General features: G+C 71.5%; 53 protein-coding genes. 29 read left to right on the top strand and 24 right to left on the bottom strand.

Translation table 11 applies throughout. The features are described from left to right. Positions 1-82 precede the first annotated feature (82 nt). The 12 genes from OG199_RS09175 to OG199_RS09120 all read left to right on the top strand — a co-directional run bounded on the left by OG199_RS09175 (position 83) and on the right by OG199_RS09120 (position 14,054). On the top strand, positions 83-1,234 hold the full coding sequence (locus OG199_RS09175) for an NAD(P)/FAD-dependent oxidoreductase (protein WP_401805106.1): 1,152 nt from the start codon (positions 83-85) through the stop codon (positions 1,232-1,234). Continuing rightward, the gene (locus OG199_RS09170) at positions 1,231-1,530 is read left to right on the top strand and encodes a (2Fe-2S)-binding protein (protein WP_356804231.1); all 300 of its coding nucleotides are present in this window, start codon (positions 1,231-1,233) and stop codon (positions 1,528-1,530) included. The genes OG199_RS09175 and OG199_RS09170 overlap by 4 nt, the downstream gene beginning before the upstream one ends. Next, entirely contained in the window at positions 1,520-2,944 is a 1,425-nt protein-coding gene (locus OG199_RS09165; protein WP_405828976.1) for an FAD-dependent oxidoreductase, read from the top strand. Before OG199_RS09170 ends, OG199_RS09165 begins: the two co-directional genes overlap by 11 nt. Before the next feature lie 53 nt (positions 2,945-2,997). Next, positions 2,998-3,894: a dihydrodipicolinate synthase family protein gene (locus OG199_RS09160; RefSeq protein WP_356804228.1), complete on the top strand. Its 897-nt coding sequence runs from the start codon at positions 2,998-3,000 to the stop codon at positions 3,892-3,894. A gap of 50 nt (positions 3,895-3,944) precedes the next feature. Continuing rightward, positions 3,945-4,946, top strand: coding sequence for a proline racemase family protein (locus OG199_RS09155; protein WP_356804226.1), 1,002 nt, complete (start codon positions 3,945-3,947; stop codon positions 4,944-4,946). An 85-nt stretch (positions 4,947-5,031) separates the two neighbouring features. Next, the gene (locus OG199_RS09150) at positions 5,032-5,736 is read left to right on the top strand and encodes a GntR family transcriptional regulator (RefSeq protein WP_356804225.1); all 705 of its coding nucleotides are present in this window, start codon (positions 5,032-5,034) and stop codon (positions 5,734-5,736) included. Positions 5,737-5,777: 41 nt separating this feature from the next. After that, positions 5,778-6,776, top strand: a complete 999-nt coding sequence (locus OG199_RS09145; protein WP_356804224.1) for a LacI family DNA-binding transcriptional regulator — start codon at positions 5,778-5,780, stop codon at positions 6,774-6,776. A gap of 200 nt (positions 6,777-6,976) precedes the next feature. Beyond that, complete coding sequence (locus OG199_RS09140) at positions 6,977-8,329, top strand: sugar ABC transporter substrate-binding protein (protein ID WP_356804223.1); 1,353 nt, start codon at positions 6,977-6,979, stop codon at positions 8,327-8,329. 8 nt (positions 8,330-8,337) lie between these two features. Beyond that, positions 8,338-9,309, top strand: coding sequence for a sugar ABC transporter permease (locus OG199_RS09135; protein WP_356804221.1), 972 nt, complete (start codon positions 8,338-8,340; stop codon positions 9,307-9,309). Then, complete coding sequence (locus tag OG199_RS09130) at positions 9,306-10,181, top strand: carbohydrate ABC transporter permease (protein WP_356804220.1); 876 nt, start codon at positions 9,306-9,308, stop codon at positions 10,179-10,181. The genes OG199_RS09135 and OG199_RS09130 overlap by 4 nt, the downstream gene beginning before the upstream one ends. 39 nt (positions 10,182-10,220) lie before the next feature. Further along, entirely contained in the window at positions 10,221-11,822 is a 1,602-nt protein-coding gene (locus tag OG199_RS09125) for a glycoside hydrolase family 13 protein (protein ID WP_405828973.1), read from the top strand. 54 nt (positions 11,823-11,876) lie between these two features. Next, positions 11,877-14,054: a discoidin domain-containing protein gene (locus OG199_RS09120; protein WP_405828971.1), complete on the top strand. Its 2,178-nt coding sequence runs from the start codon at positions 11,877-11,879 to the stop codon at positions 14,052-14,054. Here the strand turns inward: OG199_RS09120 and OG199_RS09115 are convergent. From OG199_RS09115 to OG199_RS09085, 7 genes are all read right to left on the bottom strand, one after another. Further along, positions 14,023-14,835: an ABC transporter ATP-binding protein gene (locus tag OG199_RS09115; RefSeq protein ID WP_356804215.1), complete on the bottom strand. Its 813-nt coding sequence runs from the start codon at positions 14,833-14,835 to the stop codon at positions 14,023-14,025. The genes OG199_RS09120 and OG199_RS09115 overlap by 32 nt on opposite strands. Before the next feature lie 24 nt (positions 14,836-14,859). Beyond that, the gene (locus tag OG199_RS09110) at positions 14,860-15,678 is read right to left on the bottom strand and encodes an ABC transporter permease (protein ID WP_405828969.1); all 819 of its coding nucleotides are present in this window, start codon (positions 15,676-15,678) and stop codon (positions 14,860-14,862) included. Beyond that, on the bottom strand, positions 15,675-16,448 hold the full coding sequence (locus tag OG199_RS09105) for an ABC transporter permease (protein ID WP_405828967.1): 774 nt from the start codon (positions 16,446-16,448) through the stop codon (positions 15,675-15,677). The genes OG199_RS09110 and OG199_RS09105 overlap by 4 nt, the downstream gene beginning before the upstream one ends. Beyond that, positions 16,445-17,416 (bottom strand): ABC transporter substrate-binding protein, encoded by a 972-nt coding sequence (locus tag OG199_RS09100; protein ID WP_356804211.1) that lies wholly within the window; start codon positions 17,414-17,416, stop codon positions 16,445-16,447. The genes OG199_RS09105 and OG199_RS09100 overlap by 4 nt, the downstream gene beginning before the upstream one ends. A gap of 162 nt (positions 17,417-17,578) precedes the next feature. Next, entirely contained in the window at positions 17,579-18,514 is a 936-nt protein-coding gene (locus tag OG199_RS09095) for a PDR/VanB family oxidoreductase (RefSeq protein ID WP_401805113.1), read from the bottom strand. Beyond that, positions 18,511-18,693: a hypothetical protein gene (locus tag OG199_RS09090; protein ID WP_356804207.1), complete on the bottom strand. Its 183-nt coding sequence runs from the start codon at positions 18,691-18,693 to the stop codon at positions 18,511-18,513. The genes OG199_RS09095 and OG199_RS09090 overlap by 4 nt, the downstream gene beginning before the upstream one ends. After that, positions 18,690-19,754, bottom strand: a complete 1,065-nt coding sequence (locus OG199_RS09085; RefSeq protein WP_405828964.1) for a Rieske 2Fe-2S domain-containing protein — start codon at positions 19,752-19,754, stop codon at positions 18,690-18,692. The genes OG199_RS09090 and OG199_RS09085 overlap by 4 nt, the downstream gene beginning before the upstream one ends. Positions 19,755-19,937: 183 nt before the next feature. Here OG199_RS09085 and OG199_RS09080 point away from each other — a divergent pair, with 183 nt between their 5' ends. The 10 genes from OG199_RS09080 (at position 19,938) to OG199_RS09035 (ending at position 29,655) form a co-directional block, all read left to right on the top strand. Then, a complete protein-coding gene (locus tag OG199_RS09080; RefSeq protein WP_405828962.1) occupies positions 19,938-20,201 on the top strand; it encodes a hypothetical protein in 264 nt (87 codons plus the stop codon). A gap of 375 nt (positions 20,202-20,576) precedes the next feature. Beyond that, positions 20,577-21,395: a crotonase/enoyl-CoA hydratase family protein gene (locus OG199_RS09075; protein WP_356804204.1), complete on the top strand. Its 819-nt coding sequence runs from the start codon at positions 20,577-20,579 to the stop codon at positions 21,393-21,395. A gap of 1 nt (position 21,396) precedes the next feature. Then, complete coding sequence (locus OG199_RS09070; protein ID WP_405828960.1) at positions 21,397-22,143, top strand: acetoacetate decarboxylase; 747 nt, start codon at positions 21,397-21,399, stop codon at positions 22,141-22,143. Then, positions 22,140-23,090, top strand: a complete 951-nt coding sequence (locus tag OG199_RS09065; protein ID WP_401805120.1) for a 3-hydroxyacyl-CoA dehydrogenase NAD-binding domain-containing protein — start codon at positions 22,140-22,142, stop codon at positions 23,088-23,090. The genes OG199_RS09070 and OG199_RS09065 overlap by 4 nt, the downstream gene beginning before the upstream one ends. A 1-nt stretch (position 23,091) precedes the next feature. Further along, the gene (locus OG199_RS09060) at positions 23,092-24,363 is read left to right on the top strand and encodes an acyl-CoA dehydrogenase family protein (RefSeq protein ID WP_405828959.1); all 1,272 of its coding nucleotides are present in this window, start codon (positions 23,092-23,094) and stop codon (positions 24,361-24,363) included. A 5-nt stretch (positions 24,364-24,368) separates the two neighbouring features. After that, a complete protein-coding gene (locus tag OG199_RS09055; RefSeq protein ID WP_401805123.1) occupies positions 24,369-25,598 on the top strand; it encodes a CaiB/BaiF CoA transferase family protein in 1,230 nt (409 codons plus the stop codon). A 235-nt stretch (positions 25,599-25,833) separates the two neighbouring features. Next, positions 25,834-26,505: an enoyl-CoA hydratase-related protein gene (locus OG199_RS09050; RefSeq protein ID WP_405828957.1), complete on the top strand. Its 672-nt coding sequence runs from the start codon at positions 25,834-25,836 to the stop codon at positions 26,503-26,505. Between the two features lie 155 nt (positions 26,506-26,660). Further along, positions 26,661-27,563, top strand: coding sequence for a LysR family transcriptional regulator (locus OG199_RS09045; RefSeq protein WP_401805388.1), 903 nt, complete (start codon positions 26,661-26,663; stop codon positions 27,561-27,563). Positions 27,564-27,698: 135 nt separating this feature from the next. Beyond that, positions 27,699-28,859 (top strand): CaiB/BaiF CoA transferase family protein, encoded by a 1,161-nt coding sequence (locus tag OG199_RS09040; RefSeq protein ID WP_405828955.1) that lies wholly within the window; start codon positions 27,699-27,701, stop codon positions 28,857-28,859. Positions 28,860-28,884: 25 nt separating this feature from the next. Then, the gene (locus OG199_RS09035; protein WP_405828953.1) at positions 28,885-29,655 is read left to right on the top strand and encodes a crotonase/enoyl-CoA hydratase family protein; all 771 of its coding nucleotides are present in this window, start codon (positions 28,885-28,887) and stop codon (positions 29,653-29,655) included. Positions 29,656-29,913: 258 nt separating this feature from the next. On the opposite strand, the gene OG199_RS09030 is transcribed toward OG199_RS09035, so the two are convergent. From OG199_RS09030 to OG199_RS09015, 4 genes are all read right to left on the bottom strand, one after another. Beyond that, the gene (locus OG199_RS09030; RefSeq protein WP_405828951.1) at positions 29,914-30,594 is read right to left on the bottom strand and encodes a TetR/AcrR family transcriptional regulator; all 681 of its coding nucleotides are present in this window, start codon (positions 30,592-30,594) and stop codon (positions 29,914-29,916) included. 56 nt (positions 30,595-30,650) lie between these two features. Further along, positions 30,651-31,082 carry a TIGR03668 family PPOX class F420-dependent oxidoreductase gene (locus OG199_RS09025; RefSeq protein ID WP_401805131.1) on the bottom strand — a complete coding sequence of 144 codons (432 nt, stop codon included), beginning with the start codon at positions 31,080-31,082 and terminating at the stop codon, positions 30,651-30,653. Further along, complete coding sequence (locus OG199_RS09020) at positions 31,082-31,906, bottom strand: LLM class F420-dependent oxidoreductase (protein ID WP_405828949.1); 825 nt, start codon at positions 31,904-31,906, stop codon at positions 31,082-31,084. The genes OG199_RS09025 and OG199_RS09020 overlap by 1 nt, the downstream gene beginning before the upstream one ends. Positions 31,907-32,346: 440 nt before the next feature. After that, positions 32,347-32,685, bottom strand: a complete 339-nt coding sequence (locus OG199_RS09015) for a MerR family transcriptional regulator (protein ID WP_356804002.1) — start codon at positions 32,683-32,685, stop codon at positions 32,347-32,349. Between the two features lie 485 nt (positions 32,686-33,170). Here OG199_RS09015 and OG199_RS09010 point away from each other — a divergent pair, with 485 nt between their 5' ends. Then, on the top strand, positions 33,171-33,545 hold the full coding sequence (locus OG199_RS09010) for a hypothetical protein (protein WP_405828947.1): 375 nt from the start codon (positions 33,171-33,173) through the stop codon (positions 33,543-33,545). 227 nt (positions 33,546-33,772) lie between these two features. On the opposite strand, the gene OG199_RS09005 is transcribed toward OG199_RS09010, so the two are convergent. The 6 genes from OG199_RS09005 to OG199_RS08980 all read right to left on the bottom strand — a co-directional run bounded on the left by OG199_RS09005 (position 33,773) and on the right by OG199_RS08980 (position 40,456). Beyond that, a complete protein-coding gene (locus tag OG199_RS09005) occupies positions 33,773-34,090 on the bottom strand; it encodes an SCO5918 family protein (RefSeq protein ID WP_356804004.1) in 318 nt (105 codons plus the stop codon). A gap of 58 nt (positions 34,091-34,148) precedes the next feature. Further along, positions 34,149-34,487, bottom strand: coding sequence for a hypothetical protein (locus tag OG199_RS09000; protein WP_405828946.1), 339 nt, complete (start codon positions 34,485-34,487; stop codon positions 34,149-34,151). Positions 34,488-34,566: 79 nt separating this feature from the next. Then, positions 34,567-36,138, bottom strand: coding sequence for a DEAD/DEAH box helicase (locus OG199_RS08995; protein ID WP_405828944.1), 1,572 nt, complete (start codon positions 36,136-36,138; stop codon positions 34,567-34,569). A 360-nt stretch (positions 36,139-36,498) separates the two neighbouring features. Continuing rightward, positions 36,499-36,702: a cold-shock protein gene (locus OG199_RS08990; RefSeq protein ID WP_030224351.1), complete on the bottom strand. Its 204-nt coding sequence runs from the start codon at positions 36,700-36,702 to the stop codon at positions 36,499-36,501. Between the two features lie 350 nt (positions 36,703-37,052). Next, on the bottom strand, positions 37,053-40,145 hold the full coding sequence (locus OG199_RS08985) for a CHAT domain-containing protein (RefSeq protein WP_405828942.1): 3,093 nt from the start codon (positions 40,143-40,145) through the stop codon (positions 37,053-37,055). After that, positions 40,145-40,456 (bottom strand): hypothetical protein, encoded by a 312-nt coding sequence (locus OG199_RS08980; RefSeq protein ID WP_405828940.1) that lies wholly within the window; start codon positions 40,454-40,456, stop codon positions 40,145-40,147. The genes OG199_RS08985 and OG199_RS08980 overlap by 1 nt, the downstream gene beginning before the upstream one ends. Before the next feature lie 154 nt (positions 40,457-40,610). On the opposite strand from OG199_RS08980, the gene OG199_RS08975 reads away from it, so the two are divergent. The 4 genes from OG199_RS08975 to OG199_RS08960 all read left to right on the top strand — a co-directional run bounded on the left by OG199_RS08975 (position 40,611) and on the right by OG199_RS08960 (position 45,021). Continuing rightward, on the top strand, positions 40,611-41,006 hold the full coding sequence (locus tag OG199_RS08975; protein WP_405828938.1) for a hypothetical protein: 396 nt from the start codon (positions 40,611-40,613) through the stop codon (positions 41,004-41,006). Continuing rightward, positions 40,985-41,911, top strand: coding sequence for a hypothetical protein (locus OG199_RS08970; RefSeq protein ID WP_405828937.1), 927 nt, complete (start codon positions 40,985-40,987; stop codon positions 41,909-41,911). The genes OG199_RS08975 and OG199_RS08970 overlap by 22 nt, the downstream gene beginning before the upstream one ends. Before the next feature lie 166 nt (positions 41,912-42,077). Further along, a complete protein-coding gene (locus OG199_RS08965) occupies positions 42,078-44,123 on the top strand; it encodes a phosphocholine-specific phospholipase C (RefSeq protein ID WP_405828935.1) in 2,046 nt (681 codons plus the stop codon). A gap of 52 nt (positions 44,124-44,175) precedes the next feature. Beyond that, positions 44,176-45,021 carry a phospholipid scramblase-related protein gene (locus tag OG199_RS08960; RefSeq protein WP_266704208.1) on the top strand — a complete coding sequence of 282 codons (846 nt, stop codon included), beginning with the start codon at positions 44,176-44,178 and terminating at the stop codon, positions 45,019-45,021. 73 nt (positions 45,022-45,094) lie between these two features. Here OG199_RS08960 and OG199_RS08955 read toward each other — a convergent pair whose 3' ends face one another. Both OG199_RS08955 and OG199_RS08950 read right to left on the bottom strand, forming a co-directional pair. Continuing rightward, entirely contained in the window at positions 45,095-46,093 is a 999-nt protein-coding gene (locus OG199_RS08955; RefSeq protein ID WP_356803769.1) for a DMT family transporter, read from the bottom strand. Then, a complete protein-coding gene (locus OG199_RS08950; protein WP_356803768.1) occupies positions 46,090-46,932 on the bottom strand; it encodes a phosphatase PAP2 family protein in 843 nt (280 codons plus the stop codon). The genes OG199_RS08955 and OG199_RS08950 overlap by 4 nt, the downstream gene beginning before the upstream one ends. A gap of 221 nt (positions 46,933-47,153) precedes the next feature. On the opposite strand from OG199_RS08950, the gene OG199_RS08945 reads away from it, so the two are divergent. Beyond that, complete coding sequence (locus tag OG199_RS08945) at positions 47,154-47,768, top strand: TetR/AcrR family transcriptional regulator C-terminal ligand-binding domain-containing protein (protein ID WP_356803766.1); 615 nt, start codon at positions 47,154-47,156, stop codon at positions 47,766-47,768. Between the two features lie 171 nt (positions 47,769-47,939). Here OG199_RS08945 and OG199_RS08940 read toward each other — a convergent pair whose 3' ends face one another. Beyond that, positions 47,940-48,965, bottom strand: coding sequence for a DUF2510 domain-containing protein (locus tag OG199_RS08940; protein ID WP_405828932.1), 1,026 nt, complete (start codon positions 48,963-48,965; stop codon positions 47,940-47,942). A gap of 421 nt (positions 48,966-49,386) precedes the next feature. Between OG199_RS08940 and OG199_RS08935 the strand changes: the two genes are divergently transcribed. Then, complete coding sequence (locus OG199_RS08935) at positions 49,387-52,068, top strand: AAA family ATPase (protein WP_356803763.1); 2,682 nt, start codon at positions 49,387-49,389, stop codon at positions 52,066-52,068. A 167-nt stretch (positions 52,069-52,235) separates the two neighbouring features. On the opposite strand, the gene pcaD is transcribed toward OG199_RS08935, so the two are convergent. The 4 genes from pcaD to pcaH form a co-directional block, all read right to left on the bottom strand. Next, positions 52,236-53,447, bottom strand: a complete 1,212-nt coding sequence (pcaD, locus tag OG199_RS08930; RefSeq protein ID WP_405828930.1) for a 3-oxoadipate enol-lactonase — start codon at positions 53,445-53,447, stop codon at positions 52,236-52,238. Further along, positions 53,444-54,739, bottom strand: coding sequence for a 3-carboxy-cis,cis-muconate cycloisomerase (pcaB, locus tag OG199_RS08925; RefSeq protein ID WP_405834473.1), 1,296 nt, complete (start codon positions 54,737-54,739; stop codon positions 53,444-53,446). Before pcaB ends, pcaD begins: the two co-directional genes overlap by 4 nt. Before the next feature lie 122 nt (positions 54,740-54,861). Further along, positions 54,862-55,425, bottom strand: coding sequence for a protocatechuate 3,4-dioxygenase subunit alpha (pcaG, locus tag OG199_RS08920; protein ID WP_405828928.1), 564 nt, complete (start codon positions 55,423-55,425; stop codon positions 54,862-54,864). 2 nt (positions 55,426-55,427) lie between these two features. Continuing rightward, positions 55,428-56,198 carry a protocatechuate 3,4-dioxygenase subunit beta gene (pcaH, locus tag OG199_RS08915; RefSeq protein ID WP_405828926.1) on the bottom strand — a complete coding sequence of 257 codons (771 nt, stop codon included), beginning with the start codon at positions 56,196-56,198 and terminating at the stop codon, positions 55,428-55,430. Positions 56,199-56,291 lie beyond the last annotated feature (93 nt).

Here is a 56,291-nt window from a genome sequence, read left to right as displayed (position 1 = left end):
CTTCTGTCGGTCGGTCGGTCCATCGGTCCGGGCGGGTCCCGGCACTGTTCCCCCGTAGAGAAGCATGTGACATAGTACTGATGTGAGCAAGGGACTGACCTGCGATGTCGTGGTGGTCGGAGCCGGAATGGTGGGCTCGGCCTGTGCCCTTTACGCGGCGCGGGCGGGCTTCGACGTGGCCCTCGTGGACCGCGGCCCGGTGGCCGGCGGCACCACCGGAGCGGGTGAGGGCAATCTGCTCGTCTCCGACAAGGAGCCCGGCCCCGAGCTCGATCTCGCGCTGCTGTCGGGACGCCTGTGGTCCGGACTCGGGGAAGAACTGGGCGGCGCCATCGAGTACGAGGCCAAGGGCGGCGTCGTGGTGGCCGCCACGCCCGAGGGACTGACCGCGCTGGAGAGCTTCGCGGCGGGACAGCGGGCGGCCGGTGTCTCGGCCGTACCGGTCCCGGCGGACCGACTCCGCGATCTGGAACCGCACCTGGCGCCCGGCCTGGCGGGCGCCGTGCACTACCCGCAGGACACCCAGGTGATGCCGGCGCTGGCCGCCGCCCATCTCGTGCGCGCTTCGGGCGCGCGGCTGCTCACCGGCCGGACCGTGACCGAGGTGCTGCGCGCGGCGGACGGGTCGGTCCGGGGCGCGCGGACCGACAAGGGTGACCTGTACGCGCCGGTGGTGGTGAACGCGGCCGGGACCTGGGGCTCCGCGGTGGCGGCGCTCGCGGGCGTACGGCTGCCCGTGCTGCCCCGGCGCGGCTTCGTGCTGGTGACCGAGCCGCTGCCGCGGCGGGTACGGCACAAGGTGTACGCCGCGGACTACGTCGCCGACGTGGCCAGCGACTCGGCGGCGCTGCAGACCTCGCCCGTCGTGGAGGGGACGGAGGCGGGACCGGTGCTGATCGGCGCGAGCCGCGAACGGGTCGGCTTCGACCGCTCCTTCTCGCTGCCGGCCGTACGGGCGCTGGCGGCGGGGGCGATCCGGCTCTTCCCGTTCCTGACGGACGTCCGGGCCCTGCGGACGTACCTGGGATTCCGCCCGTACATGCCCGACCACCTGCCCGCGATCGGCCCCGACCCGCGGGTGCCCGGACTCTTCCACGCCTGCGGGCACGAGGGAGCGGGAATCGGTCTCGCGGCCGGCACCGGGCATCTGATCGCCCAGGTCCTCACCGGGGGGACACCCGATCTGGACCTCACGCCGTTCAGGCCCGACCGCTTCGCGCAGGAGGCCGTGTGAATCCCCTGGAGCTGGTGGGCGCCGAGCCGGGGCCCGCGTTCACCGTCACCCTGGACGGCCGCGCGGTCACGGCGCTGCCGGGTCAGACCGTCGCCGCCGCGCTGTGGACGGCGGGGATCACCTCCTGGCGCACCACCCGCGGCTCGGGGCGGCCGCGCGGAGTCCTCTGCGGCATCGGCGTCTGCTTCGACTGCCTGGTGACCGTCAACGACCGCCCCAACCAACGGGCCTGTCTGGTGCCGGTGCGACCGGGCGACACGATCCGTACGCAGGAGGGGACCGGACATGACGGCTGAGCGGGCGCACCTCGCGGTGATCGGCGCGGGGCCGGCGGGCCTCGCCGCCGCCCTGGCCGCGGCGGGGCGAGGGGTTCGGGTCACCCTGATCGACTCGGCCGCCCGGGCGGGCGGACAGTTCTACCGGCAGCCCACGGCCGGGCTGCGGGCCAGGCGCCCGCGGGCCCTGCACCACGGGTGGCGCACCTGGGAACGGCTGTCGCGAGCACTGGCCCTCCAGATGGAGGCGGGCACGATCACGCACCTGACCGACCATCACGTATGGCTCGTGGACCGCTCCGGCACGGCGCACCTGCCCACGGGCACCGGCGGCTTCGTCGTGCACGCGTTGCGGGGACGCCTCCAGGAGGAGCCCGGCACGGTCCGCGCCGACGCGGTCCTCCTCGCCACCGGCGGCTACGAGAAGGTGCTGCCCTTCCCGGGCTGGACCCTTCCCGGCGTCGTCACCGCGGGCGGTGCGCAGGCGATGCTCAAGGGGACGCTCGTCGTACCCGGCCGCAGGGCTGTCGTGGCCGGCACCGGCCCGCTGCTGCTGCCCGTGGCGACCGGCCTGGCCGCGGCCGGGGTCGAGGTCGCCGCGCTCGTCGAGTCGGCCGACCCGCGGGCGTTCCTGCGCCGTGCGGGGGCGCTGGCGGCAGAGCCGGGAAAGGCGGCCGAAGGCGCCGGGTACGCGGCCCGGCTCCTGCGGAACCGCGTTCCCCTGCGCATGCGGCACGCCGTCGTCGAGGCGCACGGTGAGGAACGGCTCGACGCCGTGACCGTCGCCGCGCTCGACGCCGACGGACACGTCAGGCCCGGCACCGAGCGGCGCATCCCCTGCGACACGCTCGCGGTCGGGCACGGCATGCTGCCGCACACCGACCTCGCCGACGCGCTCGGCTGCCGCGTCGAGGGCGTGCGGGTACACGTCGACGAGGAGCAGCGGACCGACGTGCCGGGCGTGTGGGCCGCGGGCGAGACCACCGGCGTCGGCGGCGCGGCCCTGTCGCTCGCCGAGGGCCACATCGCGGGACACTCGATCGCCGCCCGGCTGCGCGGCGCGGAACCCGACCCGCGCGACCGGTCCGCGGCCACCAGGTCCCGTACGCGGCTGCGGGCGTTCTCCGCCGCGCTCGACGCCGTCTACGCGCCGCCCGCGCGGTGGGCGGAGCGGGTCACCGACGACACCGTCGTCTGCCGCTGCGAGGAGGTCACCGCCGGGACGGTCCGGGCGGCCGTCGACGAACTGGGCGCGGGCGACGTACGCACCGTGAAGCTGCTCAGCCGCGCGGGGATGGGCTGGTGCCAGGGCCGGATGTGCGAGCCCGCCGTCGCCGGACTCGCCGGCTGCGAACAGACCCCCGCACGACGGCTGTTGGCGCGCCCCGTCCCGCTCGGTGTGCTCGCCGCGGCCGGGGAGCCGACGGACGACTGACCGACAGCACGGCAGTCAGTGAAATGTCACACCCCATCGAGAGGGAACCGCTGATGACCACCACCGAGAACCGTCCCTGGCGCGGCGTCCTCGTCGCCACCGCGCTCCCGTTGAACGACGACCTCTCCGTGAACCACGACCGGTACGCCGCGCACTGCGCCTGGCTCGTCGAGAACGGCTGCGACGGAGTCGTCCCCAACGGCTCGCTGGGCGAGTACCAGGTGCTCACGCCGGAGGAGCGCGCGCGGGTCGTCGAGACGGCCGTGTCGGCGGTCGGCGGCTCCCGGGTGATGCCCGGCGTCGCCGCCTACGGTTCCGCCGAGGCCCGCCGCTGGGCCGAACAGGCCCGCGACGCCGGCTGCGAGTCCGTCATGCTGCTGCCGCCCAACGCCTACCGCGCCGACGAGCGTTCCGTCCTCGCCCACTACGCGGCGGTCGCCGAGGTCGGCGTCCCGGTCGTCGCCTACAACAACCCGATCGACACCAAGGTCGACCTGGTGCCCGAACTCCTCGCGAAGCTGCACGCGGAAGGGTTCGTCCAAGGTGTCAAGGAGTTCTCCGGCGATGTGCGACGCGCCTACCGGATCGCTGAACTGGCCCCGGAACTGGACCTGTTGATCGGGGCGGACGACGTCCTCCTGGAACTCGCGACGGCGGGCGCCAAGGGCTGGGTGGCCGGTTACCCGAACGCACTGCCCGCGGCGGGCGTCGAGCTCTACCACGCCGCCGTCAAGGGGGACCTCGACACGGCCGGCCGGCTCTACCGGCAGCTGCATCCGCTGCTGCGCTGGGACTCCCGGGTCGAGTTCGTCCAGGCCATCAAACTGTCCATGGACATCGTCGGCCGGCCCGGCGGCCCGGTGCGGCCGCCCCGTGTTCCGCTGCTGCCCGAACAGGAGGCCGCCGTGCGCGCGGCCACCGAGAAGGCCGTCGCGGCCGGCCTCGGCTGAGCCGCCCCGCCGCCCCCCACCGCTCTCGATCACCAGGAGTTAGGGATCCCATGCGCAGCAAGCTCGTCCTGCACGCCGTCGACTCGCACACCGAGGGAATGCCCACCCGCGTGATCACCGGCGGCATCGGCACCATCCCGGGCGCGACGATGAACGAGCGGCGGCTGTACTTCCGCGAACACCGCGACGACATCAAGCAGTTGCTGATGAACGAGCCGCGTGGCCACGCGGCGATGAGCGGCGCCGTCCTACAGCCCTCCACCCGTCCCGACTGCGACTACGGGGTGCTCTACATCGAGGTCTCGGGCTACCTCCCGATGTGCGGGCACGGGACCATCGGCGTCGCCACCGTCCTGGTGGAGACCGGCATGGTCGAGGTCGTCGAGCCCGTCACGACCATCCGGCTCGACACCCCGGCCGGCCCGGTCGTCGCCGAGGTCGAGGTCGAGGACGGCGCCGCGAGGGCGGTCACGCTCAAGAACGTGCCGTCCTTCTCGGCCGGCCTCGACCGGAAGGTCACCCTGGCCGACGGCCGGACGGTGACCTACGACCTCGCGTACGGCGGCAACTTCTACGCGATCCTGCCACTGGAGCGGCTCGGACTGCCCTTCGACCGCACCCGCCAGGACGACATCCTCAAGGCGGCCCTGTCGCTCATGGAGGCCATCAACGCCGAGGACGAACCCGTCCATCCCGAGGACCCGACCATCCGGGGCTGCCACCACGTCCACCTGTACGCGCCCGGCGCCACCGCACGGCACTCCCGGCACGCGATGGCGATCCACCCCGGCTGGTTCGACCGCTCGCCCTGTGGCACCGGCACCAGCGCGCGGATGGCCCAACTGCACGCGCGCGGCGAACTCCCGCTGCACACCGAGTTCGTGAACGAGTCCTTCATCGGGACGCGGTTCACGGGACGGCTGCTCGGCACCACCGAGGTCGCCGGCGTCCCCGCCGTGCTGCCCAGCTTCACCGGCCGCGCGTGGATCACCGGCACCGCCCAGTACCTGCTGGACCCCTCCGATCCGTTCCCGGCCGGATTCATCCTGTAGACCCCCGGGAGATACTGGTGGCACGTGACATTGCACAAGCCGGTGCGCGCAGCTCGGCGCACCGGCCCGTACGAGGAGACACCCCATGCCCGCCCAGCGCAGCAGCGCACCCTCCGCCGCTCCCGCCGCCCTGCCCACGCTGGGCGGCAAGAAGAGCAGCTACCGCGAGCGCGTCGCCGACGCCCTGCGGGCCGCGCTGATCGCGGGCGAACTGCGCGCCGGCGAGGTCTACTCCGCGCCGACGCTCGCCGCCCGCTTCGGCGTCTCGGCGACGCCCGTGCGCGAGGCCATGCTCGACCTGGCCAAGGAGGGCCTGGTGGACACCGTGCCCAACAAGGGGTTCCGGGTCACCGCGGTCTCCGAGAAGCAGCTGGACGAGTACACGCACATCCGCTCACTCATCGAGATCCCCACCACGGTGCGGCTGGCCACCACCGCCGACCCGGTCTCCCTGGAGGCCCTGCGCCCGGCCGCCCGGGAGATCGTGACCGCGGCGGCGGCCGGTGACCTGATCGCGTACGTCGAGGCGGACATCCGCTTCCACCTCGGCCTGCTCGCCCTCGCCGGCAACGCGCATCTGGTGGAGGTGGTCGGCGATCTGCGCAAGCGCTCCCGCCTCTACGGACTCAACGCCCTCGTCGAGGCGGGCCGTCTCCAGGACTCCGCCGAGGAGCACCTCGAGCTCCTCGAAGCGCTGCTGGACCGGGACGGGGAGGCCGTGCGCAGGGTCATGACCCGGCATCTCGGACATGTCCGGGGCCTGTGGGCGGCCGGTTCGTCGATGGCCTGATTACGCAAGTCGTTTGCATTTCTTGCGGTATTCTTGCGCTCATGACACGACGACTTGCTCAGGTGGCGAAAAAGGTCGGGGTCAGCGAGGCCACGGTCAGCCGGGTGCTCAACGGCAAGCCCGGCGTCTCCGACTCCACCCGGCAGGCAGTGCTCTCCGCGCTCGACGTGCTCGGCTACGAGAGGCCCACCCAGCTGCGCGGTGAACGCGCGCGGCTGGTGGGTCTCGTCCTGCCCGAGCTGCAGAACCCGATCTTCCCGGCGTTCGCCGAGGTGATCGGCGGAGCGCTGGCGCAGCTCGGTCTGACCCCGGTGCTCTGCACCCAGACCAAGGGCGGGGTCTCCGAGGCGGACTACGTGGACCTGCTGCTTCAGCAACAGGTGTCCGGTGTGGTGTTCGCGGGCGGTCTGTACGCGCAGGCCGACGCGCCCCACGATCACTACCGGCAGCTCGCGGAGCGCAACATCCCGGTGGTGCTGGTCAACGCGGCCATCGGGCACCTCGGATTCCCGGGCGTCTCCTGCGACGACGCGGTGGCCGTCGAACAGGCCTGGCGGCACCTCGTCTCGCTCGGCCACGAGCGGATCGGTCTGGTGCTCGGGCCCGCCGACCACATTCCCTCGGGCCGGAAGCTGGCCGCGGTGCGGAGTCTCGCCCCCGACCTGCCCGACGAGCACATCGGCCGGGCCATGTTCTCCATCGAGGGCGGTCAGGCGGCGGCCTCCCGGCTCATCGACCGCGGGGTCACCGGCTTCATCTGCGCGAGCGACCCGCTCGCCCTCGGCGTGGTGCGGGCCGCCCGCCGCAAGGGACTTGACGTGCCGTCACAGGTGTCGGTCGTCGGGTACGACGACTCCGCGCTGATGAACTGCACCGAACCACCGCTGACCACCGTGCGGCAGCCCATCGAGGCCATGGGCAGGGCGGCCGTGGAGTTGCTGAACGCCCAGATCGGCGGCAGCAGCGTGACTCCCGAAGAGCTCCTGTTCGAGCCCGAGTTGGTGGTGCGGGGGTCGACCGCGCAAGCGCCTCGTCACTGAGAGGCGGTCCGGCGCGCGAGCACCCTGTCGTGGGCGCCGTCCGGCCACGCAAGCGCCCCGCCGCTGAGATCCATTCCTCTGTCAAATAATTACAGATTCTGCGTGACATCTTGCGCACCCCTGTCGGCGGTGCTTGAGTGTGCGGCGCCCACCGCTCCTGCCCAAGGCGCCCAACCGCTCCTGCCCAAAGGGGTCCACCGATGAGAAGTCCCGGGTTCCGCCGTACCTTCGTCGTCTTCACGGCGTCCGCTTTCGCGCTCACCGCGACCGCCTGCGGTTCGAGTGACGACGACGGTTCCGCGGGTGGCAAGACCCGCATCACGGTCAACTGCGAGCCGCCCAAGAGTGCCAAGGTCGACCGCTCGTTCTTCGAGGCCGACGTCAAGGCCTTCGAGAAGGCCAACCCGGACATCGACGTCGTCGCCCATGACGCGTTCCCGTGTCAGGATCCCAAGACCTTCGACGCCAAGCTCGCCGGCGGCCAGATGGAGGACGTCTTCTACACGTACTTCACCGACGCCAAACACGTAGTCGACATCAACCAGGCCGCCGACATCACGTCCTACGTCAAGGACCTCAAGAGCTACGGCACCCTCCAGCAGCAACTGCGCGACATCTACACCGTCGACGGCAAGATCTACGGCGTCCCGCGCACCGGGTACTCGATGGGCCTCATCTACAACAAGGCGCTCTTCACCAAGGCCGGCCTCGACCCCGAGAAGCCGCCGGCCACCTGGGAAGAGGTGCGCGCGGACGCCAAGAAGATCGCGGCGCTCGGCGGCGGCACCGTCGGCTACGCCGACTACAGCGCCCAGAACCAGGGCGGCTGGCACTTCACGGCCGAGCTCTACTCGCAGGGCGGCGACGTCGTCACTCCGGACGGCAAGAAGTCCAGCATCGACACCCCCGAGGGCAAGGCCGTCCTGCAGAACCTGCACGACATGCGCTGGGCCGACAACTCCATGGGCACCAAGCAGCTTCTCGTCCTCAACGACGTCCAGCAGATGATGGGCTCCGGGAAGCTCGGCATGTACCTCTCCGCACCCGACAACATCCCGATCCTGGTGAAGGAGAAGGGCGGCAACTACAAGGACCTCGCCCTCGCGCCCATGCCGGGCGGCAAGGGCACGCTCGTCGGCGGCGACGGCTACATGTTCAACAAGAAGGACTCCCCGGCCCAGATCAAGGCCGGCCTCAAGTGGCTCGAGCACATGTTCCTGACGCCCGGCAAGGGCTTCCTCGGCGACTACGCGCGCGCCAAGCAGAACAACGCCCCGGTCGGTCTGCCCGAGCCGCGTCTGTTCACCGGTGCCGCGGACGCCAAGGACCAGGAGGTCAAGAAGGCCAACGCGAACGTGCCGGTGGAGAACTACCAGGGCTTCCTCGACGGCAACCAGAGCCTGCAGATGAAGATCGAGCCGCCGCAGGCCCAGCAGATCTACTCCGTCCTCGACGGCGCGGTGTCCGCGGTCCTCACCAAGAAGGACGCCAACGTCGACCAGCTCCTCAAGGACGCCTCCGGCAAGATCGACTCCATCCTGGCCCGAGGCTGACACCGTTCATGAAGACCGCATCGAAGCCCCCCGCAGCGTTCCCTCCGGCCGCCGTCGGCGCGCCGGAGGTGCCGCGGTCGGCCGGGCGCCGGCCCGGGGGACCGTGGCGCCGGCGCCTGGCCGACCAGTCCCGCGCCTACGCCTTCCTGATCGGCGGCGTGCTCTGCTTCGCGCTGTTCTCCTGGTACCCGGCGATCCGCGCGGTCGTGATCGCCTTCCAGAAGTACACGCCGGGCAGCGGCGGCGAGTGGGTCGGCACCGCCAACTTCACCCGGGTCTTCCACGACCCGGAGTTCACCGCGGCCTGGCGCAACACCCTCACCTTCACACTCATCGCCCTGCTCATCGGCTTCGCCGTCCCCTTCGTGATGGCCCTGGTCCTCAACGAACTGCGGCACGCGAAGGCCTTCTTCCGCGTCGTGGTCTATCTGCCGGTGATGATCCCGCCGGTGGTCAGCGCCCTGCTGTGGAAGTGGTTCTACGATCCCGGAGCGGGCCTCGCCAACGAGACGCTGCGCTTTCTGCACCTGCCGACCTCGAACTGGTCCAACGGCGCCGACACCGCCCTCGTCTCCCTGGTGATCGTCGCCACCTGGGCCAACCTCGGCGGCACCGTCCTCATCTACCTCGCCGCGCTCCAGAGCATCCCCGGCGAGCTGTACGAGGCGGCCGAGCTGGACGGCGCGAGCCTCCTGCAGCGCATCCGGCACGTGACGATCCCGCAGACCCGCTTCATCATCCTCATGCTGATGCTGCTGCAGATCATCGCCACCATGCAGGTCTTCACGGAACCGTTCGTGATCACCGGTGGCGGTCCCGAGGACAAGACCGTCACGGTGCTCTACCTGATCTACAAGTACGCCTTCCTCTACAACGACTTCGGCGGAGCCTGCGCGTTGAGCGTCATGCTGCTCGTCCTGCTCAGCGCCTTCTCCGCGGTCTACCTGAGGCTGACCCGCTCGGAAGGGGACGACGCATGAGCACCCGCACCCTGGTCTCCCCGCTCACCCTGGCCCGCCCGCGCGGCAAGGCCGTCTACTGGACGGTCTTCAGCGGTGTCGTCCTCCTCTTCGCGGTGGCCTTCCTGTTCCCGGTCTACTGGATGGTGACCGGCGCCATGAAGTCGCCGGACGAGGTGACGCGCACGCCGCCGACCCTCATACCCGACCGGTGGCACCTGAGCGGCTACACCGACGCGTGGGACCTGATGGACCTGCCCACGCACCTGTGGAACACGGTCGTCCAGGCAGCGGGCGCCTGGCTCCTCCAGCTCGTCTTCTGCACCGCCGCCGCGTACGCCCTGTCCAAGCTGAAGCCCGCCTTCGGCAAGGTCGTCCTCGGCGGCATCCTCGCCACCCTGATGGTTCCCGCCCAGGCGCTCGTGGTCCCGAAGTACCTGACCGTCGCGGATTTGCCCCTCATCCACACCAGTCTGCTGAACTCACCGCTCGGCATCTGGCTGCCGGCCGTCGCGAACGCCTTCAACCTCTATCTCCTCAAACGCTTCTTCGACCAGATCCCGCGCGACGTCCTGGAGGCCGCCGAGATCGACGGCGCCGGGAAGCTGCGCACCCTGTGGTCGATCGTGCTGCCGATGTCCCGGCCCGTCCTCGGAGTCGTGTCGATCTTCGCCCTGGTCGCCGTCTGGCAGGACTTCCTGTGGCCGCTGATGGTGTTCTCCGACACCGACAAGCAGCCCATCAGCGTGGCGCTCGTCCAGCTGTCGCAGAACATCCAACTGACCGTGCTCATCGCCGCGATGGTGATCGCCAGCATCCCCATGGTCGTGATGTTCCTGGTGTTCCAGCGGCACATCATCGCCGGGATCAGCGCGGGCAGCACCAAGGGCTGACGCCTGTACGTGACCTCCTCGAACGAAAGGCAACGCACCGTGGGACAGCCCCGCCCTGCCCGAAATCAGTCCGCGTGGTGGCGTTCAGCCGTCATCTACCAGGTGTACGTCCGCAGCTTCGCGGACGGCGACGGCGACGGCACCGGCGACCTCGCGGGTGTCCGCGCCAGACTGCCCTACCTCGCCGAACTCGGTGTGGACGCCCTGTGGTTCAACCCCTGGTACCGCTCACCCATGGCCGACGGCGGCTACGACGTCGCCGACTACCGCTCCATCGACCCGGCCTTCGGGACGCTCGCCGAGGCGGAGAAGCTCATCGCCGAGGCCCGGGAACTGGGCATCCGTACCCTCGTCGACATCGTGCCGAACCACGTGTCCGACCAGCATCCCTGGTTCCAGGCGGCCCTGGCCGGCGGCCCGGAACGCGAGCTGTTCCACTTCCGTTCCGGACGCGGGGAGCACGGCGAACTCCCGCCCAACGACTGGCCGTCCCAGTTCGTCGGCTCCGCGGAACCGGTGTGGACCCGGCTGCCCGACGGCGACTGGTACCTCCACCTCTTCACCCCCGAGCAGCCCGACCTCAACTGGGAGCATCCGGCGGTCCGCCAGGAGCACGAGGAGATCCTGCGCTTCTGGTTCGAGCGGGGCGTGGCGGGTGTCCGCATCGACTCGGCCGCCCTGCTCGCCAAGGATCCCGACCTGCCGGACTACGTCGAGGGCCGCGACCCTAACCCGTACGTCGACCGGGACGAACTCCACGACATCTACCGTTCGTGGCGGTCCGTCGCCGACGCCTACGACGGCATCTTCGTCGGCGAGGTCTGGCTCCCCGACAGCGAGCGCTTCGCCCGCTACCTGCGCCCGGACGAGCTGCACACCGCCTTCAACTTCTCCTTCCTGTCCTGCCCCTGGGACGCCGCACGGCTGCGCACCTCCATCGACGAGACCCTCGCCGAGCACGCGCCCGTCGGAGCGCCCGCCACCTGGGTGCTGTGCAATCACGACGTGACCCGCACGGTCACCCGATACGGACGCACGGACACCGGCTTCGACTTCACGGCCAAGGCCTTCGGCACCCCCACCGACCTGGCTCTCGGCACCCGCAGGGCGCGCGCCGCCGCCCTGCTCTCGCTCGCCCTGCCCGGTGCCGTCTACGTCTACCAGGGCGAGGAACTGGGGCTGCCCGAGGTCGAGTTGCCCCTCGACAGCATCCAGGACCCGATGTACTTCCGCTCCGGCGGCACGGACCCGGGCCGGGACGGCTGCCGCGTCCCACTGCCCTGGGACGCCGAGGCCCCGTACGCCGGCTTCGGCGGCGACCCCTGGCTGCCCCAGCCGGCCGACTGGCCCGACTACGCCGCCGACCGCCAGTCCGAGGACCCCACCTCGATGCTGAGCCTCTACCGTGCCGCGCTTCGTGTCCGCCGCACCGAACCGGGCTTCGGCGACGGCCCGCTCAGCTGGCTGCCCGCCGACGAGGGCGTCCTCGGCTTCGCCCGCGCGGACGGTCTGCTCTGCGTCGTCAACCTGGCCGACCGTCCGGTCGAGCTCCCGGAACACTCCGAACTCCTGCTCGGCAGCAGCCCGTTGGACGCCGACGGCTTTCTCCCGCCGGACACGGCGGTGTGGCTGCGCGCCTGACACCGCCGAACCGCACACCGCTATCCCCGCCCCCCACCTCGAAGGGATCAGCACATGCACAGCAGAAGAACTGTCAGGCGCACGCCATTGGCGTGCGCCGCGGCCGCCGCCCTCGCCGCGGGCATGCTCGGCGCCACCACGGTCCACGCCGCGGTGGCCGCGGCGGGCGCGAGCCTCCCCTTCACCTCGGTCGAGGCCGAGTCCGCCACCACCACCGGGACGAAGGTGGGCCCCGACTACACGCAGGGCACGCTCGCCTCGGAGGCCTCCGGGCGGCAGGCCGTACGTCTGTCGGCCGGCCAGCGCGTCGAGTTCACCGCCCCGCGCGCGGCCAACGCCGTGAACGTCTCCTACAGCGTCCCCGACGGCCAGTCCGGCACCCTCGACGTGTACGTGAACGGCACCAGGATCTCCAAGACGCTCGCCGTGACCTCCAAGTACTCCTACGTGGACACCTCCTGGATCGCCGGCGCCAAGCAGCACCACTTCTTCGACAACGCCCGGCTGCTCCTCGGCCAGAACGTCCAGGCGGGCGACAGGATCGCCTTCCAGGCCACCTCGACCCAGGTCACCGTCGACGTGGCCGACTTCGAGCAGGTCGCCGCCGCCGCGGCCCGGCCCGCGGGGTCGGTGTCCGTCACCGACAAGGGCGCGGACCCCAGCGGCCAGGGCGATTCCACCCAGGCCTTCCGGGACGCGATCTCCGCCGCCCAGGGCGGCGTCGTGTGGATCCCGCCGGGCGACTACCGGGTGACGTCCTCGCTCAGCGGCGTCCAGAACGTGACCCTCCAGGGTGCCGGCGGCTGGTACTCCGTCGTCCACGCGTCCCGCTTCCTCGACCAGAGCAACTCCTCGGGCGGCGTCCACCTCAAGGACTTCGCGGTCATCGGCGAGGTCACCGAACGCGTCGACTCCAACCCGGACAACTTCGTCAACGGCTCCCTCGGCCCGGGTAGTTCGGTCTCCGGGATGTGGATCCAGCACGTCAAGGTCGGCCTGTGGCTGACCGGCAACAACGACAACCTGGTGGTCGAGAACAACCGCATCCTCGACACCACCGCCGACGGACTCAACCTCAACGGCAACGCGCACGGCGTCCGCGTCAGCAACAACTTCCTGCGCAACCAGGGCGACGACTCGCTCGCCATGTGGTCGCTGAACGGCGCGGACAGCAACTCCAGCTTCGAGAGCAACACCATCTCGCAGCCGAACCTCGCCAACGGCATCGCGATCTACGGCGGCACGGACATCAGCGTCAGGAACAACCTGGTCTCCGACACCAACGCGCTGGGCAGCGGCATCGCCGTCTCCAACCAGAAGTTCCTCGACCCCTTCTCCCCGCTGGCCGGCACGATCACCGTCGACGGCAACACGCTCGTGCGGACCGGGGCGATCAACCCCAACTGGAACCACCCGATGGGCGCGCTGCGCGTCGACTCCTACGACAGCGCGATCAACGCCACCGTCAACATCACCAACACGACGGTCACCGACAGCCCCTACAGCGCCTTCGAGTTCGTCTCGGGAGGCGGTCACGGCTACCCCACGAGCAACATCAACGTGACCGGGGCGACCGTGAAGAACACCGGGACGGTCGTCGTCCAGGCCGAGACACCCGGCTCGGCGAGGTTCAGCAACGTCCAGGCCACCGGCGTCGGCTCGGCCGGCGTCTACAACTGCCCGTACCCGAGCGGCTCGGGCAGCTTCACCGTCACCGACGCCGGCGGCAACTCCGGCTGGAGCAGCACCTGGTCGGACTGCTCGGCCTGGCCGCAGCCGGGCCAGGGCAACCCGCCCCCGGACCAGAACGCCAACCTGGCCAAGGGCCGTCCGGCCAGCGCCACCGGCTCCCAGGACGTCTACACGCCGGGCAAGGCCGTCGACGGAGACACGGGCAGCTACTGGGAGTCGAGCAACAACGCCTTCCCACAGGCCATCACGGTGGACCTCGGCTCCTCGCAGGCGGTCCGCCGGCTCGTCCTGAAGCTGCCGCCGTCCTCGGCGTGGGGCGCGCGCACCGAGACCCTGTCCGTGCTGGGCAGCACCAACGGCTCCGCCTACTCCACGGTGGTCGGTTCACAGGGCTACCGCTTCGACCCGGCGACCGGAAACACGGTGACGATCGCGCTGCCGGCCGGTACCGGTCTGCGCTACCTCCGGGTCAACGTCACCGCCAACACCGCCTGGCCGGCGGCCCAGTTCAGTGAAGTGGAGGCGTATCTGTCCTCGTGACCTCCGTCCCGCGCTTCGCCGCCTGGATCTGCTCGTACACCTGGGTCCGCAACTCGGCGAAGCGCGGGGCCACCCGGGTGTGCAGCTGGTCCCGCTCCTCGGGCAGGTCGACCTTCAGCTGCTCCCGTACGACGGTGGGGGAGGCGGAGAGGATCAGGACCCGCTCGCCCAGGTAGACCGCCTCGTCGATGTCGTGGGTCACGAACAGGATGGTCATCCCGCGCTGCCGCCACAGCCGGCGGACCAGGTCCTCCAGATCGGCGCGGGTCTGCGCGTCGACCGCCGCGAACGGCTCGTCCATCAGCAGGACCTCGGGCTCGTACGCCAGCGCCCGCGCGATCGCGACCCGCTGCTGCATCCCGCCGGACAGCTGCCACGGATAGGCCCCCACGGCGTCGGACAGACCGACGGACTCCAGCGCGTCGGCGACCAGCTCGTGCCGCCGGAGCCTGCTCAGCTTCTTCTGCTTCAGCGGGAGTTCGACGTTCTCCCCGACCCGCATCCAGGGGAAGAGGCTGCGCCCGTACTCCTGGAACACGAACGCCATGCCGGGCGGCGGCCCGCTGACCGGACGCCCGGCGAGCCGTACCTCGCCCGCCGTCGGTGTGAGGAGCCCGCCCACGCACTTGAGCAGCGTGGTCTTTCCGCAGCCCGACGGGCCCACCAGGCAGACCAGTTCACCCGTGTCCACGGTGAACGTGAGGTCACGGACCGCCTCCACGCGGCGTCCCGAGCCCTCGTAGACCTTCCGCAGGCCGGTGACGACCAAAGACGCGTGCATGGACCGCCCTTTCGCGAGCGAGCGTCACGGGGACCGCCGGGAGGAGTCCCGGAGGCCGTGGTACCAGCCGAGCACCCGGCGTTCCACGAACTGGAAGGCGACCGAGAGGAGAAGGCCGAGCAGGCCCAGGACGAGGATCCCGGTCCACATGTCGGGGATCGCGAAGCCGCGCTGGAACTGCACGATGGTGAAGCCGAGGCCGTTGGTGGCCGCGAACATCTCGCTGATGACCATCAGGATGATGCCGATGGACAGCGCCTGGCGCAGGCCCGCGAAGATCTGCGGGCTCGCCGCCCGCAGGACCACGTGCCGCAGCCGGGCGGCGCCCGTGACGCCGTACGAACGTGCCGTCTCGGCCAGGACGGAGTCGACGGCCCGCACTCCCTCGACCGTGTTGAGCAGGACCGGCCAGAGGCAGCCGCTCGCGATCACGACGATCTTCATCGTGTCCCCGATGCCCGCGAACAGCATGATGACCGGCACGAGGACGGGCGGGGGCACCGCGCGCAGGAACTCCAGGACCGGCTCGCAGAACGCCCGCACCCGCCGGTACGAGCCGATGACCACGCCCAGCAGGACCCCTGCGACGGCCGCTGCCGCGTATCCACCGAGCAGCCGCAGCACGCTGGGCACCAGGTCGGCGCGGAGCCGGTCGCCCGTCCAGACGTCCGGGAACGTGTTGACGATCGTGCGCAGCGGTGGCCAGTAGACGTCGGTGCTGCCGTCCGAGGCGAGCCACCAGCCGGCGACCAGGAGCGCGGGGAGCGCCACGACCAACAGCACCCGCAGCAGAAGGGAGCTCCAGGCGTTCGGCCTCGTCCGGCCGGACGGGAGGCCCGTCACACCGCCACCTCCCCGCGCACCGACTGGTGCCAGCCCAGGGCCCGTCGTTCCACCGCGCGGGCACCCACGTTGATCAGCAGCCCGAGCAGGCCGGTGACCACCACCAGCGCGTACAGGTCGGGGACGGCCTGCGAGGACTGGGCGACCGCGATGCGCGCACCCAACCCCGGTGCGCCGATGACGAGTTCGGCGGTCACGGCGAGGATGAGGGCGACCGCGGCCGCGAGCCTGACACCGGTCATGACGTAGGGGAGCGCGGTCGGCCACAGGATGTGCCGGGTGCGTGCCCAGGGGCCGAGACCGTACGAGCGTGCCGTCTCCTCCGCCACCGGGTCGACGTCGCGGACGCCGTACAGGACCTGGACGAGGACCTGCCAGAAGGAGGCGTACACGACGAGGAGGAGGACCGAGCGCAGTTCGGTGCCGTAGAGCAGGACGGCGAGGGGGATCAGCGCGACGGAGGGGATCGGGCGCAGGAACTCGATCGTGGAGGCCGTGGCCTCGCGCAGATACGGCACGACCGAGACGACCAGTCCCACGACGACGCCGGCGACGACCGCGGTCACCAGCCCCAGTGCCCAGCCGGTGAGGGTGTCGCCGAGGGCCGTCCAGAAGGCGCCGTCGGTGGCCTCCCGCGCCAGCGCGTCGGCGATGCGACTGGTGGGCGGGAAGTAGGCCGCCTTGACGAGGCCGAGCCGCGGCGCCGCCTCGCCCAGGGCGAGGAAGGCCGCGAGCCCGGCCGTACCGAATGCCGCGTTCGCACCCCTCACGGCAGCAGTTCGTCGAGATCGGGGGCCGACTTGAAGAGCCCGTCCTGCTCGCCCAGTTTCTCCAGCGCCTCGATCGACGCGCGGTTCGGCTCGGCCGGCCACTTCGGCAGCGTCACCTTCGCGAGGACCGCGGCGGGGATCTTCGTGTACGAGGTGACGACGGAACGGACCTCGTCGGGGTGGGCGTCGGCGTAGGCGAGGGACTCCGCGGTGGCCTCCTGGAACCTCTTCACCACATCGGGGTTCTTCTGTTCGTACTGGGCGGACGTGAAGTACATGGCCACGGTGAGGTCCTTGGCCACGTCGACCAGGGACGAGGCGATCTCCGTGCCGCCCTGGCTCCTGACGGTGGCGAGCGCGGGCTCGACCACCATCGCCGCGTCGATCCGGCCGCTGTCCAGGGCGGCGGGCATCTGGTCGAAGGCCAGCTCGACGAACTTCACCTTGGAGGGGTCGCCGCCCGCCTTGCGCACCGACTCGCGCACCGCGGTCTCGTTGATGTTCTTCAGCGTGTTGACGGCGACCTTCTTCCCCTCCAGGTCCTTCGCCGACGTGAGGGCGCTGCCCTTCTTCACCGTGATGGCGCCGAAGTCCTTGCCCGCCAGGCCCGTTGACGCGACGCCGTTGGCCACCGCCTTCACCGGCACGTTCTGGCTCCGGGCGATCATCAGCGAGGTCATGTTGGAGAAGCCGAACTGGAACTGGCCGCTGACGACGCCCGGGACGATCGCGGCGCCGCCCTGCGCGGTCGTCATGGAGAGCTTCAGCCCGCGTTTGCCGTAGAAGCCCTTCTGCTGACCCAGGTAGAGCGGTGCGACATCGACGATGGGGATGATCCCGACCTTGACCGTGGTGGTTCCGCCGGACGACGCGCCCTTGTCCGACGTTGTGGAGTCGTCGGACGAGCCACAGGCCGACGCGGCGACCAGGAAGGTTCCGACCGCGAGACCGGCGAGCAGACGACGCATGGCTCCTCCTGTGCAGACGACAGTGTTCCGACAGGCTGTGCGCACACCGCACAGTGGTGCTCAGCGGACGGTAGATCCCCCGTACGACGCGGTCAATGGCCGTGGCTGACAATATTGTTGACAGTTACCGAAGCGTGCTCCCGGGGCGCGCGAACCGGATGCCTACAGGTCGAGCACGAGCCGCTTCCCCCGGCATCGGGAGACGCAGATGAGCATGGTCTCGCCGGCCGCCCGCTCCGCGTCGGTGAGCACCGAGTCCCGGTGGTCCGGGGTCCCTTCGAGGACGTCCGTCTCGCACGTGCCACAGGTGCCCTCGGCGCAGGAGAAGAGCACCTCGACGCCGGCACCCCGCACGGTGTCGAGCACGGAGACGTCCGCGGGGACGGTCAGGGTGCGGCCGCTGCGGGCCAGGACGACCTCGAACTCGTCGTCGGAGTCGGGCTCCTGGGCCTTCGGCGCGAAGCGCTCGACGTGCAGCAGCCCGGCGGGGCACCGCTCCTGGACGGCGTCCAGCAGTGGACCGGGACCGCAGCAGTAGACCAGGGTGCCCCCGGGGATGTCGGAGAGCACGGAGTCGAGGTCCAGCAGCCCGCTCTCGTCCTGGGGAGCGATCGTCACCCGGTCCCCGTACCGGCTCAGCTCCCGGACGAACGCCATGGAGCCGCGGGCCCGTCCGCCGTAGAGCAGCGTCCACTCCGCGCCCGCCGCCTGCGCCGCGGCGAGCATCGGCAGGATCGGGGTGATGCCGATGCCGCCCGCGACGAACCGGTAGCGGGGAGCGGGAGTCAGGGCGAAGTGGTTGCGCGGGCCGCGGACGCGGACCCGGTCGCCCACGTCCACCCGCTCGTGCACGTGCGAGGACCCACCGCGGCCGTGCGGCTCCCGGAGCACCGCGATCCGCCACGCTCCGTGGTCCGCCGGGTCGCCGCACAGCGAGTACTGCCGCTCCAGCCCCGGACCGAGCACGACGTCGACGTGGGCGCCCGGCTCCCAGCCGGGGAGTTCCTCGCCGCGAGAGTGGCGCAGCGTGAGGGCGACCACTCCATCGGCCACGAACTCCCGCTCCGCCACCACGAGTTCGGCTTCGTAATCGGTCATCCTCGGCTTCCTCGGGGCGTGTGTCCCTCGGGGTGGGCGAGCATCCACTCCCACATCTCGACCGGATCCTGGGCGGTGTGCTCGGCGCCGCAGTGACAGGTGCCGTGCAGGACGTCGGTGCCCGGGAGCCAGTCGACGCGGTAGACCTCGCGGTGCGTGAAGCGGGGCGCCCGCGTCACTGGACCCTCTCCGTGGGCTTGTCGCCCTCCTCGGCCAGCCGGGCGAGGATACGGCGGGCCGCGAGACCGCCCGTGTCGATGTTGATGCTGAGTTCCTGGTACCCGCCGCGCTCGGTGCCCAGTGTCCGCTGCAGCAGGTTGAGCGCGTCGACGTCCTGCATCACGACCGTGTGGTTGAAGTCCCGCAGGAACGCGGTGACTTCCGTGTCCTCGCGGGCGAAGTCCCGCGAGACCGCCCAGAAGTCGTAGACGTGGCCGTCGCGTGAGGGGGTGATCGCGTAGGTGATCTCGGTGTGGAAGGCGTTCGGATCGCCGCCGTCGGCCTCGGGCAGCACCCCGACCGGCGCGACGCGGCTGTGCAGCAGATACAGGCACGGCGCGTGGTACTCGATGTCCTGCCAGCGGGTGATCCGGCCCTCGATGCCGGTCGAGCGCGCGTAGAACGGCGGGCACGCGGCGTCGTCCATGCGGCGGCTGACCCGCACGATGCCGGCGCCCTCGTCGACCTCCGTCGTGATCGGCGTCTCGGCGACCTCGGGGGTGCCGATGTATCCGCCGTGCAGATAGGTCTCGTGGGAGAGGTCGAGGAGGTTGTCGACGAGCAGTCCGTAGTCCGCGTCGATGGGCTCCATGCCCGAGACCGTGGTCCAGTCCGGAGAGTCCATGTGCCGGGCCGGCGGGACGGTCCCCGGGTCGGCGAGCGCCGGGTCGCCGATCCACACCCACACGAACGAGTCCTGCTCGAGGACTGGGTAGGCGGCGACCCGGGCCGTGCGCGGTATGCGTTTCTGCCCCGGCACGTACACGCAGGTGCCCGTGGTGTCGTACGTGAACCCGTGATATCCGCACACGATCCGGTCACCGTCGAGCCGGCTCTCGGAGAGCGGGAACCTGCGGTGCACACAGCGGTCGGCCAGGGCGACGGCCGTCCCCTCGTCCCTGGTCCGGTAGAGGACGAGCGGTTCGCCCAGAACCGTCCGGCCGAGCAACTCGCGCCCCACCTCGTGGGCGAGGGCGGCGACGTACCACTGGTTCCTGGCGAAGGCGGTCGTGTGCGGCATGCGTGCGACTCCCGTCTGTCTTCGGTGGTGGCATCGTCCGGAAGGGCGTCACAGCGCCGCAACACCACTTCCGCCTCACGGAAGGGAATCGGTGAACCGCCTTGTCAGGGCGGGGGATTCGCCCGCGCGAGCGTTGCCGGGACCGGCCGCGCAGGTAGGTTCGAGGAAGGGCTCACTCCTGGTGTGGAGCGGGTGATGCGGGCGGTGGCACAGGCGCATGTGCGTACCGGATTACCGATCACCGTGCACACCTGCGCGGTCGCCCGCACCGGCCTGGTGGCACAGGAGATCCTGCGCAGGGAGGGGGTGGATCTCGCGACGGTGGTCATCGGCCACAGCGGTGACACCGACGACCAGGACTACCTGCACCGCTCATCGACAACGGTTCGTACGTCGGCATGGACCGCTTCGGTCTCGACATCCTGCTGCCGGGCGACCGGCGCGTGAGCGGCGTCGCCCCCCTGGGCGGACGACCGGAAAGGTCGCGGACAAGCGCGGAGCCGACGCCTTTCTCCTCGGACCGGCCTTCGCCGAGCACCGGAGCGGAAGACGGAGCAGAGCCGCCCGCAAGCGCGTGCCGGTGGCGGTAGCGGGATGGCGGAAATCCGGGACGAGAATATTCGGCTGGAGAGCCATATTTATCTGGAATTCCAATGCCCGGGATCATCGGATGGAAATCCGGGGAAAAGGCCGAGGTAATTCAGAAAACGGTGTGACTAGCGTGGTCACACCGCCGTCACCCTTTTGATGATTCCGTCATCCATCGCTCTTCCCTAACGTCATGTGTCAAGAACGACGACCCACGAACGAAAGGAAGAGGCGATGGCGGAACCCTTCGTCACCGGGCCGCTCGACACCGACCGGGGGACCGGTACGAGCACCACCGGCGTGCGCACCCGACGGGCGGGCACGACCCTGGTCATCACGATCGACCGCCCGCGAGCACGCAATTCCGTCAACGCCGAGATCGCCGCCCTGCTGGCGAGCGCCCTGGACGACCTAGCGGCAGACCCGGGACTCCGGGCCGGCGTGCTGACCGGCGCCGAGGGCACCTTCAGCGCCGGCATGGACCTGAAGGCGGCCCTGCGGGGCGAGTCCCCGGACATCCCGGGGCGCGGATTCGGCGGCGTGACCGAGACCGACCGGACGAAGCCGCTGATCGCCGCCGTGGAGGGCTGGGCCATGGGGGGCGGCTTCGAACTGGCCCTCGCCTGCGACCTGATCGTGGCCGCGCAGGACGCGCACTTCGGTCTGCCGGAGGTCAAGCGGGGACTGATCGCCGCCGGCGGGGGAGTGATTCGACTGCCCCGGCGCATCCCGTACCACCTCGCGATGGAACTGCTGCTGACCGGCGAGCCGGTGAGCGGCCGCCGGGCCGGTGAGCTGGGTCTGGCCAACCGGGTCGTGCCCGCCGGCCAGGCCCTGCCGGAGGCCCTTCTGCTCGCCGAACGGCTGGCGGCGAACGCGCCCCTGGCGCTCGCCGCGGTGAAGGAGGTCGTACGGGCCGCGGACGGCGCACCCGAGGCCGACGCCTTCGCCGCGCAGCGCACGGTGATGAGCCGGCTGATGGCCACGGCCGACGTCCGGGAGGGCATGACCGCCTTCGCCGAGCGCCGGGCCCCGCGGTGGACGGGGAAGTGACATGCGGATCGAAGACGTCCGGCGGCACTCGACCACCCCGCTGACCAGCCCGGCGTACGCGCCGACCGCCCCCCGCTTCACCGACCGCGAATACCTCAACATCGTCTACCGCACCGACCCCGACGCGCTGCGCGCCGTCGTTCCCGAACCCCTTCGGATCGACGAACCGCTGGTCCGCTTCGAGATCATGAAGATGGGCGACGTCAGCGGATTCGGTCCCTACACCGAGGCCGGACAGGCGATCGAGGTAGTCCTCGACGGCGAGCGGGGCGAGTACCTGCACGCGATGTACCTCGACAACTTCCCGGCGACGGCGGCCGGACGCGAGGCCAGCGCGTATCCGAAGGTCATCGGCGCGCCCAGGATGTACATCGACAACGGGACGCTGGTCGGCACGCTCGACTACGGAACCCTCCGCGTCGCCGCCGCGACCATGGGCTACAAGCACCGGCCACTCGACGAGGCCACGGCCAGGGACCAGATCACCGTGCCGACCTTCATGCTCAAGGCCGTCCCGGGCCACCGCCCCGACATGCGCGTCCAGGAACTGGTGCGTACCGAGATCACCGACGTCGTGGTCAAGGAGGCGTACACCGGCCCCGCACGGCTCCAGCTCTTCGCCCACGTCCTCGCCCCGCTGGCGGACCTGCCCGTCCTGGAGGTCGTCTCCGCCAGCCACATCCTCACCGACCTGACCCTCGCACCCGTCGAGCCGGTCTTCGACTACCTGAAGGAAGGCGCGCAGTGACGCACCCGTTCCGTACCGCCGCCGTGATCGGCGCGGGCACCATCGGACTCTCCTGGACAGCACTGTTCGCCGCACACGGCCTGAACGTCCACGTCAGCGATCCCCGCCCCGACCTGCCGGAGGCGCTCACCGAGGCGCTCGCCGCGTTCGCCCCGCACCTGGCCGCCCAGGGCCTGGACACCGACGGCCTCGCCGACCGCGTACACGTCGCGGCCGACGTCACCGAGGCCGTCCGGCACGCGGACGTCGTCCAGGAAAACGGCCCCGAGCGCGTCGAGTTCAAGAAGGAGCTGTTCGCCCGGCTGGTCCGGGAGGCCCCCGGACACGCACTGCTGCTGAGCTCGTCGTCGGCCATCCCGGCGACGGCCTTCACCACGGAACTCGAAGACGCCGGCCGCGTCCTCATCGGGCACCCCTTCAACCCGCCCCACCTGCTGCCGCTCGTCGAGGTCGTGCCCGGCGAACGCACCACCGAGGAAGCCGTGCGGGCGGCCGTCGCCTTCTACACCGCCGTCGGCCGCACCCCCGTCGTCGAACGCCAGGAGATCCCCGGGTTCGTGGGCAACCGGCTCCAGAACGCCCTCAGCCGCCAGGCCGTCCATCTCGTCCAGCAGGGGGTGGTGACCCCCGAGGACCTGGACACCGTCGTGACCCACTCGCTCGGCGTCCGCTGGGCGACGGTCGGACCGTTCCTCGGCGCGCACCTGGGCGGTGGCCCCGGCGGCTACCGCCACATCACCGAGCACATCGGCTCGACCATGCAGCAGATGCCCCTCGGCGAGCCCTCGCAGGAGCCCGAGGACCGGGAGCGGGTGATCCAGGCGGTGGAGAGGGCGTACGCCTCCACGCCGTACGCCGACCTCGCCGAAGCCCGCGACCGCGGGCAACTCGCCGTCCTGTCCGCCCTGGAGGACGTTCGCCGCACTGAGCACACCAAGGAGATCTGAGATGAGCACCGCCACCGCTGCCCCCACCGTCGCCACCCCGAGCGCCCCCACCGTCACCGCCCCCGCCCCCACCACCCCAGCCGTACAGCCGGACGACCAACTGGCCGCCGACTTCTACCAGTACGAGGCGCTGCTCTCGGACGAGGAGCGCGAGATCCTGCTCAAGGCCCGCGCCTTCCTGCGCAAGGAGATCAAGCCGCTGGTGAACGAGTACTGGGGCAAGGGCGAGTTCCCCTTCGAGATGATCGAGAGATTCCGCACCAGCGGACTGGCCGCCCTGGCCTACGAGGGCTACGGCGAGCACAAGCCGGCCGCCAGCCACCTGCTCGGCGGCATGCTCGCCACCGAGCTGGGCCGTGTCGACGCCTCGACCGCCACCTTCTTCGGCGTCCACAACGGGCTCGGCTTCTACTCCATCTACTACGGCGGCGACCAGGAGCAGCGTGACAGGTTCCTGCCCTCCATGGCCTCGATGGACAAGATCGGCGCCTTCGCCCTGACCGAGCCGCTCGGTGGCTCCGACGTCTCCGGCGGCATGCGCACCACCGCCAGGCGCGAGGGCGACGACTGGATCCTCAACGGTGCCAAGAAGTGGATCGGCAACGCCACCTTCGCCGACTACGTCGTGGTCTTCGCCCGGGACGTCGACGACAACAAGGTCAAGGCCTTCGTCGTCGAGAAGGGCACCCCTGGCTTCAGGCCGGAGAAGATCGAGGGCAAGATCGCGCTGCGGATCGTGCAGAACGCCGAGATCACCCTGACCGACGTCCGCGTGCCGGAAGCCGACCGGCTCCACAACATCAAGGGCTTCCGGGACGTCGCGGAGGTCCTGCGCGTCACCCGCGGAGGAGTCGCCTGGCAGGCCCTCGGCGTCATGATCGGCGCCTACGAACTCGCACTCGACTACGCCAAGGAGCGCAGGGCCTTCGGCCGTCCGATCGCCAAGTTCCAGCTGGTGCAGGACCTGCTGGTCAAGAGCCTGGGCAACATCACCGCCTCCTGGGGCATGCTGGTGCAGCTCGCCCGGCTCCAGGACCAGGGCATCTTCCGCGACGAGCAGTCCGCGCTGGCCAAGGAGTACGTCGCGGCCCGCATGCGCGAATCCGTCGCCTGGTGCCGCGAGATCTTCGGCGGCAACGGCATCGTCCTCGACCACGACGTCGCACGGTTCTTCTCCGACGCCGAGGCTCTCTACTCCTACGAGGGAACCCATCAGATGCAGACCCTCATCGTCGGCAAGTCCATCACCGGCCACAGCGCCTTCGTGGGGTGAGCGCGATGACCACCGAATCCGTCTTCACGGGCCTGAAGGTTCTCGACGTGGCGAGCTTCATCGCGGCACCGGCCGCGGCGACCATGCTCTCCGACTTCGGAGCGGACGTCATCAAGATCGAACCCCCGGGACGGGGCGACCCCCAGCGGCTGCTGAGCTCCGTCCCGCCCAGCCCCAGAGCCCAGGCCAACTACGGCTGGCACCTCGCCAACCGCAACAAGCGGGGCATGGTCATCGACCTCAAGTCGCCGGCGACCACCGAGATCCTCAAGCGACTCGTCCAATGGGCCGACGTGGTGATCACCAACTTCCCGCACGGCACGCGCGAGAAGCTGCACCTGGGCTACGAGGAGGTCGCGGGCTGGAACCCGAGGGTCGTCTACGCCGACATCACCGGCTTCGGGGACGCCGGCCCCGACGCACGGCAGCCGGGCTTCGACCTGACCGCCTACTGGTCGCGCAGCGGCCTGCTGGCCTCCACCCGCGACGCGGGGGCCCCGCCGACCGTCCCGGTCTGGGGCAGCGGCGACTACACGACCGCGATCGCCATCTACGCGGCGATCACGACCGCCCTCTACCATCGCGAACGGACCGGACAAGGCGCCAACGTCGGAACCTCACTGCTCGCCACGGGCGTCTGGGCCACGGGAACACTCGTGGCCGGCGCACTCGCCGGCGGCACACCGTTCGAGCTGCACGACCGCAACGTACCGGTGAACGCGCTGACCAACCCCTACCGGACCGCGGACGGCCGCTGGTTCATGCTGGCCACCTCGTCCACGCACTGGCCGGCACTGGCGCGCGCCATCGGGCGGCCCGAACTGCAAGCGGATCCTCGCTTCGCGGACATCCAGGGCTTCGCGAAGAACGCCGCCGCGCTGAGCGAGCTGCTCGACGCCGCGTTCCGCGCCCGCCCTTTCGCCCACTGGCAGGACGTCCTGACCCGGGAACGCATCACCGTCGGCCTCATCCAGACACCGGAGGAGGCCGCACAGGACCCGCAGCTGCGCGAGAACGACGTCGTCGTGCCCCTGGCAGGGGTCAGCGGACTGGACTACACCGTCAGCAGTCCGGTCAACCTCCGAGGGGTGCCGAAGGTCCCGGCCAGGCGAGCGCCCGACCTGGGCGAGCACAACGACGAGATCCTCACCCAGCTGGGATTCGGCCCCGCCGAGATCGCCGGGCTGCGCGCTCGGGGAGCGGTCCCCGGCACGGCGGAAGCCGAAGCGGCGTAATGAGCCGGGAAGCGGCGGGCAGGCGGGGGGTTCGTCGACCCGCCGACCGCGACGACGGGCCCGTGCGCGGGCCCGGCCCCTCGGCGCCGTACCCGACGGAGCGCGTGCGGACGTACGCCATGCACGACAACCCGGCGACTCCCATGCTGGACACCCCGGCGACTCCCATGCCGGAACTGCGACACCCCGCCGCCTGATTCCGCCCCCGACACCACGCAACCCCGCAGGAGCGCACATGCCTACCCTCGACCGCCAGGACAACCTCTTCGTGCTCGACCTCGGAGACGGTGAGAACCGCTTCCACCCCGACTGGATCGCGTCCGTCGACGCCGCCCTGGAAGAGGTGGAGAAGGCGGAAGGACCACGAGGCCTGGTGACCGCCGCGACGGGCAAGTTCTATTCCAACGGCCTGGACCTGGAGTGGCTGTCCGCCCACGCGGACCAGCACGACGACTACATCGTCTCCGTCCACCAGCTCTTCGCCCGCCTGCTGTCCCTACCGATGATCACCGTGGCGGCCCTCCAGGGGCACACCTTCGCCGCCGGCGCGATGTTCTCCCTCGCGCACGACTTCCGCGTCATGCGGAGCGACCGCGGCTTCTGGTGCCTGCCCGAGGCCGACATCAACATGCCCTTCACCCCCGGCATGTCCGCCCTGGTCCAGTCCCGGCTGGCGCCGCAGACCGCGCACGAGGCCATGCTCACCGCCCGCCGCTACGGCGGATCGGATGCCGCGGCCGCGGCCATCGTCGACCGGGCGGTCGCCGAGGACGTCGTACGGTCCACGGCGGTGGAGATCGCCCAGGCACAGCTGAGCAAGGCCGGCGACACACTCGGCACCATCAAGGCGCGGCTGTACGGCCCGGCGCTGGCATCCCTGCGCGAGACGGCCACCCCGCGCGGCTGACTCGGACGGCCCTTCGGCGGGGCGCGACCGGGATCGTGCTGCGACGACGCGCGATCGGCCGTCCGGGGTCGCCCACGGTCACGGTCGGAGCCCCCGCCCCGGCGCACGACGCCTCGGAACCCGCTCGTGGATCGGGTTAACGTGTCAGTGTGGAGATGCTGCATCTGCGCTACTTCGTCGCGGTTGCCGAGGAGCTGAACTTTTCCGCGGCGGCCCGACGGCTGCACATGGCCACGTCACCGCTGAGCCAGCGGATCAAGGATCTGGAGCGGGAGCTCGACCATCGACTGTTCGAGCGTGACACGCACAGTGTCACGCTCACGCCGGCCGGTGAGGCGCTGCTCCCGATCGCGCGCGACGTGCTGGAGCGGGTCAACCGCATTCCGTGGCGGCTGCGCGAGGTGACACGGTCGGAGCGCGGCACCATGTTCGTGGGCATCCCGTCCGGGCTCCACCCGAGGCTGAGGGAACTCGTCAACACCCTCGCGGAACGCGCCGACGAGTGGTGCGAACTCCTGCGCTGGCCCGGCACCTCCAAGGCTCTGGTCACCGGCGTGTGCGAGGGGAGGCTGGCGCTCGCGCTGGCCCGGTTGCCCATCAGCGACCCCGCACTGGACGTGCTGCCCGTCATGTCCGAACGGCTCGGAGCGGTCGTGCCCGCCGACCAGTTCACCGGGCGGGATTCCCTGGCGCTGGCCGAACTGGCCGACCTCTGCTTCGTCGTCGCACCGCAGGAGATGAAGTTCTCCTACTTCGACCAGCTCGACCGGGAGATGGCGGAACGAGGGGTCAAGAAGCGGGTCAAGCTGACGGACTCCGGTTATGGCGGAATCGCCGAAGTGATTTCCAGCGGGATAGCGTTCTACTTCTCCATGCTGAACGCGGAAAGCCCCATGCACGGCTATGCCCTGGAGAACACGAAGGTCCTGCCGTTCACGGATTTCGACCCGGTCCTGGACACCGCCCTCATCTGGCGGCGGGACCGGGCCTCCGGCGGTGACCTGGACGACGTCATCGCAACGGCCCGCGAGGTCTTCGCCGATCCGCTGCACCTGTGATCCGAGCGGAAATCGACTGCTGATCTCGGTATGACTGCTGCGGTCACACCGATATCAGCAATACGATGATTCCACTGTCCGTGCGGTTCCCTTAGCGTTCTTTCCCTAGGCAGGCGAGAAAGAAAGGACGCGACGATGACGGACACACAGAGTCCCGGGCCGCTCGACGGCGTACGGGTCATCGACCTCTCGACGGTGGTCATGGGTCCGTACGCGGCCCAGATCCTCGGAGATCTGGGCGCCGACGTCATCAAGATCGAGTCCCCCACGGACTCCCTGCGTGTGGGCCGGTACCGCAACACGCCGGGCATGACCCCGCTGCACCTCAACGTCAACCGCAACAAGCGCAGCGTGTCCCTCGACCTGAAGGACGAGGCCGAGCACGCCCGGGCCCTCGAGCTCATCCACACCGCCGATGTGCTGATCACCAACATGCGTCCGCGCGCGCTCGCCCGGCTGAACCTGACCTACGAAGACCTCGCCGCCACCGAGCCGGGCCTCGTCTACGCGCATGCCGCCGGCTTCCGCGACGACTCCGCCCGGGCCGACGCCGCCGCCTACGACGAGACCGTGCAGGCCGCCTCCGGGCTGGTCGACATCGCCGACCGCGCGCTGGGCACGCCGCGCTACCTGCCGAGCATCCTCGCCGACAAGGTCTCCGGCCTGACCATCGTCTACAGCGTGCTGGCCGCCCTGGTGCACCGGGACAGGACCGGCCACGGCCAGCGGATAGAGGTCCCGATGACCGACACCCTGATCGCGTTCAACCTCGTCGAGCACCTCGCCGGCCACACGTTCGAGACGGCGACGGGCCCCACGGGCTACGCGCGCTCGCTGTCCGAGCAGCACAAGGCGCGGCGCACCAAGGACGGCCTGGCCGCCGTGCTCCCGTACAACCCCCACAACTACCGGGACTTCTTCGCCGCCGCAGGCCGTCCCGACCTGGCCGCGGACCCACGCGTCAACGGCCCCGTCCTCGACACGGCCGACGCCGACGACCTGTTCGCCCTGGTCGGCGAGTGCACCCCGGCGCTGACCACGGCCGAGTGGGCCGAGGTGTGCGCGAAGCACAGCATCCCGATGAGCCCGGTGCTGGAGCTGGACCACGCGCACGAGGACCCCTACGTCCGCGACGGCCACCTCCTCGACACGTTCGCGCACCCCACCGAAGGCCCGCTCCGCACGATCGGGATCCCGGTGAGGTTCTCCGCCACTCCCGGCTCGATCCGCCGCCTGGCCCCGGTTCCCGGCCAGGACACCGCGGAGGTCCTCGCCGAGCTGGCTTCCTCCCGCTGAGCCACGGAAAGCCCTAGGAGAAGCCATGAGCGGCAACGGCGTGCGCGTCCAGCGGGTCTGCTCGTCCCTGCTGATCACGATCGACCGCCCCCGGGCACGCAACTCGGTGAACGCCGCGGTCGCCGCCGGTCTGGCCGCCGCGCTGGACGAGCTGGAGGCCGACACCGAACTGCGCGCCGGTGTCCTGACCGGAGCGAAGGGCACCTTCAGTGCGGGTACGGAGCTCAAGGCCGCGCCGAACGGCGAGTCACCCGTGATCCCGGGCCGCGGTTTCGGCGGCCCGGCCGAGACCGAACGCACGAAACCGCTGATCGCCGCCGTGGAGGGATCCGCCCTGGGCGACGGACTCGAACTCGCCCTGGCCTGCGACCTGATCGTCGCGGCCGAGGACGCGACGTTCGGTCCGCCCGAAGCCGTGCTCGGTCCGCTCGCCGCCGGCGGAGGCGGAGCGATCCGGCTGCCGCAGCGCATCCCGTACCACCTGGCGATGGAGTTCCTGCTCACCGGCGAGCCGGTCAGCGGTGCCCGCGCAGGGCAGCTGGGCCTGGCCAACCGGGTCACCGCGCCCGGCGAAGCGGTGGCCGTCGCCCTCGGGCTCGCCGACCGGCTCGCTCGCAACGCCCCGCTCGCGCTCGCCGCGGTGAAGAACCTCGTACGGGCCGCCGACGGCCTGCCGGAGGCGGACCTCTTCGCCGTGCAGCGCAAGGAACTTGGCGACTTGATGACCTCGGCCGACGCACGCGAGGGCCTGACCGCCTTCGCCGAGCGCCGCGCCCCGCGGTGGACAGGGAAGTGACGTGAGGGTCGAGGACGGCGGCTCGTGGGGGACGAGCGGACGGTCAGCCCGCGGTGGTCGCGGTGGTCGGAGTGGTCGCGGCGCGGTGGGACTCCGCTCCGCCGCGGTGACGGAGGCGAGGAGACCGAGGCCGGGCCCACGGCGCGGATCCGGAAGTGGCCACCGATCCGGGCCGGTACCCGCCGGCCGTGTTCGGCGGCCACGGCCTCGGGTGCCATGGTGCTGCCGACGAGGTCGGCGTCGACGGTGCCCCGCACGTCACGGGCCCACCTCCTCCTGCTCGTCGCGGGCCGTGGGGATGACCGCCCGGGGTCGTTCCTCGTCGACGCGAGGGTGTGCTGAACGGATCGCCCCGTAGAGCACGGTGTCGACGGTCGCCCGCAGCAGATCGGCCGCGGTCCAGTCGAGTTCGCGCGGCAGTTGCGAGGTGAGCAGCCGCTCCAGCGCGCCGCGGGTGATCTCACTGAGCAACTCGGGCGGCGCCGGCAGGAGTCCTTGCCGGTGCCCTTCCCGGTACAGTTCGTCGAGCCGTCGGTAGACCACCGCGTCGACACGTTGTTCCACGTACTGACGCAGCATCACATCGCCCCGGCCCGCGGTGAGTTGGGCCGCGCCGATCCGGCCGAGCTCGCTGCCCGCGGCGATCAGGAAGCGCTCCGCCCGCACCCGGAACGGTTGCCCTTCCGCGTCTTCGGCGGCCGCCGTCAGCGTGGCCTCCACCACCGCGAACTGCTCGTCCAGCACCGCGGTCAGCAGGCTGCGCTTGTCCGGGAAGTGCCGGTAGATCGTCTTCTTGCTCATCCCGAGCTCACGAGCGAGATCGTCCATGCTCGTCCGGGCGAAACCCGATGCGAAGAAGAGGCGGCCGGCCGCCCGCACGATCGCGTCGGCACGCTGCCTGTCACCGTCGGAAACTTCTGAAACTGATTGAGTTTCCATGGATCTATGCTGGATCTTCCTCCGGACGCTGTCAAGACGCCCGAACCCGGGGTGGTTCAGCTCGCCCGCCACCCCGTCCAGCCGGTGACCCGTACCTCCACCACCTCGCCCGCGGGGGGACGGCCGGTGTACTGCAGTGGGTACTTCGCGGTGAGCAGCTCCGTGTAGCGGGCCGCGTCGGCGGACCGGTCGGCGGGCGGGAGCACGTGCGCCCGCCCGTCGGCGCGGGTCCACCAGAGCTGGTCCCAGTCCTCCTGGTAGTGGTCGGCGAGGAGGGCGACGGCGGGGTTGGCGAGGATGTTGGAGAGCCGTTTGAGGTGGGTCGACCGTTTGGGCTTGTGGTCGACGGCCATGGCCACCGTGTCCCCGGTCACCACGAAGACCACCGGCACCAGGTGCGGGCGGCCGTCGGTGTCGGCGGTGGCCAGGCGGGCGACCCGGGACGCCGCGAACCGTTCGCGCGCCTCGGCCGCGGTCAGGGCGGGCATCAGCGGAAGCGGGCGGCGACCTCGGCGAACCGGTCCAGGTGGGCCAGGGTGGCCGGTTCGGGATCGGACGGCAGATAGAACAGCACGCGCTCCACGTCCAGTTGCGCGTAGCCCTCGACCGCCTCGGGGGTGGCGGGCACACCGTAGACCGTCACCGGGACCGCGCGGCCGGCCAAGGCCCGCACTTCCTCGATCTGCGGCGCCAGCACCTCGGGCGGGACGCCGTTGGCGAGCCAGACGTCGCCGAGTTCGGCGACCCGTGGGAAGGCGCCCCTGCCGCCGCCGACGAAGAGGGGCGGGTGCGGCTTCTGCACCGGCTTGGGCCAGGCGTAGACGGGGTCGAAGTCGACGAACTCCCCGTGGAACTCGGCCTTCTCCTTGGTCCACAGTTCGAGGATGGCGCGCAGCCGCTCGTCGACGAGCTTGCCCCGGGTGGCCGGGTCGGTGCCGTGGTTTTCCATTTCCTCGCGGTTCCAGCCGACGCCGACACCGAAGACGGCCCGGCCGTCGGAGACCAGGTCGAGCGAGGCGACTTCCTTGGCGGTGTGGATCGGGTCGCGCTGCGAGACCAGGGCGATGCCGGTGCCCAGCAGGAGCCGTTCGGTGACGGTGGCCGCGGCGGTCAGCGCCACGAAGGGGTCCAGCGTGCGGTAGTAGATGTCGGGCAGTTCCCCGCCCGGGGGGTAGGGGGAGCGGCGGTCGACCGGGATGTGACTGTGCTCGGCGATGAACAGCGAGTCGAACCCGTGCTCTTCGATGGCCCGCCCGAGGGGGGCCGGCCGGGTGCTCAGATCGGTGATGAAGGTGGAGATCCCGAATTTCACGCGGCTCCTTCGTCGCTGGGTCCCGGTGGGTTCCGGTGAATCCCGGCCCCGGTCCGGTCGTACCGCCCGGACCCGGTGCCGCCGGTGGCCGGGCTGCCGCTCATTGTCGGCGAGGGTGACGGCCGGTGGCCGGGTGGCGCGCCGGTCCGTGCTCCGACCGCGCGTGACCGTCGGCGTCCGTGGGGAGCTTTCGCGGGAATGCCGGCGGAACCCGTGTGGTTTTAACCCATGTGGTGGTGAAGGGAACTGTGTCCCCGGGCCTCACCTTCATGCCCATGAGGACGATCGTTCGGCTGAAGCCTCATGGAGCCCTCGCCGCGGAGGCGACCGCCCTTCACGACCACGCTCATCGCTCGGCCCCGGCCGGGGTACGGCGAAGACGCGTGTGACCTCGCCGGTGCGTGATCGCGCGTCCGGGCGGCATCGCCGCCTCCGTGCACTCAGGACGCGTTCTCGCTCCCCTTGTCGGCGGAGCGGCGGTATTCGGCGTTGATGCGCTGTGCTTCCTCGAGCTGGTCCTCAAGAATGATGATGCGGCACGCGGCCTCGACCGGGGTGCCCTTGTCCACGAGCTCGCGGGCGCGCGCGGCGATCCGCAGTTGGTAGCGGGAGTACCGGCGGTGTCCGCCCTCCGAGCGGAGCGGGGTGATCAGTCGGGCCTCGCCGATGGCTCGGAGGAAGCCGGGGGTGGTGCCGAGCATCTCGGCGGCCCGGCCCATGGTGTACGCGGGGTAGTCGTCGTCGTCCAGACGACCACTGAGCGGAGTATCTGCTGTCATTTCACCTCGTTGAGCAACGCGTCGAGGGGCCCCGATGCCGTACGGCACCAGGGCCCCGAAGGAAATTCAACACCATCTGTCGGCCTTACTGCTGCGCCGACCTTCTGTTTCCGCTACCCGGCCCCGGAGAGGGGCGGGAGTGCGGGGATCGAGGATGCGTAACCGGGGACCACCTTCCGTTCCGGGGTCGTGCGGTACCCGGCCGGATGGTGCTCGGGCCGGGCGATCCTGATGGCGTCCGTTCCTCCGTTCTTCCTCTGCATCCACCACGCGTCGCTTCCGTGCCGCAGGCGGCCCCTTCGGTTGCGGGCCGTCCGCGTGGCGGTTATGTCTACGTGAGAAACCTTAGCCACGCTGCCGGGCAATGTCTACTCTGACAAAGATAGATTTTGGCGTCGGCGTGTCGCAGGTATCAGGGCGTCCGCAGGTCACCAGGATCGCGTTCGTGCCCCCATCGGCCGGCGACGCCCATAGAATCGGCTTTCATGTCGAACCCTGACGAGCTGCTCGTGGACATCTCCGCCATGGTGGAGTCCGGGCAAAGCAATCAGATGTCGCTGACCGTGGTCGTCGGCGGAGCCGTCATCACCGGCCGGCTGGCTCCCGAAGCCGTGTGGCGGGAGCGTGTCTCGGAGGTCCTGAAGGACTCCGACCACCTCGGCCCGTTCTCCGACGCCTTCACCGCGGGGCGGGCGGAGGGCCGGCCGGATCGTGGCGAGCCGCCCACGCATCTGCACTTCCATCTCGCCCGGATCCTGCAGGGCAACGTCGGAATCCCCGAGACGGGCGGGATGTACCGCGTCGCGATCGAGGACGTCAGCGCCTGGACCGTGGGCGACTTCAGTTACTTCGACCAGTGAGACACCGCGTCGCCGGCTCGTCCCCGCCCGGCCGGGAGTCGGCGTCCGGCCGGGCGCCCCGGCCCGCACGGTGACGTACGACGAGGGCCCGGCCGACATGTGTCGGCCGGGCCCTCGTCGTTGTCCTGGCGGTGGCTTCCGTCAGTTGCTTCCGCCTGTTGCTCCGGTCAGGAGTCCGTCGGTCCGCGCGGACGCGGAGTCCGCACGTCCTCCTGGATCCCGGCTCGTCAGAGTCCCAGCGGGGCCGGACTGCCGAGCAGCGCCGACGCGTTCTGCAGCGGCGTGAGGACACGGGTGGGCTGTACGGTCCCGTGGCCGCCCCGGCAGGTGAAGCCGAGGCGGGTCATGGCCCGGGTGACCTCCCCGCTGGTGAAGTCGCGGCGGTCCTGACGGGTGATGACCTCGCCCACCTGCTTGACGGGGTAGTGGCGACGACCGATCAGCACGGACTCACCGGTGATCGGCTCGGGCTTGACGCCCTTCATGGAGGCCAGCACCCCGCTCTTGGAGAGGTCGAACGGGAACCTGGCGATGACGCAGCGCATGATGCCTCACAGGGGAACAGGGAAGAGGAGGAAGTGGGTCCGGCCGGGTGAGACGGAATCAGCGGGTGGGAGTGAGAGCACCCGGGACGCCGTCGCGTTCACCGGCGCCGAGGACGTCCCGCACCCGGATCCGGTCCGTGTAGCCGGAACTGTCGCGGACGGCGGTGAGCTGGGCCCGGGTGATCGCGCCCGTGCACTGCTCGTCCTCGTCGCACAGGAGCAGGTACCCGACACGGGCACTGGCCATGACGGACAGGGCGACCTCGACGGTCATGTCGTCGCAGACCCGCGGTCCGGATACGTCCATGGCGTCGAGCGGGGTCGGGGTGGCGGCGGTGTCCGCCGGGTGTTGCCGCGTCTGAACCGTCGTCAGTGTCAAGGCCAGTGCCAGTGTCAAAGGGTGCCTCCTGCGAAGTGGGGTGAGCTGTCCCGTCACGAAGTGCGAAGCCGCCGGTGCTGTTGCGGCGGTACCAGGCCTAGGCCGCGGAGTCGAGGGCCGACGGCCGCCGTCCCGTACGACGCGCCGCCTCGCCGGTGGACCGTCCCTGTCCGGCGCCGCCGCGCCGGCCCCGGGACGAGCCGGAGCCACGGGAGGACGAGCCGCGGGACGTGGAGGAACTCCGGGAAGCGGAGGAGGTGCCGCGGCGGGCGCGTTCCGCGACCGGCGCGGTGATGACCACCGGCACGCCCGAGGGGGCCTGGGCGCCCGTGATGCGGCTCAACTCCTCCTCACCCGAGCGTACTTGGGTGGTCCGAGGGGTGATGCCTGCCGCAACCATCAGCCGGCTCATGTCGCGGCGCTGCTGGGGAGTCACCAGGGTGACGACGCTGCCGGACTCGCCGGCGCGCGCGGTGCGGCCGCCCCGGTGCAGGTAGTCCTTCGGGTCGCTGGGCGGATCGACGTTCACGACCAGGTCGAGATTGTCGACGTGGATCCCGCGTGCCGCGACGTTGGTCGCCACCAGGACCGTCACGTGCCCGGTCTTGAACCGGGCCAGGGTCCGGGTGCGCTGCGGCTGGGACTTGCCCCCGTGCAGGGCCGCGGCGCGGACGCCGCTCTGGAGCAGATGCTCGGTCAGCCGGTCCACGGCGTGCTTGGTGTCCAGGAACATGATCACCCGGCCCTCGCGAGCAGCGATCTCGGTGGTCGTCCGCTGCTTGTCCGCGCCGTGCACATGGAGTACGTGGTGCTCCATGGTGGTGACGGCGCCCGCGGACGGGTCCACGGAGTGGACCACGGGGTCGGTGAGATAGCGGCGGACCAGCAGGTCGACGTTGCGGTCCAGGGTGGCGGAGAACAGCATCCGCTGGCCCTCGGGGCGTACTTGGTCGAGCAGCGCGGTGACCTGCGGCATGAAGCCCATGTCGGTCATCTGGTCGGCTTCGTCGAGGACGGTGATGTCGACCCGGTCGAGGCGGCAGTCACCACGGTCGATGAGGTCCTTGAGCCGTCCCGGCGTGGCGACGACGACCTCCGCCCCGCCGCGCAGCGCGCCTGCCTGCCTGCCGAGCGACATCCCGCCGACCACGGTGGCCAGGCGCAGCCTGACGGCGCGGGCGTACGGGGTGAGCGCGTCGGTGACCTGCTGGGCGAGTTCGCGGGTGGGCACGAGGACGAGGGCGAGCGGCTGCCGGGGCTCGGCGCGCCGCCCGGCCGTACGGGCCAGCAGGGCGAGGCCGAAGGCGAGGGTCTTGCCCGAACCGGTGCGACCACGGCCGAGCACGTCACGACCGGCGAGCGAGTTCGGCAGGGTGGCCGCCTGGATCGGGAAGGGTACGGTCACGCCTTCGTGCCCGAGCGCCTCCAACAGCGGGGCGGGCATGGCGAGATCGGCGAACGCCTCGACGGCGGGCAACGCGGGGGTGATCGTCGCCGGAGGCGCGAACTCGCCCTGCGGCGCGCTCTGTCGACGTCCCTGGCCCTCGGAGCGCCGCGGACCTCCGGAGCGGCCGGCGGTTGAGGCCCCGAAGCGGCTGCCGCCCCTCGCGGAGCCGGAACCCCCGGTGCGGGTACGGGAGTAGCGGTCGTTCGTGCGCGTGCGGTTCATGCGGAACCTTCCTTGATGCGGCGCGTATCAAGGAATTCCCGCAGCGAATGGCAGCGCAGAGAATCGCAAGAACGAGCCGGGACAGTGCGGAACCGATGCGGATCCGCGAGGGAATGCTCACGGGAAACGTCGCTCAGAAAAATGGCGCGGTTCCGGTGGCGGGGCTCGGCCACTCCATGGAGAGGGTGGATATACGCACCCGGAGTGCTGGCGGAGCATTCCCGTGGTTCGGGGGGTGAATCCTGTGCGTCATGCCGCGGGTGAGAACGCCGCGGTCGGGCGGAGAGACCGTGCCCGAAAACGCCGCGAGCCGGGGCCCGCACCCATGGTGCGGGCCCCAGCTGCGAAGTACGTGATGCGTCAGGCCGGAACGATGTTCTCGGCCGTGGGGCCCTTCTGGCCCTGAGCGATGTCGAAGGACACCTTCTGGCCTTCCTGGAGCTCACGGAAGCCCTGGGCGGCGATGTTCGAGTAGTGGGCGAAGACGTCGGCGCCGCCGCCGTCCTGCTCGATGAAGCCGAAGCCCTTTTCCGCGTTGAACCACTTCACGGTGCCGGTGGCCATGTAGATCTCCTTCGGGGCGGTGTTCGGAGTGCGCGGTGTGCGGACTCCGCGTCGCCGTGATGATCACCCCGCCGGAAAATGAATCCGGAGATAAAAAGGAGCTCCACCGGCGTGGAAAAGCCGGTGAGGGCACTCGCAAGTTTTAGGGAACCACAACTGCAACTGACATCGACAGTAGCACGGTGCGATCGATCATGTGCGGTGGATAACTCTGCTCCGCCTGTCGGGCGAGGAATCTTCCGTGTGCGTCATATTCATTTCTCACTTCGCGGTCACAGATATTGTGGGCCGGCCGGTGTCCCGGGCCACGGCCGCGCGTGGAGGGTGGGCGCGGCCCCGGTCGTGGGTGACTACGGCCCGACGTGGATGTAGGGAGCCCACAGACTGGGGTTCTCCCGGACCCCCTCGACGTTCTCGCGGATCTCGCGCACCGCCTCGCGCAGCGCGTGTGCCGCGTGCCCGGGGAAGGGGTGGGAGGGGCCGAAGGCCGCGTAGAACCGGTCGGTCACCTCCAGGGAGGTGTCGTCCGCGACCGCCCACAGGGTTCCGACGACATGGGTGAACCCGGCCATGTGGAACGCCCCGGTGATGTGCAGCGCCTCGTCGGCGAACTCCCTGCGCCCGCTGGTGGTCTCGCACGCGGAGAGAAAGGCCAGCTCCGCCTCCGGGAGCCGGAGCCGGGCGATGTCGGAGAGGGTGAGCGGAGCCGTCGCGTGGTCGTGCAGCACCACGTGACCGGCCGCCGCTCCGGAGAGCGCGCCGACGGCGTGGCACGCGAAGTGCGCCCACGCGTGGTGGGGGAGCGCGTCCAGCACGGACTGCCGTACCGCGTCCTCGGCCAGGAGCAGACGGGCGCCCGGTCGTCGGGCCAGTCGCGTCGCCTCCTCCCGTACGCCTTCCAGCGGTGGGGACCCGGCGTCCGGCGCCTCGGCCACAGCGACGATCAGCGGGGCGGTGGGCTCCCGCCGGACCGGGCCCGGGCGTTCGGCCACGCGCCGCCGGGCGTGCACGAGACTGTTGACGGTCGGGGCGTAGGAGCAGACCGCGCGGTCGAGCAGACTCTCCCCGCCGTCCTCGGGCCGGCCGGCCGCGTGCAGTGGCAGCGCGGTGAGCGGGCCGGTGGGAACCCACCACAGTCGGCCGGGTTCTCCCGCGGGGTCCTCCCCGGCCCATCCCCAGCCGGCGAGCGCGTCCAGGACCGGTCGGGCCAGGGCCGTCCACAGCCATCCGAGCGTCTCCCGGACCTCCGCCTGCGCGTCCCGCTGCGCGGACAGCGGCAGGGTGCCGTCGCCCGTCGCCCGGATCGCGGCCAGGAAGGCGTCCGCCCGCCGTTCGGCCTCCGCGTGACGCAGCCCCTCCAGTCGTACGGGCCGCACCCGCCCCTGGTGCAGGACGAGCGCGTCGCAGCGCAGCGGGCTGACGTTGACGACGACGACCGGGCCCGCGTCCCCGATCCCGGCGAGCATCTCGTCGGTGCGGGGGAGCCGCAGGAAGCTCTCGCAGCCCGGCACCCGCCGGATCGTCTCCACGAGCCGCTCCCACCGCTCGGCCAGCGCGTGCCGGTCCTCGCCCGTCAACGGGTCCTCCGCCGCGGGGCCGTTCGTCCCGCCCGGCTCCGACGAGGTGAAGACGGCGGCCTCGGGACGGTCGAGCTGTGGGAGCAACCACCGCCACTCGGCGGCGAGTTCGTCCGGCACCCGGCTCAGCAGCTCCGAGGTCTCCGTGCGGGCGTCGAGCGCCTGCCCGAGCAGCACGCCGCGGCCCTGTTCGAGGAGCCGCAGGGCCAACTCGGCACCGGCCGCCTCCACCTCGACCGCCTCCGCGTCGGGCGCCTCCGCCCCGGCCGACTCCGGGTCGGGCGGTTCCGCAGGGGCCGGCTTCGCCCCGGGCGACTCCGCGTCGACCGCCTTCGCCCCGGCCGCCTCCGCGTCGGGCGGTTCCGCACGGGCCGGCTCCGTGTCGGGCGGGCGGGCGTCGGCGAGATCCAGCGCACACGCGGCCGCGTCGCTGGCGAGACCCGCGAAGTCGCCCAACTGGCGTGCGCGGTCCATGCGTCCGACGCGGTACGAGGCCGTACGCGGCAGCAGTTCGACCGCGAGCCGGTACGGTTCCATCGCCGCGGCCCGGCCGTGCGCCGGTGAACCCCCGCCGTCGAGGACACTCAGCGCCCACAGTCGCGCGCAGCCCACCCGGACGCTCACGTCCATGGCCGGATCGCGCGCGGCCCGCCGGTACAGCGCGATCGCCGCGTCCCGGGCCCGCGCGTCGTCCTCGGTCACCCCCTTCGTGGCCAGGGCCGAACCGTGGTGGAGCAGGGCGAGCCCGCGCAGCGCATGCCCTTCGGGGGTGGCGGCGTACGCCCGACCGGTGGCCCGGATCCAGGCCCGCAGGGCCCGTTGCTCGCGCCGCGCCGGACGACGACGGGCCCCGGCGACGGCGGGCACCCCCACGGCGTCGAGGCGCGCGGCCGTACCGGGGCCGGGGGTGCCGGGGTCCGTGACATCGAGGCCGGTGGCCCGGCGGCCGCCGACGTCGACGAGTTCCAGGCGGCGCACGGTCGCCAGGACCGCGTTGCGCTGGACGAGGTTGGGATGTCCCGCCGGGGTGGCGGCGACCGCGCGGCGGGCCGCGCGGGCGGCCTCGCGCAGGTCGGCGGGGTCCGCACGGGCCGTGTGCCGGTCGGTCAGGACCAGGGCGAGGTTCGACAGGAACCGCGGATACAACCGGTGGCGCCGGGAGACCTTGGCGAGCACCTCCCGTGCCAGCCCCGTGGCTTCGTCGAGCGCCTCGGGGTCGCCGTCGGGGGACCGGCGGTGATGGTGGCGGAGGGCCTCGGCGAGGCTGGAGCGGGCCCAGACACCCTCGTCCGTACCCGGTTCCGTACAGGCCACCGCCTCCCGGAAGCTGCTCACGGCTTCGGCGAGCGCGCTGGAATCACCGTGCAGCTGGGAGAGGTTGAGCAGTGCGTCGCCCAGGCTGTTGAGACGGTTGGAGCGCGACGGGCCCCGGGGCGGCGTCGAGACCAGGGCCGTCCTGACGGCGTCTACGGACGCGCCCAGGTCCCGTGCGTCACGGGTGCGCAGCCAGCGCAGCCGCAGCGCGCCGGACAGGTTCGTCCAGTAGGAGGGCGTGGCGACGGTGACTTCCGCTCCGTAGGGGGCCAGAGCCTCACGGAACAGGGTGATGGCGCCGTCCAGGTCCGTCGGCTCCCCGAACCGCTCGTAGCGGGCCCAGAGCACCATCCCGACGCCGTTCATGGCGGCGCTGCGCAGATCGATGTTCTCCGCCCTCGCCAGCAGGGCGTCGAAGAGCACCAGGGCGCGTTCGAGATCGGAGAGGCGGCCGGCGCGCTCGTAGCGGGCGAGCGCTTCCTCGGCACCTCTCAGTACGGCCAGCAACTGCTCGTACCCGGGTGTGCCGAACAGGTCGTACGGGGTGGCCATCAGCGAGCGGGCCGGCCGGCGGATCCCGGAGCGTCGTCCTCGTCGCGCCGCTCCCGGACGCGTCGGGCCATCGCCTCGCCCATCGGGCCGTTCCGCTCGAACCAGGCGGCGGCCTCCTCGCCGCGCCCGAGCGAGAGCAGGGTCAGGGCCAGATTGGCCGTGGCGTCCTGATGGCCGCTCTCCGCCGCCGGGGTGAGTACCTCGACGGCCTCCTCGAGGCGTCCGTCGATCCGTAACTTGACGCCGTACTGGTTCAGAGCCTGAGGAGATCCGGTCTCGGCCGCCCGGCGCAGCTCGGCCTCCGACGGCATCGCGCGGAAGGTGAACCGCGTTCCGTCCGCACCGCCCTGCTCCGCCCCGCGTGACCGTGCGCGTCGACGCCAGAACATCGGCATCACCCCCCGTGATCGTCGGTGAGCGCCCAGTATCCTCGCAACTCGGTTGTCGTGTAGGGAGGTTGCACGGATGAGTGACACCGGCACCGGTGGCGGGAGCGGTGGGGCGACGGTGATGCACGCCGACATCTGCGCCCGGCTGGACCAGATCCGGGACGTCGTTCCCGCCGACCGCCGGCCGGAGTTGGAGGAGATCCTCGCGTCGCTGCGGGACGGCGGCGACCCGGTCGCCCCTCAGGCGGAGCTGCACCTGCTGCTGCGCCGCAGCGGGGTGGCGGCCGGCCTGCGGGCCTTCCGGGGGGCGGGGATCGGCGGCCTCCCGGCGGCCGTCGAGGGTCACCCCGTGGTGGAGGCGTACGTCTGCCCGCGCGAGCGGTGCGACCGGCGCAGCCCCGCCCGCAACCAACCGGTCCCGCCCGTCTGCTGGTTGTACGGCGAGCCGCTGTGCCGTCGCAGGGTCTCGTGAACGCCGTCCTCGCCGAGCTCGGCAAGAACCTCGCCGCGCGCTGGCTCACCTACCTGGTGCCCTCGGGCCTGTTGTTCCTGGCGGTCGCCGGGGCAGGGCGGCTGCTCGGCCAGGCGCACTGGTACGACGTCGGGCGGATCACCCGGGCACTCGACGAGCTGGCCGGGCACCCGGCGAGCCGGTCGACCGGAGGCGTGGTGCTCGCGGCCTCCGCGACGGTGATCGCCTCGGCCGGACTGGGCCTCGCCGCCCAGGCGCTGGGCGGTGTGGTGGAACGGTGCTGGGCGGGCGAGTGGCCGGGCCCGGCGAGGGTGCCGGGGCGCCGGCTGACCGAGCGCAGGCGGCGGAGGTGGCAGGCGGCCGAGGACGCCTACACGCGGGTGGAGGCGCGAGCCGTCGAGCGGGGGGCGCCGCTCGACGCCGGCACCACCGCCGACCTGGCGCGCCACGCCGCGGCCCGCAACCGGATCTCCCTGGAGGAGCCCGCCCATCCGTGCTGGATCGGTGACCGGGTGCGCGCCCTGGACCTGCGGGTCCACCGGGCGTACCGGCTCGACCTGGACTCGGCCTGGTCCCGGCTCTGGCTCGTCCTGTCCGGTGACACCCGCACCGAACTGCGCGGCGCACGCGACGCCTACGACGCGGCGGTCCGGCTGACCGCCTGGAGCGTGCCCTATCTGCTGGTCGCCGTCCGGTGGTGGCCGGCCGCGCTGATCGCGGTGGGCCTCGGGGCCGTCGGCCTGCGCCGGGGGCGGGCCGCCATGGACGCGTTCGCCGAGCTGGTGGAGTCCGTGGTCGACCTGCACGGCCGGGAACTGGCCCTCGCGCTGGGGGTGTCCTGCCCGGGCCGGCTGGACCGGGAGGCCGGTTCGGAGATCACCGCCATCCTGCGCAAGGGCGTCTGAGACACCGTTCCGGCGCGGGAGGCCGGGGGTGCTGCTGTTCGCATCGCGGACTCCTGTCGGTCACACAAGCGCCACGGGGTCTTCCCCGCCATTCGTTCCTCTTGGAACACTCCCCCCGCGCAGGTCTCATCCCACGCACCACGTCAGGACAAGAGGTCACCCAGTCATGCCTCAAGTGAACCGACGCCGATTCCTCCAACTCGCCGGTGGCACAGCGGCGTTCACCGCACTGTCGAACAGCATCGAGCGTGCCGCCGCACTGCCCGCGCACCACGGGTCCGGCACGATCGACGACGTCGAGCACATCGTCGTGCTGATGCAGGAGAACCGGTCCTTCGACCACTACTTCGGGTCGCTGAGAGGTGTCCGGGGCTTCGGGGACCCGCGTCCGGTCACCCAGCCGAACGGCAAGTCGGTCTGGCACCAGTCGGACGGCACCAAGGACGTGCTCCCCTTCCGGCCCGACGCCGACGACCTGGGCCTGCAGTTCATCCAGGACCTGCCGCACGGCTGGAGCGACGGCCACGCCGCCTTCAACCAGGGCAAGTACGACAAGTGGGTGCCGGCCAAGTCGTCGACGACGATGGCGTACCTGACCCGTGAGGACATCCCGTTCCACTACGCGCTCGCCGACGCGTTCACGATCTGCGACGCCTACCACTGCTCGTTCATCGGCTCCACCGACCCGAACCGCTACTACATGTGGACGGGTTACACCGGCAACGACGGCAAGGGCGGCGGCCCGGTCCTCGGCAACGACGAGGCGGGGTACGACTGGACGACGTACCCGGAGCGGCTGGAAGCGGCCGGGGTGTCCTGGAAGATCTACCAGGACGTCGGCGACGGCCTGGACGCGAACGGCTCGTGGGGATGGATCCCGGACGCCTATCGGGGCAACTACGGCGACAACTCGCTGCTGTACTTCAACCAGTACCGCGACGCCAAGCCCGGTGACCCGCTCTACGACAAGGCGCGTACCGGCACCGACGCCCGCAAGGGCGAGGGCTTCTTCGACCAGCTCAAGGCGGACGTGAAGGGCGGGAAGCTGCCCGAGATCTCCTGGGTCGTCGCACCCGAGGCGTTCACCGAGCACCCCAACTGGCCCGCGAACTACGGTGCCTGGTACATCGCGCAGGTGCTCGACGCCCTCACCTCCGACCCCAAGGTGTGGGCGAAGACGGCCCTGTTCATCACGTACGACGAGAACGACGGATTCTTCGACCACCTGGTGCCGCCGTTCCCGCCGCAGTCCGCCGCACAGGGCAGGTCGACGGTCGACGTGGGCCCGGACCTGCACAAGGGCGACGCCGCTCACGCCGCCGGGCCCTACGGGCTGGGCCAGCGGGTGCCGATGCTGGTCGTCTCGCCCTGGAGCAAGGGCGGTTACGTCTGTTCCGAGACGCTCGACCACACGTCGATCATCCGGTTCATGGAGCGTCGCTTCGGGGTGCACGAGCCCAACATCTCGCCCTGGCGCCGCGCGATCAGCGGCGACCTCACCGCCGCCTTCGACTTCTCCCGCAAGGACATCAAGCCGGTCGCGCTGCCGGACACCGACGGCTATCTGCCGCCGGACCACGACCGTCACCCCGACTATGTGCCGACCCCGCCCGTCAACCCCGTACTGCCGAGGCAGGAGCGTGGCTCGCGCCCGGCCCGTCCGCTCAAGTACGCGCCCCTGGTGGATGGTTCGGCGGACCCGGCGGCCGGGAGGTTCACGCTCACCTTCGGCTCCGGCGCCAAGGCCGGTGCCGCCTTCCTCGTCACCTCCGGCAACCGCACCGACGGCCCCTGGACCTACACCGCCGAGGCCGGAAAGACGGTGTCGGACACCTGGAACTCCGCGTACTCGAACGGCTCGTACGACCTGACGGTGCACGGTCCGAACGGCTTCCTGCGGGTCTTCAAGGGTCCCGGCAAGACCGCGGGACCGGAGGTCACCGCGCGCCACGTCGGCGCGGATGTGGAGCTGACCTTCACCAACAGGGGTGCGGGCACGGCCGATCTGAAGCTCACCGACGGCTACGGAGGACGGCCCCGTTCGTTCAAGGTGCGGCCCGGCGCGACGGTGCGGCATCGGGTGGATCTGCGGGCGAGCCGGCGCTGGTACGACCTGACCGTCGAATCCGCCGCGGGCTTCTCGCGGCGCTTTGCCGGACATGTCGAGAACGGCCGTCCGGGTGTCAGCGATCCCGCGATCGTCACCGGCTGATGGCTGCCGGGACAGGGGTCAATTTCCGGCCGATGCGAGGTAGTGTGCCCCGGTGACCACGCATTCGAACACTCCTGCAGGTTGGTACCCGGATCCGCACGGGGCGCCCAAGACGCTCCGCTACTGGGACGGCTCGCAGTGGACCGAGCACACGAATGCGGACCAGCAGGCCCCGGCCGGACAGCAGGTTCCGCAGCAGGCGCAGCAGCCGTACGGGCAGCCGGCGGCGGCCCCCGACCCGCGCGTGCAGAAGCAGGTGCACCAGCAGGCCGGGGTCGCGTCCGGCGGTGCCGGTGGCGGCACGCTGTTCACCGAGCCGGTCCTGGTGGTGAACCAGAAGGCCAAGCTGATCGAGCTGACCAACGAGTACAAGGTCATGGACCAGCAGGGCAACCAGCTCGGCGCGGTCGTCGAGGTCGGTCAGAGCGGCCTGAAGAAGGCACTGCGCTTCGTCTCCAGCGTCGACCAGTACATGACGCACAAGCTGGAGATCCGTGACGCCCACGGGCAGCCGGTGCTGCGGCTCACGCGTCCCGCGAAGTTCATCAAGTCGCGGGTGATCGTGGAGCGTCCGGACGGACAGCCGGTCGGCGAGATCGTGCAGCAGAACATGATCGGGAAGATCAACTTCGCGATCAACGTCAACGGCCAGCAGGTCGGCGCCATCAAGGCGGAGAACTGGCGCGCCTGGAACTTCGCCATCGTCGACCACAGCGGCAACGAGGTCGCCCGGATCACGAAGACCTGGGAAGGCCTCGCCAAGACGATGTTCACCACGGCGGACAACTACGTCCTGCAGATCCACTACCAGCTCCCCGAGCCGCTGCTCAGCCTCGTCATCGCGACGGCGCTGACCGTGGACACCGCGCTCAAGCAGGACTCCCGCGGGCTCGGCTGACCTGGCCCGGACACGGACGGGGAAGGGCGGCCGCGGAGAGATCCGCGGCCGCCCTTCCCCGTAGCCGTCCTTCTCACAGGGGCGTCAGATGCCCCGGGTTCGTCAGATGGCCCGGGTTCGTCGGATCTCCCGGGTTCGGCTGCTTCGGGACCAACGAGGGCGCGTACTTCGCGGCCTCCGCCTCCAGTGCCAGTACCGCGGCGACCGGGTGCTCGTCGTCCTCGAAGGGCTCGGGCGCGGCGGCGGGCACGCGCTCCGGCGCCGAACGCGACAGCGTCACCACGCCCCAGGACGCCACCCCCGCGCCGAACGCCGCGAGCAGCAGGCCGGCCGGGCCTCCCTGGAGCTTCTCCCCGAGCAGCGAGAGACCGATCGCCGCGGCGGCGACCGGATTGGCGAGCGTCACGACGGCCAGCGGAGCGCCGAGTCCACCCCGGTAGGCGGTCTGCGACAGGAGCAGTCCGGCGGTCGCGAAGGCCGCCACGAGCAGCGCCACCACGATGACCTGGACGCTGAGGATCGGTCCGGAGCGGTCCGTCACGGCCACCGTCACCGTCTGGGTGAGCGCCGAGGCGACACCCGAGGCGAACCCGGAGGCGGTCGCGTGCCGCAGTCCCGGCCGGGTGCCGGGCCGCGACAGGACGCCGATCGCCACGGAGGTGGCGGCGGCCACGGCCAGCGCCTGCGGCACGCTCAGCACGTCGTCGGGCGCCGGCCCGGACGCCGTGACCAGCAGTGCGGACAGCCCGACCAGGGTGAGCGCGGTGCCACGCCACTCGACGGCGCTGACCCGTCGCCCGGCCACCCGCGCGCCGAGCGGCACCGCGGCCACCAGCGTGAGGGCGCCGAGCGGCTGCACCAGCGTGAGCGTCCCGTATTTGAGCGCGGCGACATGCAGCAGCGCCGCGGACGCGTTCAGCGCGACCGACCACCACCACGCGGCGTGGCCGAGCATGCTCAGGACGCCCGGTTCGGTGGTCCGGGACGCGAGCCGTTCCTGTGCCACGGCCGCGGCGGCGTAGGCGACGGCCGAGAACAGGGACAGCACGACGGCGGCGAGCGTGGCGTTCATCGACCTGCCCCCACGAGTTCCGGTACGGACTCCTTGACGTCTCCCGCGGCGGCGCGCTCCTGCGCGCGCCCGGCCGTGGTCTCGGTCCGGTGCGGAAGGTGGATCACGGCCAGGGCGACGCCGAGCAGCGCGGCCGCGGCGACGGAGTCGAGCCAGTAGTGGTTCGCGGTGCCGACGATCACCAGCAGGGTGACCAGCGGGTGCAGCAGCCACAGCCAGCGCCAGCGGGAGCGGGTCGCGGCGATCAGGCCGATCGCCACCATCAGCGCCCAGCCGAAGTGCAGTGAGGGCATCGCCGCGAACTGGTTCGCCATCTCGTCGGTGGCCGGGTGCGCTCCGTACACCGTGGGCCCGTACACCTGCCCGGTGTCCACCAGGCCCGCGACGGAGAGGAGCCGGGGCGGCGCGAGCGGGAAGGTGAGATGCAGCACCAGGGCGGCGGCGGTGATCACGGCCAGGACCCGGCGCGCCCATACGTAGTGGACCGGGCGTCGCAGGTACATCCAGACCAGGAAGGCCGCCGTGGCCGGGAAGTGGACGGTCGCGTAGTACACGTTCGCCAGGTGCACCAGGGTGTCGCTGTGCAGCAGCACGCCCTGTACGGCGCCCTCGCCCGGCAGGTGCAGGGACCGTTCCCAGTCCCAGACGTGACCGGCGTTGCGGAAGGCCTCGGCCGTGTGTCCGGTGGCCAGTTGCCGGCCGACCTTGTACACGACGAAGAGTCCTGTGACGAGCAGGAGTTCGCGGACGAGCGGCGGCCGCGCGGCGGTGTCGCGCCGTGACGGCCGGCGTATGGCCGCGGCGGGCTCCGGTTCTGCAGGCTCGGTTCGGGAATCCATCCCCCGGCCCCTTTGCTGACGTTCTTGCGTGAGGTGGTGTGCGGTGAGCCCAGGACAGGCTCCACTCGGCGTCTGTTCGACGGAGGGTGGAGCCTGACCAAGGCTCATCGATACGACAGTGTACCGATACGCCAGTGTACCGATACCAATGCGTTCCGGTACACTGGCGTATCGATTAGACTCTGTGAAACCGACCACCCGCACGAGCGAGGAGAAGACCCATGACGTCGCAGGCCGCGGAGGGACCGGAGTCGGTCATCGCCTCGCGCCGCTCCAAGATCACGCCCGAGCGTGAGCAGGAGTTCTACGACGCCGTGCTCGAACAGATCCGTTCGTGCGGATACGACGCGTTCACCATGGAAGGCGTGGCCGCGAGCACACGCTGCAGCAAGTCCACGCTGTACCGGCAGTGGAAGACGAAGCCCCAGTTCGTGGCCGCCGCACTGCGCGCCAACCAGTGTCCGCGGTTCTCGGGAATCGACACGGGCTCGCTCGCCGGCGATCTGCGCGCGATGGCACGCGCCGCCGGGGACTGGTCGGGCCGTGACACCCAGCTGCTCCAGGCGCTCGGCCACGCCGTGCTGCAGGACGAGGAGCTGCGGGAGGCCCTGCGCGAGGCGCTCATCGAGCCCGAGATCGGCGCGGTCAAACAGATCATCGCCCGCGGGGTCGCCCGAGGCGAGGTCCCCGCCGACCACCCGGCGCTCGAGTTCATCCCGGCGCAGCTGTTCGGTGTGGTGCGGGTGCGGCCGGTTCTGGAGGGCGAGTACGCGGACGCGGCGTATCTCACACAGTTCGTGGAGGCCGTGGTGCTTCCGGCACTGGGCCTGACCTGAGACCCAGGTCGCCGTCCGCGGGATGACCGGACGTCGGCCTGCTCGCGCCGCACCGTGGGGACGGGGGCGGCGCGCACCCCCCGGCCGGGTGGGGCTCCTCTTGAGCGGAGAGGGGCTCCACCCGGCCGATCTGTGTCCGGGGGCGGACGCCTGGAGGCCTGGGTGCGGCGGTCAGACGTTCTGTCCGTCGCCGCCCACTCCGGACGCCGGCTTGATGCCCTTGGTGATGTCGTCGATCACTGACTGCTGGGGACCCTTGGAGCCGGCGTCGACGCCGAAGCGGACGACGACCAGCGATTTGGGGTCGGCGGGGGAGGGGAGGACGAGTGATTCGACGTAACCGTCGTCGCCCTTGCTGGTGATGACCTTCCAGCGGACGAGATAGCCCTTCTCGCCGGCCACGGTGACCGCCCTGGACGCGAGTTCCGTGTGCGACGTGATCTTGCCGTAGCCCTTGCCGTAGGACTCCTGGGCGTTCTTGGAGATGTCCTCCTTGGCCGCCGCCTCCGGCGTGGTGGACTTGATGCCCTGGTACCGCGCGGGCGCCGAGTACGCGCCGCCCCGCTGACACTTCTGCGAGGTGTCGCCGGGGCACTTGTAGGTGTCCTTGGTCGACAGCACCGCGCTCGCCATGCCGCTCTGGCCGGTCCAGTCGTCGGGCACCGGCATGCTGATGCCGCTGTACGCGTCGGTGGCGTAACCGTCCTCGGTCTGCGGCACCCCTGACGGGCCCGGCGCCGGGGTCCGGCCCTCCGGTCCGCCCGAGCCACCTGATCCGCCCGAGCCGCCGGGAGCGCCGCCGCCGGGGCCGCCTTCCGATCCGCCCGCGCCGCCGCCCTGGCCGCCGCCGAAGCCGCCCTGGCCGTTCTGCCCGCCGGGCCGCTGGGCGCTGGCGCTGTTGCCGCCGTTGCCGTCGTTCTTGGTGAGGGCGTACACGCTGCCCCCGATGCCCGCGAGGACCGCGATCGCGGCGGCGACGGCGATGCCGGTGCGCAGCCCGCGCCGCCGGGGCGCGGGGGGAAGGACCGGGTACGGTCCGGCGGCCGGCGGCTGTCCGGGGGGACCCCACGCGGCACCGGATCCGAGGGGACGGGTCTGCTCCGTCCATGCCCTGCCGTCCCACCAGCGTTCGGTGGCGGGACTGTCACTTGTCTGCCCGGGGTCGGGATACCAGCCGGGGGGAGTCACCTGCGTCATGGACCCACCGTATGAGCCCTGGGTGAAAGGCGGATGAGAGGGGACCGGCCGACCGTCCGCGGGGACCGCACCCGTCGCCCGGTACGCGTCGGCGTGCGCCGACGCCGTGTCCGCCGCGTCACCCACCCCGTACGACGTCCTGTGCGTCGGGCCGACCACTCGCGTCTGCCCAACTCCCGTGATTCGTAAGGATTTTCCCTCGGGTCCGTACCAAGTCCGACGACGGGAGACCCGGCGGCATCCCGACGGCTGCCGACCGTCCATGACCTTCCCGCCCCAGCTCGGTGCCTCGTCGCGTCGCCCTCGGGTGAGCGCCGTCACCCGTCTCGACCACAGGTGCCCTGACCCACCTCCGTATCGACTCGGGGACGGCTAGGCTCGATGTCTGTACGTCGTCCGTGCGGCCCGGGGAGGTAGCGGTATGACGCAGGCGCGGCCGGGACCGGCGGCCTCGGCCTCACTCTGGGAGCGCGAGGCGGAGATCGCGGATGTCGCACAGGCCGTGGAGGCGCTGCGCGCGGACGCCTCGTCCTCGGGCAGCCTGCTGGTGTTCGGCGGCGAGGCCGGCATCGGCAAGACCGCACTGCTCGCGGAGGCCCGCAGGATGGCCGAGTCCAAGGGCTGCACGGTCTGGTCGGCCCGCGGCGGCGAGACCGTCACCTCCGTCCCCTTCAACGTCATACGGCAGCTCCTCCAGCCCGCCATCGTCTCGCTGATGCCGGAGGAGGCCCGCGAATACCTGGGCGACTGGTACGACATCGCCGGTCCCGCTCTCGGTATCGCCGAGCCGGGCGACCGCCAGGCGGACCCGCAGGGCGTGTGCGACGGACTGGTCGCGGCCGTGCGGCGGCTGGCCAAGCGCGAGTGGCCGCTCGTCCTGATGGTCGACGACGCGCACTGGGCCGACCAGGAGACCCTGCGCTGGCTGGCCGCGTTCGCCGAGCGCCTCGACGACCTGCCCGTCCTCGTCGTGGTCGCCCGACGCCCCGGCGAGGTCACCGGCGAGCGGGCCCTTCACCTCGACGCCGTCGCCGCCGCGGCCCGCCCGATCGTCACCCTCAGCGCGCTGACCCCCGACGCCACCGCGGGACTGACCCGCGCCACCCTCGGCGAGCACGCGGACGCGCCGTTCTGCCGCGAGGTGTGGGCGGTCACCGGCGGCAACCCCTACGAGACCGTCGAACTCCTCGCCAAGGTGCAGGACACCGAGCTCTTACCGGTCGAGGCGTCGGCCGCCGAACTGCGCGCCCTGAACCGCTCGGCGCGCGGCCGTGGACTCGTCGCCCGCCTCGAAGGGCTCGGCATCGACGCCACCCGCTTCGCCTGGGCGGCCGCGATACTCGGCACGGGCATCTCCCTCGACCTCGCCGCCCAGCTCGCCGGAATGCCGCGCGACGAGGCCGAGCGCTGCGCCGAACTGCTCGGCGCGGCCCGCATCCTCACCGACGTCGAACCCGAGAGCAGCCGACTGACCGGCAGCGAGCTGGAGTTCGTGCACCCGCTGATCGCGAGCGCCGTCTACCGCTCGATCCCCGACGCGCTGCGCACCGCGATGCACGGCCAGGCCGCCTGGGCGGTCACCGAGTCGGGCCGCGGCGCCGCGGCCGCCTCCCGCCACCTCCTCGAAGTGCACCCGGACGACGACCCCGAACTCGTCGAGCAGATGCGTGAGGCGGCCCGCGAACACCTGGCCGTCGGCGCGCCCGACGCGGCCAGGCGCTGTCTGGAGCGCGCACTCAGGGAGCCCCCGCTCCCCGAGGTCCACGCACGCGTGCTCTACGAACTGGGCTGTGCCACCCTCCTGACCGCGCCGGCCACCACGATCGGCCATCTGCGCGCGGCGCTCGACCGGCCCGGCCTGGCGGGCGACCTGCGGGTGGACGCCGTCTTCCGCCTCTCCCAGGCACTGGTCCACAACGACCAGTTGGACGAGGCCGTGCGCACCGTCGACGCGGAGGCCGCCCGGCTCGACCCCGGCCCCGCCCGGATGCGGCTGCAGGCCGTCCACTACATGTGGGAGGGCATCCACGCGGGCGAGGACCACGTGCCGGGACGCTCCCGGGGGCTGGCCGAACTCGCCAGGACCTGCACCGGGCGGGACAACTCCGAGCGGGCCCTGCTCATACTGCGCGGCTTCGACGCGATGACCCGGGGCGAGAACGCCGAGGAGGTCGTGGAACTCTGCGACCGGGCCCTCGTCAACGGCCGCCTGGCACCCGGACTCGGCTGGACCGACACCGAGTGGGGCGTCGAACTCCTCATGATGCTGGGCAGTTCGTACGCCTACGCGGACCGGCTCGACCGGGCGGAGAGCCTTTTCACGGAGGCACTGCGCTCGTACACGTCCGCCGGCTGGAGCGGCGGCCATCTCTCCCTGGCGCACGCCTTCGTCGGTCTCGCCCACCGCAGGCGGGGCCGTCTGCGGGACGCCGAGACCACCCTGCGCGAGTCACTGCGCATCGCCGAGCGGGTCGGGCGCGGGCTGCCCCTGTACTGGTCCGCGACCTGTGGACTCGTCGACACACTGCTCGCCCGCGGCGACGTCCAGGAGGCCTGGGCGATCGCCGAGCAGTACGGCTTCGCACCGCCGTACCCGACCACGATCGTGCTGCCCGACACCCGCTCCGTACGCGGCCGCCTGCTGATCGCCGTCGGCCGGGTCAAGGACGGCATCAACGAACTGGAGGCCGCCGAGAAGGCCTCCGCGGTGCGGGGCCACCACAACACGGTGATGGCGCCCTGGTCGATCGACCTCGCCCGCGCGCTCGCCTCGGAGGACCCGGTGCGCGCCGCCGCGCTGGCCGTCGACGCCCGGCGCCGGGCCGAGCGGTTCGGCACGGACACCGCCATCGGCGAGGCACTGCGCTGCGCGGCGGCCCTGGAGTCGGGCCAGCGTGCGGTACGCCTCGCGGCGCAGGCCGTCGCCTATCTGGAGGCCTCGCCCTGTCAGTACGAACACGCGGCGGCCCGGGTCGAGTACGGCATCGCGGCGCGCTCGGTGTCGGAGCTCAACAAGGGCCTGACGCTGGCGCGTTCGTGCGGCGCCGACGGGCTGGTCGCGAAGGCGGAGGGGGTCCTGGCGACGGGTCGGGGACTGCGATAGCCCTCCGGCCGCCGTCTTCCGAGAGCCTCGTCCGCCGGTGTGTCCGGGCCCACCGGACCGGCCGGCCGCGTGTCCCGCGGTCGGTCGCGCGTCAGGCGGCCGTCGCGCGGCAGGCGGCCGTCGCGCGGCAGATTCGGTTGTGGCACGCCACCCTTCGCGGAGATCGCTCAGGCTTCCTCCGAGGCATCGGCCGCGTCGCGGTCGTCGCGTTCACCGGGCCCACCGTGTTCGTCGCCGTCCGGTTCACCGGGCCCGTCGAGTTCGTCGAGCACCCGCTGGGCCACCGCGAACGCCGCATTGGCCGCCGGGACACCGCAGTACACGGCCGTCTGGAGCAGCACGGCCCCGATCTGCTCGGGGGTCAGGCCATTGCGGCGCGCCGCCCGGACGTGCATCGCGAGTTCGTCGAGGTGGCCGTGTGCCACGAGCGCCGTCAGCGTGACCAGGCTGCGCTCGCGGCGGGACAGCGTCGGGTCCGTCCAGATCTCCCCCCACGCATAGCGCGAGATGAAGTCCTGGAAGCGTGCCGTGAACGGGGTCTGCCGAACCTGCGCGCCGTCCACGTGCGTGTCGCCGAGAACCGCGCGGCGTACCTCCATGCCGCGAGCCGGGTACCCGTCGAAGTGCCCGCGCAGCGCGGCGAGTACGGCCTCCGGCCGCTCCGCGGGCGCCAGGTGCGAGGCACCCGCGATCTCGACGAGCGAGGCGCCGGGCACCGCGTCCGCGATCTCCCGGAGATGCGCGGGCGGCGTCGCCGGGTCCTCGCGGCCCGCGACCAGCAGGGTCGGCGCGGTGATCGACGCCAGCCGGTCGCGCAGGTCGAAGGCGGCGAGCGCGTCACAGCAGGCGGCGTACGCCTCCGGATCCGCGGTCCGCAGGTCCTCGATCAGCCGCGGAACGCTGAAACCGGGCGTGAACCAACGGGAGTTCGCGCTCCTGACGAGCGCGGCCAGTCCTTCCCGGCGTACGGTCCGCGCGCGCTCCTCCCAGGGACCGGCGCCGTTGAAGTGGGCCGAGGAACAGAGGACGGCGAGGGCGGCCACCCGGTCGGGGTGGTGCACGGCCAGGTGCAGACCGACCGCGCCGCCGAGGGAGACGCCCGCGTAGGCGAACCGGTCGATGCCGAGCGCGTCGGCGAGGGCGAGGACCAGCGCGGCGAGGTCGGCGACGGTCGCGCCGGGCCCGATCAGGTTCGCGGGGGAACCGCCGTGCCCCGGCAGGTCCCAGCGCACCACCCGGTGGGTGACCGACAACTCGGGCGCGACCTCGTCCCACAGGGCGGCCGAGGTGCCGAGCGAGGGGCCGAGAAGGAGCGGGGGAGCGGTGGCGGGTCCCTCGACGCGGTGGTGCGGCAGCTTGCCTTCGGGCTGGGTCTTCAACGTCGCTCCAGAGCACGGTCGGTGAGGGCTCCGGCGGAGCCCGTGTAGCGGGCCGGGTCGGTGAGATCGACCAGGTCGACGTCCCTGAGCCGCGGTTCCTCGCCCAGGACGTCCAGCAGGGGACGGTCCTCGGTCACGGCCCGTTCGGCGGCGCGGGTCAGCAGTTCCCTGGCGCGGGCCCGTCCGAGCACGGGGGCGAGCTCGACGGCCAGCCGCTCCGAGACGATCAACCCGTGCGTGAGGCCGAGGTGTTCACGCATGGCGACCGTGTTCACCCGCAGCCCCTCGGTCAGTTCGGCGGCGCCGCGGGCGGCGCCGCCGACCAGTCGCAGCAGCTCGCGCAACGGCTCCCACTCGGCGTGCCAGGCACCGGCCGGCCGCTCGTCCTCGGCGGACATCGACGCGTACAGCGTGGCGGCGAGCCCCGGTGCGCGCCGGGCGGCGGCGGCGATCAGCGTGGCCGCCACCGGGTTGGCCTTGTGCGGCATCGCGGACGAACCGCCGCCGCTCCCCTCGGCGACCTCGGCGATCTCGGTACGGGAGAGGGTGAGCACGTCGGCCGCCGTCTTGCCGAGGGCGCCGGCCGCCAGGGCCAGCGCCCCGGCGAGATCACCGACCGGGGTGCGAAGGGTGTGCCACGGCAACGACGGTTCCACGAGCCCGAGTTCCCGGGCGTACGCGGCGACGAGGACCTGTGGGTCGTCGGCGCCGAACGCGCTGAACGCCGCCAAGGTCCCCGCCGCGCCTCCCAGTTGGGCGGGTAGGCGCAGGGCCGTCAGTCGGTCCCGCGCGTCCAGGACCAGCGCGCGCCACCCCGCCGCCTTCAACCCGAAGGTCGTCGGTACCGCGTGCTGCGTCAGCGTCCGCCCCGGCAGCACGGAGTCCCGGTGGGTGGCGGCGAGTTCCCGCAGGGCCCGCGCCGTGCGCTCGAGGTCTTCCAGGATCGGCCGCAGCGTGCGCCGGGCCACCAGCATCATCGCGGTGTCCATGATGTCCTGGCTGGTCGCGCCCCGGTGGACGTACGGGCCGTACTCGCCGCCCACGGCCGCTGTCAGATCCGCGACCAGCGGGATCACCGGGTTGCCGCCCTCCCGGGCGCGCAGCGCGATCGACCGCGTGTCGAGGTCCGCGGCGGTGACCGCGGAGAGGGCCGACGCGGCGGCGGCCGGGGCCAGAGCGAGTCCGGTCCAGGCGCGCGTCAGCGCCGTCTCCGCGTCGATCAGCGCCTGCAGGAACGCCCGGTCCGAGGTCGAGGACGACGCGGGGGAGCCGGCCCATCCAGGGGCGAGCAGACCGACATCGGGATCGCCGGAGTCGCCACGGTGGTTCCGGTCGGCGGGATCGGTCGGATCGGTCGGATCGGCAGGGCCCGCGGGATCGGCGGGGCCCGCGGGATCGGCCGGGTCGGCAGCTGTCACTGGAACTCCAGGAAGACCGTTTCGCCTTCGCCCTGAAGACGGATGTCGAAACGGTACGTGCGCTCCGGCCCGGTGGCCGCGATCAGCGTGGCGCGCCGGTCGGCCGGGAGCGAGTCGAGCAGCGGGTCCGCGCCGTCGGTGAGATACGCACGGGTGAAGAGGTGGTGCGTCAGACCGCGGGCGAACACGCACACACTGAGGTACGGCAGGCCTGCGTTGCCCGGCGGCAGCGTACGCAGGACCCAGTGCCCGTCGGCATCCGTACCGACCCGGCCGAAGCCCGTGAAGTCGACGCCGTCGCGGCCGAGGAAGCCGCCCGTCGAGGGGTCCCGGCGCATCGATCCGGGGGCGCCCGTCAGCGAGCCGTCGGGTGCCGCCTGCCAGAAGTCCAGGAGGGCGTCGGGTACCGGCCTCCCCGCGCCGTCGGACACGTACCCGTGCACGGTGATCGTGTCGGGGTGCCCCGGGGGCGCCACCTGCTCGCCGCCGGGGAAGGGCAGCGCGTGGCCGTAGAAGGGGCCGATGGTGTGGGACGGGGTGGGGAGCAACCGCTCGGTCATGCTCAACGGCCTTCCTCGATCCACGTGGCGGAGGGACCGTCGAGGACGATGTCCCATGCGTAGCCGAGTGAGAACCCGGGCTGGGAGAGAGTGTGGTCGTAGGCGGCGATCAGCCGGTCGCGGGCCGCCGCGTCCGTCACGGACCGCAGGATCGGGTCGTACGGGAAGAGCGGGTCGGCGGGGAAGTACATCTGTGTCACCAGGCGCTGGGTGAACGCGGAACCGAAGACGGAGAAGTGGATGTGCGCGGGCCGCCACGCGTTGCTGTGGTTCCCCCACGGGTACGGGCCCGGTTTGATCGTCGTGAACCGGTACTGCCCCTGATCATCCGTCAGAGTCCTGCCCACGCCCGTGAAGTGGGGGTCGAGCGGCGCCGGGTGCTGTTCGCGCAGGTGCACGTAGCGGCCGGCCGCGTTGGCCTGCCAGATCTCGACGAGCTGGCCGCGCACCGGCCGCCCGTCACGGTCCAGCAGCCGGCCGGAGACGGTCATGCGCTCGCCGATGGGTTCGCCCCGGTGCTGGCGGGTCAGGTCGTTGTCGATCTCGGTGATGTCGGTGACGCCGAAGACCGGGCCCGACAGCTCGACCGTCTCCGGGTCGCCGCCGTCGACCGCGACGAGCGGCTGTCGGGGGTGGCGGAGCAGGGAGCTGCGGTACGGGGGGTAGTCGCGTGCCGGATGGTGCCGGACCGGAGCGCCGCCGGCGACCGCCTTGTCGTACGCGTCCTGGCGGTCCTTGATCTCGGTGTCGATGTCCGACTGGGTGAGGGCCATGCGGGGGCTTCCTGTCGTTCGAGGGCGAGGGCGAGGTCCTGACCGACTCCGGCGCGCTGGGCGGGGACGGGGGCGAGGGAGTTCCCGGACGGT

Origin of the sequence: Streptomyces sp. NBC_01176 (assembly GCF_045039825.1) — a bacterium.
Lineage (GTDB): Bacteria > Actinomycetota > Actinomycetes > Streptomycetales > Streptomycetaceae > Streptomyces.
This window is presented reverse-complemented; position numbering and strand designations above follow the sequence as displayed.

Excerpts from the sequence above, each read along its gene's own strand:
- OG199_RS09165 (WP_405828976.1), top strand. The coding sequence starts at position 1,520 with ATGACGGCTGAGCGGGCGCACCTCGCGGTGATCGGCGCGGGGCCGGCG.
- OG199_RS09160 (WP_356804228.1), top strand. The coding sequence starts at position 2,998 with ATGACCACCACCGAGAACCGTCCCTGGCGCGGCGTCCTCGTCGCCACC.
- OG199_RS09155 (WP_356804226.1), top strand. The coding sequence starts at position 3,945 with ATGCGCAGCAAGCTCGTCCTGCACGCCGTCGACTCGCACACCGAGGGA.
- OG199_RS09150 (WP_356804225.1), top strand. The coding sequence starts at position 5,032 with ATGCCCGCCCAGCGCAGCAGCGCACCCTCCGCCGCTCCCGCCGCCCTG.
- OG199_RS09145 (WP_356804224.1), top strand. The coding sequence starts at position 5,778 with ATGACACGACGACTTGCTCAGGTGGCGAAAAAGGTCGGGGTCAGCGAG.
- OG199_RS09140 (WP_356804223.1), top strand. The coding sequence starts at position 6,977 with ATGAGAAGTCCCGGGTTCCGCCGTACCTTCGTCGTCTTCACGGCGTCC.
- OG199_RS09135 (WP_356804221.1), top strand. The coding sequence starts at position 8,338 with ATGAAGACCGCATCGAAGCCCCCCGCAGCGTTCCCTCCGGCCGCCGTC.
- OG199_RS09130 (WP_356804220.1), top strand. The coding sequence starts at position 9,306 with ATGAGCACCCGCACCCTGGTCTCCCCGCTCACCCTGGCCCGCCCGCGC.
- OG199_RS09120 (WP_405828971.1), top strand. The coding sequence starts at position 11,877 with ATGCACAGCAGAAGAACTGTCAGGCGCACGCCATTGGCGTGCGCCGCG.
- OG199_RS09115 (WP_356804215.1), bottom strand. The coding sequence starts at position 14,835 with ATGCACGCGTCTTTGGTCGTCACCGGCCTGCGGAAGGTCTACGAGGGC.
- OG199_RS09100 (WP_356804211.1), bottom strand. The coding sequence starts at position 17,416 with ATGCGTCGTCTGCTCGCCGGTCTCGCGGTCGGAACCTTCCTGGTCGCC.
- OG199_RS09095 (WP_401805113.1), bottom strand. The coding sequence starts at position 18,514 with ATGACCGATTACGAAGCCGAACTCGTGGTGGCGGAGCGGGAGTTCGTG.
- OG199_RS09085 (WP_405828964.1), bottom strand. The coding sequence starts at position 19,754 with ATGCCGCACACGACCGCCTTCGCCAGGAACCAGTGGTACGTCGCCGCC.
- OG199_RS09075 (WP_356804204.1), top strand. The coding sequence starts at position 20,577 with ATGGCGGAACCCTTCGTCACCGGGCCGCTCGACACCGACCGGGGGACC.
- OG199_RS09070 (WP_405828960.1), top strand. The coding sequence starts at position 21,397 with ATGCGGATCGAAGACGTCCGGCGGCACTCGACCACCCCGCTGACCAGC.
- OG199_RS09060 (WP_405828959.1), top strand. The coding sequence starts at position 23,092 with ATGAGCACCGCCACCGCTGCCCCCACCGTCGCCACCCCGAGCGCCCCC.
- OG199_RS09055 (WP_401805123.1), top strand. The coding sequence starts at position 24,369 with ATGACCACCGAATCCGTCTTCACGGGCCTGAAGGTTCTCGACGTGGCG.
- OG199_RS09050 (WP_405828957.1), top strand. The coding sequence starts at position 25,834 with ATGCCTACCCTCGACCGCCAGGACAACCTCTTCGTGCTCGACCTCGGA.
- OG199_RS09045 (WP_401805388.1), top strand. The coding sequence starts at position 26,661 with ATGCTGCATCTGCGCTACTTCGTCGCGGTTGCCGAGGAGCTGAACTTT.
- OG199_RS09040 (WP_405828955.1), top strand. The coding sequence starts at position 27,699 with ATGACGGACACACAGAGTCCCGGGCCGCTCGACGGCGTACGGGTCATC.
- OG199_RS09035 (WP_405828953.1), top strand. The coding sequence starts at position 28,885 with ATGAGCGGCAACGGCGTGCGCGTCCAGCGGGTCTGCTCGTCCCTGCTG.
- OG199_RS09030 (WP_405828951.1), bottom strand. The coding sequence starts at position 30,594 with ATGGAAACTCAATCAGTTTCAGAAGTTTCCGACGGTGACAGGCAGCGT.
- OG199_RS09025 (WP_401805131.1), bottom strand. The coding sequence starts at position 31,082 with ATGCCCGCCCTGACCGCGGCCGAGGCGCGCGAACGGTTCGCGGCGTCC.
- OG199_RS09015 (WP_356804002.1), bottom strand. The coding sequence starts at position 32,685 with ATGACAGCAGATACTCCGCTCAGTGGTCGTCTGGACGACGACGACTAC.
- OG199_RS09010 (WP_405828947.1), top strand. The coding sequence starts at position 33,171 with ATGTCGAACCCTGACGAGCTGCTCGTGGACATCTCCGCCATGGTGGAG.
- OG199_RS09005 (WP_356804004.1), bottom strand. The coding sequence starts at position 34,090 with ATGCGCTGCGTCATCGCCAGGTTCCCGTTCGACCTCTCCAAGAGCGGG.
- OG199_RS08995 (WP_405828944.1), bottom strand. The coding sequence starts at position 36,138 with ATGAACCGCACGCGCACGAACGACCGCTACTCCCGTACCCGCACCGGG.
- OG199_RS08990 (WP_030224351.1), bottom strand. The coding sequence starts at position 36,702 with ATGGCCACCGGCACCGTGAAGTGGTTCAACGCGGAAAAGGGCTTCGGC.
- OG199_RS08985 (WP_405828942.1), bottom strand. The coding sequence starts at position 40,145 with ATGGCCACCCCGTACGACCTGTTCGGCACACCCGGGTACGAGCAGTTG.
- OG199_RS08980 (WP_405828940.1), bottom strand. The coding sequence starts at position 40,456 with ATGCCGTCGGAGGCCGAGCTGCGCCGGGCGGCCGAGACCGGATCTCCT.
- OG199_RS08975 (WP_405828938.1), top strand. The coding sequence starts at position 40,611 with ATGAGTGACACCGGCACCGGTGGCGGGAGCGGTGGGGCGACGGTGATG.
- OG199_RS08965 (WP_405828935.1), top strand. The coding sequence starts at position 42,078 with ATGCCTCAAGTGAACCGACGCCGATTCCTCCAACTCGCCGGTGGCACA.
- OG199_RS08955 (WP_356803769.1), bottom strand. The coding sequence starts at position 46,093 with ATGAACGCCACGCTCGCCGCCGTCGTGCTGTCCCTGTTCTCGGCCGTC.
- OG199_RS08950 (WP_356803768.1), bottom strand. The coding sequence starts at position 46,932 with ATGGATTCCCGAACCGAGCCTGCAGAACCGGAGCCCGCCGCGGCCATA.
- OG199_RS08945 (WP_356803766.1), top strand. The coding sequence starts at position 47,154 with ATGACGTCGCAGGCCGCGGAGGGACCGGAGTCGGTCATCGCCTCGCGC.
- OG199_RS08940 (WP_405828932.1), bottom strand. The coding sequence starts at position 48,965 with ATGACGCAGGTGACTCCCCCCGGCTGGTATCCCGACCCCGGGCAGACA.
- OG199_RS08935 (WP_356803763.1), top strand. The coding sequence starts at position 49,387 with ATGACGCAGGCGCGGCCGGGACCGGCGGCCTCGGCCTCACTCTGGGAG.
- pcaG (WP_405828928.1), bottom strand. The coding sequence starts at position 55,425 with ATGACCGAGCGGTTGCTCCCCACCCCGTCCCACACCATCGGCCCCTTC.
- pcaH (WP_405828926.1), bottom strand. The coding sequence starts at position 56,198 with ATGGCCCTCACCCAGTCGGACATCGACACCGAGATCAAGGACCGCCAG.